At 50.7% G+C, this 43,012-nt stretch carries 31 protein-coding genes and 3 pseudogenes; 15 read left to right on the top strand and 19 right to left on the bottom strand.

Features of this window, described 5'->3' with window-relative positions; all coding sequences use genetic code 11:
• Nucleotides 1-27: 27 nt before the first annotated feature.
• A pseudogene (recR, locus tag QQ055_RS04210) lies at nt 28-621 on the bottom strand (recombination mediator RecR); the annotation flags it as partial.
• A 202-nt stretch (nt 622-823) separates the two neighbouring features.
• On the opposite strand from recR, the gene thrC reads away from it, so the two are divergent.
• The 6 genes from thrC to QQ055_RS04180 all read left to right on the top strand — a co-directional run bounded on the left by thrC (nt 824) and on the right by QQ055_RS04180 (nt 5,477).
• Entirely contained in the window at nt 824-1,885 is a 1,062-nt protein-coding gene (gene thrC, locus QQ055_RS04205) for a threonine synthase (RefSeq protein WP_069966081.1), read from the top strand.
• Nucleotides 1,886-1,916: 31 nt separating this feature from the next.
• The gene (gene gcvT, locus QQ055_RS04200) at nt 1,917-3,053 is read left to right on the top strand and encodes a glycine cleavage system aminomethyltransferase GcvT (RefSeq protein ID WP_286004272.1); all 1,137 of its coding nucleotides are present in this window, start codon (nt 1,917-1,919) and stop codon (nt 3,051-3,053) included.
• Nucleotides 3,054-3,139: 86 nt separating this feature from the next.
• Nucleotides 3,140-3,529 (top strand): glycine cleavage system protein GcvH, encoded by a 390-nt coding sequence (gcvH, locus tag QQ055_RS04195; RefSeq protein WP_283357281.1) that lies wholly within the window; start codon nt 3,140-3,142, stop codon nt 3,527-3,529.
• A 107-nt stretch (nt 3,530-3,636) separates the two neighbouring features.
• Nucleotides 3,637-4,986: an aminomethyl-transferring glycine dehydrogenase subunit GcvPA gene (gene gcvPA, locus QQ055_RS04190; protein WP_286004271.1), complete on the top strand. Its 1,350-nt coding sequence runs from the start codon at nt 3,637-3,639 to the stop codon at nt 4,984-4,986.
• A gap of 21 nt (nt 4,987-5,007) precedes the next feature.
• Complete coding sequence (locus QQ055_RS04185; protein WP_285965464.1) at nt 5,008-5,265, top strand: type II toxin-antitoxin system HicA family toxin; 258 nt, start codon at nt 5,008-5,010, stop codon at nt 5,263-5,265.
• Entirely contained in the window at nt 5,262-5,477 is a 216-nt protein-coding gene (locus tag QQ055_RS04180) for a type II toxin-antitoxin system HicB family antitoxin (protein ID WP_069966078.1), read from the top strand. Before QQ055_RS04185 ends, QQ055_RS04180 begins: the two co-directional genes overlap by 4 nt.
• Nucleotides 5,478-5,681: 204 nt before the next feature.
• On the opposite strand, the pseudogene QQ055_RS04175 reads toward QQ055_RS04180, so the two are convergent.
• The 5 genes and pseudogenes from QQ055_RS04175 to rpsT form a co-directional block, all read right to left on the bottom strand.
• Nucleotides 5,682-9,793, bottom strand: a pseudogene (locus QQ055_RS04175) (DNA-directed RNA polymerase subunit beta').
• 238 nt (nt 9,794-10,031) lie between these two features.
• On the bottom strand, nt 10,032-11,906 hold the full coding sequence (locus QQ055_RS04170) for a DNA-directed RNA polymerase subunit gamma (RefSeq protein WP_069966076.1): 1,875 nt from the start codon (nt 11,904-11,906) through the stop codon (nt 10,032-10,034).
• A 136-nt stretch (nt 11,907-12,042) separates the two neighbouring features.
• Entirely contained in the window at nt 12,043-15,375 is a 3,333-nt protein-coding gene (gene rpoB, locus QQ055_RS04165) for a DNA-directed RNA polymerase subunit beta (RefSeq protein ID WP_069966075.1), read from the bottom strand.
• A gap of 287 nt (nt 15,376-15,662) precedes the next feature.
• Nucleotides 15,663-16,490 (bottom strand): TatD family hydrolase, encoded by an 828-nt coding sequence (locus QQ055_RS04160; RefSeq protein WP_069966074.1) that lies wholly within the window; start codon nt 16,488-16,490, stop codon nt 15,663-15,665.
• A gap of 207 nt (nt 16,491-16,697) precedes the next feature.
• Complete coding sequence (gene rpsT, locus QQ055_RS04155) at nt 16,698-17,003, bottom strand: 30S ribosomal protein S20 (protein ID WP_069966073.1); 306 nt, start codon at nt 17,001-17,003, stop codon at nt 16,698-16,700.
• Nucleotides 17,004-17,223: 220 nt separating this feature from the next.
• Between rpsT and hisD the strand changes: the two genes are divergently transcribed.
• Both hisD and QQ055_RS04145 read left to right on the top strand, forming a co-directional pair.
• The gene (hisD, locus tag QQ055_RS04150; RefSeq protein WP_069966072.1) at nt 17,224-18,534 is read left to right on the top strand and encodes a histidinol dehydrogenase; all 1,311 of its coding nucleotides are present in this window, start codon (nt 17,224-17,226) and stop codon (nt 18,532-18,534) included.
• Nucleotides 18,535-18,769: 235 nt separating this feature from the next.
• Nucleotides 18,770-19,198, top strand: a complete 429-nt coding sequence (locus QQ055_RS04145) for a universal stress protein (RefSeq protein WP_069966071.1) — start codon at nt 18,770-18,772, stop codon at nt 19,196-19,198.
• A gap of 7 nt (nt 19,199-19,205) precedes the next feature.
• Here the strand turns inward: QQ055_RS04145 and QQ055_RS04140 are convergent, their stop codons facing one another.
• Nucleotides 19,206-21,056 (bottom strand): sensor histidine kinase, encoded by a 1,851-nt coding sequence (locus QQ055_RS04140; protein ID WP_286004270.1) that lies wholly within the window; start codon nt 21,054-21,056, stop codon nt 19,206-19,208.
• 335 nt (nt 21,057-21,391) lie between these two features.
• On the opposite strand from QQ055_RS04140, the gene QQ055_RS04135 reads away from it, so the two are divergent.
• The 3 genes from QQ055_RS04135 to QQ055_RS04125 all read left to right on the top strand — a co-directional run bounded on the left by QQ055_RS04135 (nt 21,392) and on the right by QQ055_RS04125 (nt 25,567).
• A complete protein-coding gene (locus tag QQ055_RS04135; RefSeq protein WP_285965461.1) occupies nt 21,392-22,054 on the top strand; it encodes a double zinc ribbon and FHA domain-containing protein in 663 nt (220 codons plus the stop codon).
• Nucleotides 22,055-22,186: 132 nt separating this feature from the next.
• Nucleotides 22,187-24,283: a serine/threonine phosphatase gene (locus QQ055_RS04130; protein ID WP_283357289.1), complete on the top strand. Its 2,097-nt coding sequence runs from the start codon at nt 22,187-22,189 to the stop codon at nt 24,281-24,283.
• A 12-nt stretch (nt 24,284-24,295) separates the two neighbouring features.
• Nucleotides 24,296-25,567 (top strand): FHA domain-containing serine/threonine-protein kinase, encoded by a 1,272-nt coding sequence (locus QQ055_RS04125; protein ID WP_069966067.1) that lies wholly within the window; start codon nt 24,296-24,298, stop codon nt 25,565-25,567.
• A gap of 21 nt (nt 25,568-25,588) precedes the next feature.
• Here QQ055_RS04125 and QQ055_RS04120 read toward each other — a convergent pair whose 3' ends face one another.
• Together QQ055_RS04120 and cimA are read right to left on the bottom strand one after the other, a co-directional pair.
• Nucleotides 25,589-25,807, bottom strand: coding sequence for a DUF4327 family protein (locus QQ055_RS04120; RefSeq protein ID WP_069966066.1), 219 nt, complete (start codon nt 25,805-25,807; stop codon nt 25,589-25,591).
• Between the two features lie 205 nt (nt 25,808-26,012).
• Nucleotides 26,013-27,644, bottom strand: coding sequence for a citramalate synthase (cimA, locus tag QQ055_RS04115; protein WP_286004269.1), 1,632 nt, complete (start codon nt 27,642-27,644; stop codon nt 26,013-26,015).
• A gap of 337 nt (nt 27,645-27,981) precedes the next feature.
• On the opposite strand from cimA, the gene QQ055_RS04110 reads away from it, so the two are divergent.
• From QQ055_RS04110 to QQ055_RS04100, 3 genes are all read left to right on the top strand, one after another.
• Nucleotides 27,982-28,809 carry a thiazole synthase gene (locus QQ055_RS04110; protein ID WP_283357291.1) on the top strand — a complete coding sequence of 276 codons (828 nt, stop codon included), beginning with the start codon at nt 27,982-27,984 and terminating at the stop codon, nt 28,807-28,809.
• A gap of 404 nt (nt 28,810-29,213) precedes the next feature.
• Nucleotides 29,214-29,393, top strand: coding sequence for a photosystem II assembly protein Psb34 (psb34, locus tag QQ055_RS04105; protein WP_069966063.1), 180 nt, complete (start codon nt 29,214-29,216; stop codon nt 29,391-29,393).
• 212 nt (nt 29,394-29,605) lie between these two features.
• The gene (locus QQ055_RS04100) at nt 29,606-31,642 is read left to right on the top strand and encodes a tetratricopeptide repeat protein (protein WP_286004268.1); all 2,037 of its coding nucleotides are present in this window, start codon (nt 29,606-29,608) and stop codon (nt 31,640-31,642) included.
• Here the strand turns inward: QQ055_RS04100 and QQ055_RS04095 are convergent.
• The 10 genes and pseudogenes from QQ055_RS04095 to bicA form a co-directional block, all read right to left on the bottom strand.
• Complete coding sequence (locus QQ055_RS04095; protein WP_286004267.1) at nt 31,639-32,292, bottom strand: GNAT family N-acetyltransferase; 654 nt, start codon at nt 32,290-32,292, stop codon at nt 31,639-31,641. The genes QQ055_RS04100 and QQ055_RS04095 overlap by 4 nt on opposite strands.
• 4 nt (nt 32,293-32,296) lie before the next feature.
• Nucleotides 32,297-32,959, bottom strand: a complete 663-nt coding sequence (locus QQ055_RS04090) for a Na(+)/H(+) antiporter subunit B (protein ID WP_069966061.1) — start codon at nt 32,957-32,959, stop codon at nt 32,297-32,299.
• On the bottom strand, nt 32,960-33,577 hold the full coding sequence (locus QQ055_RS04085) for a DUF4040 domain-containing protein (protein WP_283357304.1): 618 nt from the start codon (nt 33,575-33,577) through the stop codon (nt 32,960-32,962).
• Nucleotides 33,567-33,848, bottom strand: coding sequence for a monovalent cation/H(+) antiporter subunit G (locus tag QQ055_RS04080; protein ID WP_069966059.1), 282 nt, complete (start codon nt 33,846-33,848; stop codon nt 33,567-33,569). Before QQ055_RS04080 ends, QQ055_RS04085 begins: the two co-directional genes overlap by 11 nt.
• Nucleotides 33,841-34,095: a hypothetical protein gene (locus QQ055_RS04075; protein ID WP_069966058.1), complete on the bottom strand. Its 255-nt coding sequence runs from the start codon at nt 34,093-34,095 to the stop codon at nt 33,841-33,843. Before QQ055_RS04075 ends, QQ055_RS04080 begins: the two co-directional genes overlap by 8 nt.
• Nucleotides 34,092-34,481 (bottom strand): Na+/H+ antiporter subunit E, encoded by a 390-nt coding sequence (locus QQ055_RS04070; RefSeq protein WP_069966057.1) that lies wholly within the window; start codon nt 34,479-34,481, stop codon nt 34,092-34,094. The genes QQ055_RS04075 and QQ055_RS04070 overlap by 4 nt, the downstream gene beginning before the upstream one ends.
• Complete coding sequence (locus QQ055_RS04065) at nt 34,478-35,905, bottom strand: cation:proton antiporter (protein ID WP_286004266.1); 1,428 nt, start codon at nt 35,903-35,905, stop codon at nt 34,478-34,480. Before QQ055_RS04065 ends, QQ055_RS04070 begins: the two co-directional genes overlap by 4 nt.
• A gap of 38 nt (nt 35,906-35,943) precedes the next feature.
• A pseudogene (locus tag QQ055_RS04060) lies at nt 35,944-37,381 on the bottom strand (cation:proton antiporter).
• Complete coding sequence (locus tag QQ055_RS04055) at nt 37,378-37,716, bottom strand: NADH-quinone oxidoreductase subunit K (protein ID WP_069966054.1); 339 nt, start codon at nt 37,714-37,716, stop codon at nt 37,378-37,380. Before QQ055_RS04055 ends, QQ055_RS04060 begins: the two are co-directional and overlap by 4 nt.
• Before the next feature lie 399 nt (nt 37,717-38,115).
• Nucleotides 38,116-39,801: a bicarbonate transporter BicA gene (gene bicA / locus QQ055_RS04050; RefSeq protein ID WP_286004265.1), complete on the bottom strand. Its 1,686-nt coding sequence runs from the start codon at nt 39,799-39,801 to the stop codon at nt 38,116-38,118.
• Nucleotides 39,802-40,231: 430 nt separating this feature from the next.
• Here bicA and QQ055_RS04045 point away from each other — a divergent pair, with 430 nt between their 5' ends.
• Entirely contained in the window at nt 40,232-42,925 is a 2,694-nt protein-coding gene (locus QQ055_RS04045) for a DEAD/DEAH box helicase (RefSeq protein WP_286004264.1), read from the top strand.
• The last annotated feature ends 87 nt before the right edge of the window (nt 42,926-43,012 follow it).

The following is a 43,012-nucleotide window of genomic DNA, read 5'->3' as shown; positions in this document are numbered from 1 at the left end:
TCCCCAACTCCCTTCTTCCCCCGTCCCTCAATCCAACTCTCGCCTTCCTTCTAAAGCACGGGCGAGGGTGACTTCATCGGCATATTCCAAATCGCCGCCCATTGGCAAGCCAAAGGCAATTCGAGTCACGCGAGTAAAGGGTTTCAGCAACTGACCGAGATAAAGGGTTGTCGTTTCCCCTTCTACACTAGGGCTAATGGCAATAATCACCTCTTTAGTTTTCTGTTGGTGAACGCGCCGCACTAGGGCCCCAATGGTAAGCTGTTCGGGGCCAATGCCATCCATCGGGGAAATGACTCCCCCAAGAACGTGATACTTGCCGCTATATTCTCGCGTTCTTTCTAAAGCGATGACATCGCGGGAATCTGCAACCACGCAAATGGTTTCATTGTCGCGAGTTGGCTGTCGGCAAATCTCGCAGACGGGTTCGGCTGAAAGGTGAAAGCAGACTTGACATAAGCCGACTTGTTGCTTGGCTTCAATTAGAGCCTCAGCCAAGGCTTTGACTTCAGAATCAGAACGCTTGAGAATGTGGAGGGCAAGGCGTTGGGCAGTTTTAGGCCCCACTCCAGGCAAGCGTTGTAGTTGCTCAATTAAACGAGCTAAAGGGCGCGTGTAAACCGTTGGCGTGCCTCCAAATTATCCTTTTTTATCTTGAACCAAAATTGCCAGATTAGACCGAAGGCAAAGGAATTTTAGGAAAACGCGATCGCACGTTCGTGCAATAGCGCTAAACTATTGTTGATTCAAAGACTTTGTTTGTAATAGACCTGAAGTGACTTTTACGCTGTCAGATAACGCCCATACTGCTCAAGCTTCCGCAATGCGACCCATTTGGCCCGGTCTAATTGAAGCCTATCGCCCCTATTTGCCTGTCACTGAAGCCACCCCGGTTGTGACGTTACTTGAAGGCAATACTCCGTTAATTCCAGCCCCTGCGATTAGCGATCGCATCGGTCGCCAAGTTAAAGTCTACGTAAAATACGACGGACTCAACCCCACAGGCAGCTTTAAAGACCGAGGCATGACGATGGCTGTCACCAAAGCCAAGGAAGCCGGAGCCAATGCCGTTATCTGTGCCAGCACGGGCAACACCTCAGCCGCCGCCGCCGCCTATGCCAAACGGGGCGGAATGAAAGCTTTTGTGCTGATTCCCGATGGTTACGTCGCCCTCGGCAAACTCGCCCAAGCCCTCCTCTACGGCGCGGAAGTGTTAGCCATTAAAGGCAATTTTGACCAAGCCTTAGAAATTGTCCGCGAACTCTCGGACAACTATCCCATCGCCCTCGTTAACTCCGTTAACCCCTACCGCCTCGAAGGTCAAAAAACCGCCGCATTTGAGGTTGTAGACGCCCTGGGCGATGCTCCAGACTGGTTGTGTATCCCCGTAGGCAATGCGGGCAATATTACCGCTTACTGGATGGGATTCTGTCAGTATCACCAAGAACAGAAATGTTCTAAGCTCCCGAAGATGATGGGATTTCAAGCGGCAGGTGCTGCGCCGATTGTTTTGGGTCAACCCGTGGCTCACCCCGAAACCCTCGCCACCGCCATTCGGATCGGCAACCCGGCGAGTTGGGAGAAAGCGATCGCAGCCCAACAAGCCAGCCTTGGGCAATTTAACGCCGTCACCGACGACGAAATCCTTGACGCCTATCGCCTCCTCGCTGCCAGTGAAGGCGTCTTCTGCGAACCTGCTAGCGCTGCCTCAGTAGCCGGTTTACTCAAAGTCAAAGACCAAGTTCCCACAGGCGCAACCGTCGTGTGCGTCCTCACCGGAAACGGTCTTAAAGACCCCGACACCGCCATTAAACACAGCAATAATCAATTTAAACCCGGAATCGAGCCAACCTTGGCATCGGTTGCCGAAGCAATGGGATTTTGAGATATACATCGAATTGTGAGGATCAATCATCGTGACTCAGGTGCCTGAGCATATCGACTCCCCCCCCATTTCTCAAACCCCCCTCTATCAACTTTGTCTCGCGCAAAAAGCCCGGATGACCGAATTTGCGGGTTGGGAAATGCCCGTGCAATTTAGCGGCATCACCAAAGAACACGAAGCGGTACGCACCCAGGCGGGGATGTTTGATATTTCCCACATGGGCAAGTTCCGCTTTACAGGTGCCCAAGTCGTTGAACAACTGCAAACGCTGGTTCCCTCAGACTTAAGCCGCCTGCAACCCGGACAAGCACAATATACCGTTTTACTCAACCCCGAAGGCGGCATCCTAGACGACATCATCTACTACCATCAAGGGCAAGACCCCAACACGGGCGAACAGCGGGGAACGATGATTGTGAATGCTGCCACCCGCGTTCGCGATAAGGCGTGGCTAGTCGCCAACCTCAATCCCGATTTAATTGTGCTTGAGGATGTTTCCAAAGAACAAGCCTTAATTGCCATTCAAGGGCCCCAAGCCGAACGCTATTTTCAACCCGATGTTGAAGCTAACTTATCTTCCCTCAAGCGCTTCGAGCATCTAGAAAGTACCGTCTTTGGTCAACCCGCCTTTATTGCCCGCACGGGTTACACGGGCGAAGATGGATTTGAGGTCATGCTTCCACCCGCAGCCGCCATTGAACTGTGGCAAAAACTCAGCGATGCTGGCGTTACCCCTTGTGGTTTAGGGGCAAGAGATACCCTGCGTCTAGAAGCCGCAATGGCTTTATACGGACAGGATATCGAACAGAACGTAACTCCCCTGGAAGCTGGCTTAGGGTGGCTGGTGCATTTAGACAGCAAAGGCGACTTTATGGGACGCCCGATTTTAGAACAGCAAAAAGCCGAGGGAATTCCTACCCGCCTAGTCGGGTTACAAATGCAGGGGCGTTATATTGCCCGTCACGGCTATCCGGTGATGTTAGATGGCAATATGGTAGGCGAGGTCACGAGCGGGACTCTCTCGCCGACGCTAGGCTATCCCATTGCGTTAGCCTATGTGCCAACTCACCTCGCTAAAGTGGGACAGCAGTTAGGTGTTGAAATTCGGGGTAAAGTTCATTCCGCCGAAGTGGTCAAAAAACCCTTCTATAAAGCGAATACCCAATAAAACTCAACACTCCAACCAATTGCTTGAAGTTGGTTGTACACTTAATGGCTGTTTAAGTTCGCCAATCGTCAGTCTGAGGAAAAACAATGGGTCTTGAATATCCTGATGACCTTAAGTATTTAGATAGCCACGAGTATGTCCGACTCGATGGCGAAATTGCCACCATTGGCATTAGTGCGTTTGCGGTGGATCAATTGGGCGATATTGTGTTTCTGGAATTGCCCGAAGTCGGCGAGGCGCTGGAAAAAGGGACAAGCTTTGGCAGTATTGAGTCTGTGAAGGCGGTTGAAGATATGTATGCGCCGATTTCTGGAACGGTTGTAGAACGCAATGATGCTTTGGTTGAAGATCCAGAACAGTTGGCGGACGATCCTTATGGGGAAGGCTGGTTGCTGAAGCTGCGAATTACCGATCCCGATGAACTTGATGAGGCGATGGCGGCGGCTGATTATCGCGCTTTGGTAGAAGGGGAATAACTCAAGCACTCGCGTCTTTTGTTGCTCGTCCAGACAGAAGCGCGACCCCCACAATCTAAAAAATATTACAGAATATTATATTAGTTGCAATCGCAGGAGTTCCATCTGTGGCCCGCTATAGTCCGCATACTGCTGAAAGTCGCCAGCAACTTCTTCAAGAAATTGGCGTTGAATCGATTGGCGATTTATTGAAAGTTATCCCCCAAGGGTTGCAAGAGGTTGAGTTCGACCTACCAGAGGGCAAATCTGAGTTAGAAGTTCGCCAACTGCTACAAACTCTAGCCGATCGCAATCGCCATTTGGATAGTGCTAGCGCCTTTTTAGGTGCAGGTTGCTATCGTCACTTTATTCCTGCCGCAGTTTGGGCGCTGGTTAGTCGGGGCGAATTTCTCACCAGTTACACGCCTTATCAACCAGAAGCAGCACAAGGAACGCTTCAGACCATTTTTGAGTTTCAAACCGGAATTGCGCGGTTAACGGGGCTGCCAGTGGCGAATGCGTCGCTGTATGATGGGGCGAGTGCGACGGCGGAGGCGGTGTTGATGGCGTTACGCTTGCAGAAAAAGCGATCGCACCTATTAATTGCAGGCAGCCTGCACCCAGAATATCAGGAGTTGCTAGATACCTATCTGAAGGGATTGGAGGTGACAGCCGCCCAGCTTCCCCTAGAAACTTCTGGAAAACTCGATCTGGAGGTTCTCAAGGCTCAACTCACCTCAGAATGTGCGGCCGTTGTGGTGCAATGTCCCAACTTCTACGGCATTATTGAGGATCTAGGAGCGATCGCGCCCATTATCCACGAAGCCGGGGCTTTATTAATTGTCGTCGTTACCGATCCAACTGCCTATGCGCTGTTGAAAACGCCTGGAGACGGGGGCGCGGATATTGTTGCAGGTGAAGCCCATTGTTTGGGAACGCCCCCTTCTTTTGGGGGTCCCCATTTAGGGATTTTAGCGACTAAATCTGAGTTTATTCGCCAAGTACCAGGACGCCTGGTGAGTATTACTCAAGATGCGCGGGGACAACAGGTGTATACGCTCACCCTGCAAACGCGCGAACAACACATTCGCCGGGAAAAAGCGACGAGCAATGTCTGTACCAACCAGTCTTTAATGGCTGCTGCTGCTTCAGTCTACATGGCGCTTTTAGGCCCTGACGGTTTGCGCCAAATTGCCACTAGCAGCGTCCAACTCGCCCATCAAGCCCAAAGCGAAATTGCTAAACTTCCAGGTTATAAACTCCTCTATAACGCGCCATTTTTCCACGAGTTTGTGATTCAATGTCCGATCTCGGCTCAAGAGATTATTAACCGAGGGGTGGCGCAGGGAATTTACCCAGGCGTTCCTTTATCGCGTTGGGAGAAAGATCGCGATCGCGATCTCCTCATCTGCGTTACGGAAATGAATACTACCAGCCAAATTCAGCAGTTAGTTGAATTCCTCGCCAGTATCGCCTAACCGTTCGTTTGGCAAAGGCGGATGAGTAAAAAGCAAAAACTGTTACAGCAAATCCTGAACAATCCCAAAAATGTTAGCTTCAAAGATATGGTGAGCTTAGTCGAAGCCTTTGGCTTTACCCTAGCCCGTGTCAATGGCAGTCACCATATTTTTACTCATCCAGACATTCCTGAACGGGTTAACATTCAGAGCGTTAAAGGTAACGCTAAATCCTATCAAGTCCGGCAATTTTTAACCTTGGTCGAAATCAACAACTTAGGTTTAGAGGAAGATGTATGAAGGATTACCACATCAATATTTTCTACAGCGAAGATGATGAAGGATACATCGCCGATATCCCCGATTTGCGATTTTGCTCTGCCTTTGGTGAAACCCCTATCCAAGCTCTCCAAGAATTAGAAATCGCCAAACAGATATGGCTAGAAACAGCGCGATCGCAAGGTAAACCCATTCCTCAACCCACCTATCGACCTGTTATAGCAAAGTGCTGAGTGCTGAGTGCTGAGTGCTGAGTTAAAACCGAGTGAGTCTCATGGTTTTGAACAGTTCAGTCTGTCCTAACCTTACTGAGTACAGCTATAAACTCGATTTTGGGTTTATAAAAAAGCGTACCCATTCGATAAGAAGAGGTACGCTTTGTTTTGAGAAAAGCCCCAGAATATTATCTTCTGGGGGCTTTTCTAGTTTGAAGAAGATTATTCTAAATCATCCTCATCAACACCATCATCAATCATCAGGTCATCATCATCCAAGAACGAATCGCCCCGACGACCGCGACCAAAAGACTCGCCTTCATTAACCGGGCCGCGTGCGAAGTTATCGAAACCGCCATCTAGACGATAGGAACGAGCGGTGCGATCGTCAAGCACTACATCCTTGAGATCGTCCTCATACTCATTAAAGCCGGGATAATCCCCTCCCATATCATCCAGCGTTGGAGCCGGTTCTTCGTAAGCATTGAAGCCCGTTCCCGCAGGAATCAAGCGTCCGATGATCACGTTTTCCTTCAGACCGCGCAACCAATCCGACTTACCTTCAATCGCCGCTTCCGTCAGTACCCGCGTTGTTTCTTGGAAACTCGCCGCCGAGATAAAGCTATCCGTATTCAAGGACGCCTTCGTAATCCCTAACAGCACGGGTTCGTAACTGGCAGGCGCACCTCCAGTAATCGCCATTGCTTCATTCACCTGCTGAACCTGGTAGAGTTCCACCAGTTCGCCCGGAAGCATCGTGGTATCGCCTCCATCATCCACCCGCGCCTTAGAAGTCATCTGGCGGACAATCACCTCAATGTGTTTATCGGAAATATCAATCCCTTGCGATTGATAAACCGATTGCACCTCGTTAACCAAGAAGGTTTGCACCTGTTGCAACCCGGCTAAGGCTGCCTCATGGTCGCTTTGGCCCATTGAGTGATGCAGGCGGAAGAAGACTTCCAGAATTTGGTGCGGGTTTGCTGGGCCATCCGATAGCGGTTGTGCCGCCGCCACTTGCGACCCATCGAGCAAGATCGCATTTTGTCCCGGTGTTAGCGGATAATCGGTCAGCGTCCCGTCTTCTTCCATCACCTTCACCGAGACGCTTTCATCTTCGCTGTAGATGACTTGAGCAACCCCCGGACGCTCTGCCAAAACGCAGGCTTCCTTGGGTTTGCGAGCTTCTAGCAGTTCTTCAATCCGAGGCAAACCTTGGATGATGTCCCCGGTTTTCGCCCGTTCAAACACCAGCAACACCAGGTTATCGCCCCGCTGTACCAAGTCGCCATCATCAATGTGTAAGATGGCTCCAGGCGACACGCGGTAAGGACGCGCAATTCGCAGCGTCACTTGGTTGTCTTCAACCTTCACCACTAGACCGGATTCCGATAGGCTAACGCCTGGTGCCACTTCATTTAAGCCAGCCACCAATAGGTCGCCCTTGTTCGCCGTCGGTTTGTTGCCTTGGGTGTCAATGGTAATCAAATCGGCGCTGCGAACGATCAGGACGCGACGAACGGCTTCGCCCCCTTCTTTAATCCCGCGCACTTCGCCCGCTTCCTTACACAGGATTTCGGTACGAGCAACCACAGCACCCGGATCGATTTGTTCGCCATCGCTGACCAGCAGGCGGGTATTGGTGCTGCCTTGGGTGGGGTCAGCAGCGACATCGCGACGAATAATCAGCGATTCTAAAATCACCAACTGCAAGCGACGGCTGTCCGGATCGTCTGGATCGGGAATCAGTTCAATGTCTGCGGCTAAGTCGATGGAGGAGCGAGACTCTTTGGTGGTTGCTGGAACCGCCCGTTCTGTCTCTCCTTCTCCGGTTTCGTTTAAAGCCGTTTTATCGAGTTCTAGAACCAGTTGCGTCCGTAGGAGTTCTAACCCTTCTACGGATTTGACGCGCTCGCCATCTTTATAAGAGAGGCGCTGAACGGATCGCAGGCGAATTAAACCGCCGTTGTCTTGAGACGATTCTTGAGAAGGAACGCTCGGTTCGTCGGGAACGTGGAATTCTGTGACGGGCCGGAAGAGGATGGCCGGGCCTTCTGGCGTTTCGACCGACTCCACGTAGCGCAGTTCGTTGAAGGTAATGCCGCTGAGGACTTCTTCGCCCGGATGAATGATGCTTTCTTCCTTGGGAACGTTTTGGTCGCCCGGTTCGATCATGTGCAGGTCGCCCGGTTTGATCACGATTTCCCGCAGAATATCGTTTTTCTGGGTTACTTCGACAACGCCGCTGCTTTGGCAGAAGATGTCTTTCACCACTTCGGTTCCGGCTTCGACAAATTGCCCGTCTTCTACCATCAACAAGGAGATGTCCTTGTTAACTTCGTGGCTTTCTTCAGGAATCCACAGCAGGGTGCCGCCTTGGGTGACTTCGTAACCCTGTTTGGCTTTGCCGCGTTTGGCTTCCACTCCGGCGTATTTGATGATGCCGCCTGTGCTGGTGCGGTAGGTATCGTCAATCAGTTCCGCCACCACTTGGTTGTTGGTGACTTTGGTACCGGGAGTGGCTTTTAGAGAGAAGCGCTGATTGTCAGAGGAGACAATAATATATTGCTCTTTGCCTTGGGTGGAGCTAACTTCAACGCGGGCTTGATCGAGCAGAACGCTAGCGGTGATAATTTCGATTTCGCGACCGCTCTTACCGGGTTCGGGTTCTCCTAACAGACGGACAATCCCACCGTGTTCGGTACGGATGTTGGTCTCAGCTATAACGGAGTTGGTTTCTACTTTTGAGCCGTTTTTAACGACGGGTTCGGCTCCTGGGGGCAGGTTGTAGACTTCCCCAGAGAGAATCCAGATCAAGCCGCCGCCGCGTGCAATCCGGGTGGTGTTGCCTTGGCGATCGCGTTTTTCTTCTGGCAGAATATCCGCAAATTGGACTTCTCCAGCCAAGTCGGTTGCCACGTCTTTCGTCGCTTTTTCGGTACTCCGCTGCACGTTCCGGCTAGAGGACGGCACGTTGACGAGCAATTGACCGGCGGTGACTTCGCTGCCATCTTTGACGAGCAGGGTTGCCCCCATCGGGATGGGAATTTCGTGGCGGTTCACGGTGGAGAGTTTGCCGTCGGCGGGATCGCTCGCACCTTTAGTGGTGGCGGTTCCAGAGGATTCGCTCACCATCAAGATCAGCTTGGCTCCTGCCGAATCGACAAACAGTTCTTCCTCGCCGCGCACGTTGCGGACTTTGCGAGTTTTCAGTTTTTCAAAGCGAATGGTGCCATTACAGGGGGCGAGGATTTGCCGCGCGGCCCCGGCGAAAACGCCTCCCGTGTGGAATGTCCGCATGGTGAGCTGGGTACCGGGTTCGCCAATCGATTGAGCGGCGATAATGCCGACGGCTTCGCCTAAATCGACCATCTTGGCGTGAGCCAAACTCCAGCCATAGCAGTGCTGGCAGACCGAACGCGCGGCTCGCAAGTTAGGGGCGATCGCACCATCACTTGCTCAATCCCCGCTTGACCAATCGCGATCGCTAACTCATCGCAAATATCTTGATTGCGTCTGGCAACCACTGTCACCCCATCAATCTCAGCGCTCAAAACTTCGCCCGTGCGCGGATCGATGGCATCTTCGGCTAAAACGCGACCCAACAAGCGGTCTTTGAGGGGAATCAAAACGCGATCGCCATCGCGCATCGGCTGTACCGGAATCCCGCGCGTCGTCCCGCAATCAATTTCCCGGATAATTACATCCTGGGAAACATCCACCAAACGCCGCGTCAAGTAACCCGAATCCGCCGTTCTTAGCGCCGTATCGACCAACCCCTTCCGGGCCCCGTAAGAAGAAATAATATACTCCGTAACGGTTAGCCCTTCCCGGAAATTCGTCTTAATCGGTAAGTCAATAATTTCCCCTTGAGGGTCAGCCATCAAGCCGCGCATCCCCACCAACTGCCGCACCTGGGAAATATTGCCTCGCGCCCCAGAAAATGCCATCATGTACACAGAGTTCAGCGGATCGGTTGCCCGGAAATAGCGCACCACCTCATCTTTGAGCGCTTCGCTGGTACTATTCCAAGTATCAATAACCCGTTGGAACCGCTCAACCTCAGTAATTTCGCCTCGCGTATACCGTGCTTCTGTCGTCCGAATTTGAGCTTCAGCCGCTTCTAGCAACTGCCGTTTAGACGGCGGCACTTGCAAGTCATCAACGCTAATCGAAACGCCGGCTCTCGTTGCATAGTGGAAACCCAACTCTTTGAGGTCGTCTGCCATTTGGGCAGTCCGTGCCGTTCCATAATGGGTAAAAGCCCAGGCGATTAGCTTCTTCAGTTGACCTTTATCAACGACCCGATTCCGAAAAATCAGTTTATCTGTCATTTGTCTGTAATCCGTTGTCAATTGGCACTCTTGGGAAGCGCGCTCGATCTATAGGTACCCTTGCAGCCTGCTGCGCTTGGGGCTGCTTGACGATTCAAGGATGAGCGACGACGAGTTGTTCAGCTCGATTCCTGAAAGGATCGCTCTGGTCGAATCGCCATCCGGTTGCAGAAAAGAGCGATTCTGGAGGCAACCCCCTAAATTAATCGGTCGGTTGCCTTACCCATCGCTTGCCCGGTTAGGCAAGGGCGTCTTGAATCGTCTTGTTGAAAATAATCCGTCCAGGCGTTGTCCGAATATACTGAGAAATTAAATTTCCCTCTGCATCTTCGCGACGGCGACGGTATTTATAGATTTTTGTCACCGTCCCATCGCCTAACTCTTCGGTTTGTAAAGGGTTCAAGTCCGCTTCATCCGATTCAACCTGACCGTCAAAGCGCACCCAGATATAGGCGTGTAAATCCACTTGTTGCTGCTCGTAAGCCACGATCGCATCATCTAGCGAGGCAAAATAGCGATTAATCCCTCTTTCTGCCTTCTGGTTTTCTGCGGTCAAGTAATAACAGCCCAAAACCATATCTTGGCTTGGCATAACAATCGGTCGCCCGGTTGCCGGAGACAGAATATTATTCGAGGCCAACATCAGCAATCTCGCTTCAGCCTGGGCTTCTAGCGATAAGGGAACGTGAACGGCCATTTGGTCGCCGTCGAAGTCCGCGTTAAATGCCGGACAAACCAGGGGATGCAATTGAATCGCACGACCTTCTACCAGAATGGGTTCAAACGCTTGAATCCCCAAACGGTGAAGCGTCGGCGCGCGGTTCAGCATTACGGGGTGTCCTTCAATGACCTCTTCTAGAACATCCCAGACGCTAGAATCGCCCCGTTGAATTAACTTCTTGGCGGCCTTGATATTATTGACCAATCCTTGACGGATTAAGCGATGAATCACAAACGGCTGAAACAGTTCAATCGCCATTTCGCGAGGCAAACCGCACTGATGAATTTTCAGCTTGGGTCCCACCACAATTACAGAACGACCGGAGTAGTCTACCCGTTTTCCAAGCAGGTTTTGCCGGAAACGACCTTGCTTCCCTTCGATAATATCGGAGAGGGATTTCAGCGGGCGGTTATTTGCCCCCACCACCGTTCGGCCCCGACGACCGTTATCAATCAAAGCATCAACGGCTTCTTGCAGCATCCGCTTTTCGTTGCGGACGATAATTTCGGGGGCAAGAATTTCCTGAAGTCGGGCCAGACGGTTATTCCGGTTAATGACGCGACGGTAGAGGTCATTTAAGTCGCTTGTGGCAAACCGACCGCCATCAAGCTGTACCATTGGGCGCAAGTCGGGGGGAATGACGGGCAGAACATTCAGCACCATCCATTCCGGTTTCGCACCCGTTGCCACAAAGTTGTCGATTACGCGCAAGCGTTTGATCAACTTGGCGCGTTTCTGTCCTTTTGCCGTACCGATTTCTTCGCGTAGCTTTTCTGCTTCTTCCTCTAAATTAATATCGGCCAGCAGGCGTTCTAACGCTTCAGCACCAATGCCAACTTCGACCCCTTCCATTTGAGAATCTTCGCTATAAAGCTGATCCTCAATTTCCATCCATTGGTCTTCGTTGAGCAGTTGCTTGTAGCTCAAATCCGACACATTGCCCGGATTCAAGACTACATAGGCGTTAAAGTATACGATTTGCTCGACATCCCGCAGGGGCATATCTAGCAGAATCGACATATAACTTGGAATGCCTTTGAGGTACCAAACATGGGTGACAGGTGCGGCCAGCTTAATATAGCCCATGCGGTGACGCCGCACCCGCGATTCAGTGACTTCAACGCCGCAGCGTTCGCAGACAATTCCTCGGTGTCTGACCCGCTTATACTTGCCGCAATGGCATTCCCAATCTTTCGCCGGGCCAAAGATGCGTTCGCAAAATAAACCGTCCATTTCCGGCTTTAAAGTCCGGTAGTTAATGGTTTCCGGTTTAGTCACTTCTCCCACAACCGTACCGTTGGGAAGGGTTCTTTCTCCCCACTGCCGAATTCGCTCCGGAGAGGCAATACCAATTTTTACATAGTCGAAACGCTGTTCTAGCTGATTTCTCATGGAAATTCTCAATTCACTCTTGCTGTTGGGGAACGCTCTGACTCAAAGGAAAGGAGACTTAGGCGCGGGCGGTCGTCAATGAGCAAACGGGTAGAGGCAAGGGGGAGTTATTATCCCCCTTGAGGTTGTCATGCGCTTAGTCTTCGTCTTCGACGCCTAACTCTTCTGGGGTAATGGATTCGTAGGTGGGACGGTTTGGCGATCGCCGAGAGTTCACGTCAGCCATCAAATCGACTTCCACATCTCCGGCGGTACCATCTTCCCGCGTTTCCACCTTATGAACGGCAATATCCAGACACAGCGACTGCAATTCGCGCATCAACACCTTAAAGGATTCGGGCGTTCCCGGACGGGGAATCGCCTTCCCTTTAACAATGGCATTTAAGGCTTCGTTGCGTCCTTGCATATCGTCGGATTTCACCGTCAATAACTCTTGCAGGGTATAAGCTGCCCCAAACGCTTCTAGGGCCCAAACTTCCATTTCTCCAAAGCGCTGTCCGCCTTGTTGGGCTTTACCGCCCAAGGGTTGCTGCGTAACCAGCGAGTAAGGACCAGTGGAACGGGCGTGAATCTTATCGTCAACCAAGTGAACCAGTTTCAGCATATAAGCTTTACCCACGGTTACGGGTCGATCGAAGGGTTCCCCCGTGCGGCCGTCAAACACTTGGGTTTTACCGGGATGATCGGAGTTAAATAACCAGTCATAACCCGTTTCATCAGCAGCCTCTTGAAGCTTGCCATGTACGGTTTCGCGGGACATTTGGTCGCCGTGCATTTCATCAAACGGCACCACCTTAAAGCGTTTTTCCAGATTTTCGCCCGCCCAGCCCAAGAGACATTCAAAGACTTGACCGACGTTCATCCGCGAAGGGACGCCCAGGGGGTTGAGGACGATATCCACAGGTCTGCCATCGGGTAAGTAAGGCATATCTTCAATCGGCAGAATCCGAGAGATAATCCCCTTATTACCGTGGCGACCCGCCATTTTATCCCCAACTTGGATTTTCCGCTTCTGAGCCACATAGACGCGGACGACCATGTTGGCACCGGGGGGCAGTTCGTCCCCTTGTTCGCGAGTAAACACCCGCACGTCTACAACGCGACCTTTTTCGCCGTTGGGAACGCGCAAGCTGTTATCGCGCACGTCTCTGGCTTTTTCCCCAAAGATGGCTCGCAGGAGTTTTTCTTCTGGGGGCTGGTCAGATTCACCTTTAGGCGTGACTTTCCCCACCAAGATGTCGCCCGCTTCTACCCAAGCCCCGATGCGGATAATGCCATCTTCATCGAGTTGTCGCAAAGCGTCTTCCCCGACGTTGGGAATTTCGCGGGTAATTTCTTCAGGGCCGAGTTTGGTTTGACGCGCTTCGATCTCGTACTTCTCGATGTGAATGGAGGTGTAGATATCGTCATACACCAACCGTTCGGAAATCAAAATCGCGTCTTCGTAGTTGTAGCCTTCCCAAGGCATATAGGCGACCAGGATGTTTTGGCCGAGGGCGAGTTCTCCGCCTTCAGTCGCCGAACCATCCGCCAGCACTTGACCCGATTTCACTTTGTCGCCAACGCGAACGATGGGGCGTTGGTTCAAGCAGGTATCTTGGTTTGAGCGCTGATACTTCTGGACTTCATAAGCGATTTCTTCCGGGGCGGCTGAGGGGGTTTCGTCGTCTTTGCGTGCCGTTCTGACGCGAATTTGCGTCGCATCCACGTAGGTGACTTCGCCGTCGTATTTAGAGATAATCACCATCCCGGAGTCTCTGGCGGCTTGGGCCTCTAGTCCGGTTCCCACGAGGGGGCGTTCGGGCTTGAGCAGGGGAACGGCTTGACGTTGCATGTTAGAACCCATCAGCGCCCGGTTAGCGTCGTCATGCTCCAGGAAGGGGATCAAGGAGGTGGCAACGGAGATAATTTGTACCGGGGAAACTGCCACATAGTCCACTTGGTCGGGGCTGGTGGTAGTGAATTCCTGACGGTAGCGAACGGGGATGATGTCGCCTAGAATTTTCCCCGCTTCGTCGGTGGGGATATCGCCAGGGGCAACGCGCAGGTCGTCTTCTTCGTCTGCGGTCATGTAGGCGGGAAGGCGATCGCGCAGAACGCGACCCGTTTCCACCGGGTAAAATGGGGTTTCGATAAACCCGTACTGGTTAACGCGGGCGTGAGTTGCCAAGGAACCAATTAACCCGGCGTTAGGTCCTTCAGGGGTTTCAATCGGACAAATCCGCCCGTAGTGGGAGGGGTGAATGTCGCGGACGGCAAACCCGGCCCGTTCCCGCGTGAGACCGCCCGGCCCTAGGGCTGAGAGGCGGCGTTTGTGGGTTAATTCCGCTAAGGGGTTGGTTTGATCCATGAACTGGGACAGTTGCGATGAACCAAAGAATTCCTTAATGGCGGCCACCAAGGGTTTGGGGTTAACCAGGGAGGTGGGGGTGAGATGTTCGGCGTCGGAAACGGTCATCCGTTCGCGGATAATCCGTTCTAGACGGTTTAAGCCGACGCGGACTTGGTTTTGCAGGAGTTCGCCCACGGATCGGACGCGACGGTTCCCCAAGTGGTCGATATCATCGATGCTGCCGATATCGTATTCCAGGTTGATCAGGTAATCGATCGCCGAGAGGATGTCTTCTGGGGTGAGGACGCGTTTGGTTTCCGGAACGTTGAGGTGCAGTTTTTTGTTGAGTTTGTACCGCCCAACTTTACCGAGGTCGTACCGTTTGGGGTCAAAAAAGCGCGATTCGAGTAACTGCGCGCCGCCGGTGACGGTGGGGGGTTCGCCCGGTCGCAATTTGCGGTACAGTTCCATTAAGGCGTCTTCGTCGGAGTAGTCGCCTTCTTTGTCGATGGTTTTTTGGAAGTAGTCGGGATGGCGGAGGGCGTCGAGAATTTCGTTGGTACTCAGTCCCAAGGCTTTAAGCAGGACTTGGGCGGAGAGTTTGCGGGTTTTGTCGATTCGCACCCAGACTAGATCGTTTTTGTCGGTTTCAAATTTTAGCCACGCGCCTCGGTTGGGAATGAGGGAGGCGTTGTAGGTACGGCGACCGTTTTTGTCGGTTTCGGATTTGTAATAGACTCCGGGCGATCGCACGATTTGGTTGACGATCACGCGCTCTGCGCCGTTAATGATAAAGGTGCCGCGATCGGTCATCAACGGCAGTTCGCCGATGAAGACTTCTTGCTCGATCATGGTACCCGCTTCTTTGTTAATCAGACGAGTCGGCACGTACATTTGCACGGCGTAGGTGGCATCCCGCCGTTTGGCTTCGTCAACTTCGTACTTCGGACGCTTGAGTTTGTAGTCTTTGCCAATAAAATGTAACTCTAGCTTGCCCGTGTAGTCGGATATGGGAGAAAAACTATCTAGCTCCTCGATCAGTCCTTCTTCTAGAAACCAGCGGAAGCTTGCCCGCTGAATCTCGACGAGGTCTGGCAACATGTGTTGCACGGGTGCAGGAATGGTCGTCTGATTCATAAGAAATTTTGTTTCCAGGCTGGGTAACAATATTCATCGGCAAAATAGGGAATTTGGGATGGGGACGGCCGCAGCCAAGTCCCTATCTTCCATTCCCCATTTTGGTTTATCAAATTGTGATTGGATTGCTCCAAGGTAACGAGTGCTATCAATTTTTCGGTTGGGCTGCCTCATCTTGGGATGGGGTTCGGCGAGGAGATTGTTGACCGTCAATGGCTGGGTCGTGCGACTCGAAACGGTCTGAGGGACATCCACGCATAACGGCAATCCACTATTATAATTTATTTTTACTCCTTTGTCCAAGACTGGGCCAATAAGGGCGAATCTGAGAGCGTTAGCTGAGGTAAGCCAAACAACGAGCGAGCGTTTTCTGTGGTTTGCCGAGCTAACGTTTCTAAGGAGACTCCGCGCAGATGAGCCACTTGTTCGGCCACATGGCGGACGTAGGCGGGTTCGTTGCGTTTGCCGCGTTTGGGAACCGGAGCAAGAAAGGGGCAATCAGTTTCAATTAAGAGGCGATCGCTCGGACAGATTTGACAGGATTCCTGAATCTGAGTCGCCTTTTTGAAGGTGACTGTACCGCTAAAACTAATGTAAAAACCCAAATCTAAAAACCACTGCGTTTCTTGAGGTTCTCCTCCCCAGCAATGCATCACGCCCCGCACCTCTCCAATCCTATCCCAAAAATTACGGAGTTGATCGGCTAAGGCTGCGGCTGCATCTCGACAGTGAATAATAACCGGCTTCTGGAGGGCATGGGCCATTTCTAACTGCGCCCAAAATGCCTGCTGCTGTTGCGAACGATTGTCCGCTTTATAAAAGTCTAGCCCAGTTTCGCCAATTGCGACAATCTTCGGATGAGATTGAGCCAGTTGGCGAAGTTGATGGGCTAATTCCGGCGTCCATCGATCGGCCTCTAGCGGGTGCAGTCCCACAGCAAAATATAATTCGCGAAAGCGATCGGCTAATGCGGCTAGGCTGGGATACTCATCTGGGGTCACGCAAGAATGAACGAGCTGCACGACTCCGGCAGCTTGCCAGCGATCGCGCGTTGCTTCTAGATCCGACTCAAACGTCGAAAAATTGACATGGACGTGAGTATCAATCAGTTGCATGAGAGAATTTGAGGAGTTCTTCTAAGCGTTGGCTGCATTCTCCCACACCGACTGCAAGCAGTACAGTGTGGGCGTTCAGGCGAGTTTGCGAACCCCATTGAGTGAGGTTCTCTCCTCCCTCTCTTGCAAACGGCGGCTCGATCGGTTAAGCCGCAGCATTCCGGCGTTTTCTGGACGCCCCCAAGTGGCGATCGCCCTTGAGAACGCTCAGGACGCTGTTGACACGGGCGCTTCCACTTTTTTAAGCGCTTTGGCCAAACGGGCTTTTTTGCGAGCGCCATTGTTAGAGTGAAAAACACCCCGCTTGACCGCCTTGTCAATGCGGCTGTAGGTATCGGACATGAGAGTTTGTACCTCTTGCTTGGCTTCTGGGCTTTGAGAAGCCGCATAGGTGTCTAAAGCCGCAAAAAACTTCTTCATCAGCGTTCTGACGCTAGACTTATAAGCTTTATTGCGGAGACGATTTCGTTCAGCAATCTGAACGCGTTTAACGGCAGACTTAATATTAGGCACGGCTCAACTAGAAATAATCGCTTTTAGGTTGATGGTGATGCACATAGCATCAGATCGTTTAATATAACATTTGTTGATCTGCAATGAGATTAGCTGAAACACGAAAATCCACGTTAAGCTAGAGAAGCGAGTACGGGTTAGCCTGGTAGCTGATTTAGCCCAGGGTGTCTGAAGATCCGTCCGCCAACGGTTTATTCCTAGAAAGGCCATTGTCCTATCCATGCTGCGAATCATTACTCAGCGGGCTGATGCAGAAGCTGAACTGCGGCGCATCTGCGATCGCACCCAAGACGAGCAAGTCGTGCACAAGGAAGCGACCGTTCGGGAAGTGCTTCAGACGGTGAAACGACAAGGCGATCGCGCCTTACTGCACTACACAGCCGAATTTGACCAAAAAACGCTAAAAGTCGAAGAATTGCGCGTTAGCGGTTCAGAACTCGACGCGGCTTACCAACAAGTCAACAAAGACTTACTGGATGCGATTCAACTCGCTTGTCGTCAAATCGAAGCCTTTCACCGCCAACGCGTCCCGAAATCTTGGGTTCAGTTTGGCACCGATGATATTGTGTTGGGTAAGCGGTATACGCCAGTCGATCGAGCGGGAATTTACATCCCTGGCGGTCGAGCCGCTTATCCGAGTACCGTCCTAATGAATGCCATTCCCGCCAAAGTCGCAGGCGTTCCCCGAATTGCGATGGTAACGCCACCCGGTAGCGAAAAGGGGATTAACCCGGCTGTCCTCGTCGCCGCTCAAGAGGCAGGCATTCAAGAAATTTATCGGGTTGGGGGCGCTCAAGCGATCGCGGCCCTGGCCTACGGCACCGAAACCATCCCCAAGGTAGATGTCATCACCGGGCCAGGTAACATTTATGTCACCCTAGCGAAAAAACTCGTCTACGGCACCGTCGGCATTGACTCCCTAGCCGGCCCTTCGGAAGTCTTAATTATTGCCGATAGCGGCGCGAACCCCATCCATGTGGCCACCGATATGCTCGCTCAAGCCGAGCATGACCCCCTGGCTGCCGCCATCTTACTCACCCCAGACTCCGCCCTAGCGCGGAAAGTCGCCGCCGAAGTCGAGCGCCAACTGGTCAACCATCCCCGTCGCTTACTGACCGAAAAAGCGATCGCCCATTACGGTCTGGTGGTTGTCGTCAGTTCCCTAGCAGAAGCCGCCGAACTGTCCAATCAGTTTGCGCCAGAACACCTCGAACTCGAAATTACTGAACCGTGGGATCTGGTGAATCAAATTCGCCATGCCGGAGCAATTTTCCTGGGTTACTCCACCCCAGAAGCCGTCGGCGACTATCTAGCCGGCCCTAACCATACCCTACCCACCTCTGGCGCAGCTCGTTACGCCTCTGCCTTGGGTGTAGAAACCTTCCTCAAACACTCCAGCTTGATCCAGTATTCTCCAACTGCCCTCAACAAGATGGGGAATGCCATTATTACCTTAGCGGAGACTGAGGGGTTAAACTCCCACGCCGACTCCGTACGCTTGAGAATTGAAAATCGAACTGACGATGCTTAGGTAGCCTCGTGAAGGGGAGATTTACCCCAAGCCTTCCCGCTCTCACCGCACGCAGAGCCATCAAGGGGTTAGCTGGCTAACGTTCGCCTCATCTTTTCAGTTCAAAAGAAGCGACCCATCGCTGAATAGATTGAGCCGGGAAAACTTACGGGTTTTTCAGCTTATTCTAGATCAGAACAAGGGTGTCAAATCGACCCTTAAGAAGCGATTCGCTTTAATTTTGAGGAGAGATCGAGTGATCGAAACAATTTTAGTTGCAATGGCGTTAGATCGGTCGGCTGCCACCGATAAAGTTTTTCAGACTTTACAACAAATTCAACTGCAACCCGATGCCAAAGTCATTTTGGCTCATATTTTGCTGCCGCCCGAAAGGCAATCCGAACAAGCGGCCGATAAACCGCATTTTGGCGCTGAGGAGTCGCCTTACCGAGAAATTGAGAAACAGCTAGAAACCTATCAGCAACAGCTCTCTTGCACGAGCAAGATTGAAATTGCCACCGGAGATCCAGCCGAAGAAATTATTCGCCTTGCGAATATTCATCAAGCGAACTTAATTATTATCGGCAGTCGCGGTTTAACCGGAGTTAAACGCATTTTAGAAGGCTCGGTTAGCACCCAGGTTGTAGAGGATGCCACCTGCTCGGTACTCGTCGTTAAGCCTTAAAAACTCCTCATCCGACTGTTGAGTTCAGTTCAGAATGCAATGGTAAGAAGACGCTAAAACAGGTTTTACCATTGCTACTGCCCACTTCAATTAAACCGCCTAAATGTTCGGTTAGCTTTTTCACTAAAGCCAGTCCCAGTCCAGTCCCGCCTTGTTTCCAGGGGTCAGCGCGGGGAATCCGGTAGAATTTATCAAAAATGCGCGATCGCTCGCTGGGGGCAATCTCCACGCCTGTATTCACAATTTGGAATAGCAGATTGCTCGATTGCACGCTAACGGCTACGATAATTTGCTCTCCGGGTGGCGTATATTTGCACGCATTATTGAGTAATTCCGCTAAGATACGTTCTAAACCTGGAGCATTAGAACAGAGGATCGGCAGATCGAGCGGCATCTCAAGTTGTAAGCTTTGCTGGCGATTATTAGCCCTCACCTGAAACGGTTTGATGACTTGGGGGAGAAACTCGCTGAGGTTGATGGGTTCTAGGCTTAGGGGTTGATCGCGAGTATCGAGCCGTTGGAGATCCAAAAGGTCATTAATTAAGCTAATTTCCCGCTCGCACTCATACTGAAGAATTTGCAGGTAGTGAGCAATGCGCTTTTGATTTTGTTCGTTGGTACTGACGATTAAGTTAGACAACGCCATCGTCGATAGGTTATGAATTGCCATTTTCATATTGGTGACAGGCGTTCTGAGTTCGTGGGGAACCGCGCTTAGAAAATCATCCTTAAGTCGATTAATGCGGGCTAATTCTTCCACTTGAGCCACTGATGCTTGAAAGAGACGCGCTTGACGAATGGCGATCGCGCATTGAGTTGCGACCTGCTGCACCAAGCGAATTTCCCGTTCGCTAAACTCATAAGCCGCATCGTTTACCAGCCACAAATCGCCTAAGACGCCTCGATCGTCAAAAATGGGACAAACCAGCATCGAGACTGGACCGCGATCCTCATTAATCAGCAACGAGCAAAATTGAAAATACTCACCTTGGAGCAACTGACAATAGAGTTCGGGAAACTTGCCTAACTCCTGCACGCGTCCGTAAATGGGTGGAATCTTCTTATTTTCATCAGTTTTCACGAATTCCGAACAAACTGTAGAAGTCCCCTGTTCCAAATCGTATAGCGCCGCATTACAGCCCTTAAGATTTAAAACCTGGGTTAGCTCGCGCACCGCAGTTTGCCAAATTTGAGTTTCATCAAGCAAGCTATCGCGGACTTTATCGGTAATCAGCTTGAGCATTGCCTCAAATTCTAAGGCCTTTTGCAGTTGAGCCGTCCGTTCTTGAACCTGAGCCTCCAATTGGCTGTTGAGTTGTTGAACTTGCTGGTAGAGTTCCGACTGTTGAATGGCGATCGCCAACTGCATCGCTAGCGCCGCAAGTAAATCAATTTCCGGTTGCTGCCATTGCCGAGGCGAGCGACAATGATGAGCGATCAACAGCCCCCAAAGCTGTTTCCCTCGGAAAATAGGGATAGCCAGATGCGCCTGAATTTGTAACTGAGCCAGCAGTTCTTCAGACGGTTCGACTAAAACGCTTTCGCCGCTTTCAATGAGGGCTTCCAAGCCAGAATTTTGATAGGGCTGAACGTACTTTTGGAACAAGCTTGCCTCGGTTTCCGGTAACTCCCATCCCGATGCCAGCGATTTGGCTGCCAGCATCCCTTGTCCATCCGATTCAAAGCGATAAATCGCCACGCGATCGGTCTGGAGAAATTCCCGCACGTCTTGAACCGTCATTTGGAGAGTTTCCTCAAGATCGAGCGACTGACAGATGCGTTGCTGCATCTTCAGCATGAGTCGCTCGCGTTCCGTCTGCTGCCAGTACATTTTGAGAGAGTTTAGGGGAGTTGGCAACGTTTTGTTGATGAGAGAATTGAACTAATTTTAATCGCTGTTAAATTTGTTGCACACCTGATGACCTCAACTTACCCCTAATCGGGTGAAAGCGATCCTAAAATCTTTCTCTAGAGATGCGATCGCGCCTGTCGCTAACCCTTACAATTCTCCTCGATCTACTTGAAATCCAGAAAACCTGGAACCCAGCGTCATTTTGTCGAGAATTATTGAGCAAATCTCGCTGAATCCCGTAAAATTTCGCACAAACACTCCGATGAGCTAAAGATCGCTCTTAGTATTCTGATAGAGCAACGTGGTTGTTCTCTTGGCTCAATTGTCATTTATCCATCGCCATGATTACCTGCCCCAACTGCGCGCATCCTAACCCCGATACGGCTAGCCATTGCGAGGCGTGCTATACACCCCTTCCAGAAATGGTGCCTTGTCCTCAATGCGGGGCAAGCGTTTCCGGGGGAGCTGAATTTTGCGGTCAATGTGGCTCCCCGGTCGCGCCTGAGATCGCGATCGCTCAAAATGTGCCACCAACCTTTATTAATTCGCCCTCAGCCATGCCTGCTGTCGATCCGGCTAGTCTGGGTACCGAATTACCAGCAACAGCCCTTAACGCCCCCGGAGCAGCCGCTCGCCCCCCCCTCAATGCGCCCACCCAGTTGCAGACTTTCTGCGCTCGGCTGCTGCATATCCAAACCAACACTAAAATTGAGTTACCCCCTCACTTAAGCGTTATTCATATTGGCAAGCCCAACGATCGCATTCCCCCCGATGTTGATGTCTCGAACCTGCCCGATGCAGACGTAGTTTCCCGGATTCATGCCGATCTGCGCGTAGAGGGCGGCATTTATTTTTTAGAAGATATTGGTAGCACCAATGGCACGTATGTCAATAATTTACCCTTGCGAACCGGCGATCGCTATCGTTTGCGCCCTGGCGATCGCATCTCTTTAGGCAAAGGCGATAAAGTCAGCTTTTTATTCCAAATTGACCCATCCACTTAACCCAACCCTGCCCTGTTCACCCAATCAAGAATCGTGCTATCTCTAAAAAAGCACGCTCTGCCTAACCAATGCCAACGCCCGCGCGATCGCGACAAATGCCCCGTATTTCTTGACAGTTGAGGAAGAAAACCCATGCTGATTTGTCCCCAATGTCAATTTGAGAATTCTGACGCCAACAAGTTTTGCCAAAGTTGCGGTACTTCCTTAACCTATAAACCTTGCTATGCTTGTGGCGCTCAAGTGACTTATGACGCCATAAACTGTCCCCAATGTGGGGCTTTAACCGGAACCGTATTGCGAGCCATTGTCACCCTGACCGGCCCATCCGGACATCCTTATATCCCCCCGGTTAGCAATGAGGAAGCGGACGAAGAAGCGACAATGCCGCTGTGGTCAATGCCTTCCCAAGCCGAACTTAAATCCACTCCCGCCTCTGCTGAAGGAGCCACAGCAACCCCGATCCCCGTTCCTCCCCTCTCCTCTCATCCCCTCCCTTCAGAGTATTTGGACTTGCAGCAGCGCTATCTACTGCTGGACTCTTTAGAAGAGTGCGATCGCACGCAAAGCGAATTTCAGGGCCGTGTCTTAGATTGTCGTCCGTTGCAGATTTCTCTGCTCGAAGCCATTCAAGGTCAAGCTTTCTCGGAAAATGCGCCCCTAATTCCGCCAATGGCAGAACTCTATCTAGAGTTACAGCCCGAACTCGGTCAAACCTTACCCGAAATTTGCGATGCTTGGGTTCAGGATAACCGCGCCGTTCTTTTACTCGAAGACCGTTCCAACTGGCCGATGTTGGTAGATTTATGGCGCGAAGAACAACTTTCACCGCAGCAAATTGTCTTTTTACTCTTCGAGATGGTGAAGCTTTGGGAGAGTTTAGAACCGCTGCATTGTCGGCAAAGTTTGTTAATTCAAGACAATTTGCGCGTTGATGAGGATCAAGTCATTGGCTTGCAACGCCTCTATATCGAATCTTTGCATACACCCCTGAGCTTGCAAGATTTGGGGCGACTCTGGAAAGAGCTATTTGAACAATCTCAACAAACCTATATTGGTTCCCTGGTGCTATTGCTGCAACAGTTACAGGATGGGGAAATTGAGGATTTGGAAGCTCTGCAAGCTAAGTTAAGAGCGATCGCCGAAGAACTCACCAGAGAACCCGAAATTTCTCCCCCAGACCTAGAAGACGAGGACGATCTGCAACCGGCCACCGTACCTGATGCCAATACCGTACCCGATCTAGAAGCCGCTCAGATGGGTCTAGTTTCGCCCATCGCCTCAAATATGCCCGCCTCTGCCCCCACCCGCTTCCAGACTTCTAGCTTTATGCCAGAGCCAAAGAGCGATGTTTTAGACGACCAGCCGACCGTGGTTTTGCCCATGCAACTGTTCAGCTTGGACAATGCGGGCTTCACAGACACGGGGACGCAGCGCAATCATAATGAAGACGCCTTTTGCATCCAAACGAAAATAGAGCGCGTTGAAACCAAAACGGGACGAACGCTGTATGCAAAGGGATTATATATTCTTTGCGATGGCATGGGCGGTCATGCTGGCGGCGAGGTTGCTAGCGCTTTAGCCGTTGATACCTTAAGGCGGTATTTTCAAACCCAGTGGTTCGATAATCCCCACTATCAGGACTGTTTGCCCAGCGAGGAGTCGGTGCGCGAAGCCGTTCGACTCGCCAACAATGCAATTTATGAGGTCAACCAGCAACAGTCCCGCACGGGTAGCGGTCGGATGGGAACGACTCTGGTTCTCGTCTTGGTGCAAGATACCAATGTGGTTGTCAGCCATGTTGGGGATAGCCGCCTGTATATGGCAACTCGCAAACAGGGGTTAATTCCCGTCACCCAAGACCACGATGTCGGCCAGCGCGAAATTCAACGGGGGGTTGACCCAAATTTAGCGTATACCCGTCCGGATGCGTACCAACTCACGCAAGCCTTGGGGCCTCGCAGCGATGAGTTTGTCAAACCGGACGTTCAATTTATGGAGTTGAATGAGGATGTGCTGTTGGTCTTAAGTTCGGATGGGATGACGGATAACGATTTGTTAGAAAAGAATTACTCAACGCACCTTGCTCCTTTACTGAGTTCTAGAGCGAGTTTGGAAAAGGGGGCAAGCGATTTAATTGAGTTAGCCAACCAGTACAACGGTCACGATAATATTACGGTGGTGTTAATCCGGGCTAAAGTGCGACCGAATTTAGACAATCTTAAAGACTAGCTGCGTACGGCAATGGTCAAGCTTTCCCTGTTGGATAGCACCGAAACTCAAATTGTGCAGTTTTGGAGCTTTGAATCGCGATCGCGAATTCGCATTGGTCGCGCCCCCGATAATGATGTGGTCGTCACTCATAATTTAGTGTCTCGCTACCATCTGGAGTTGAATGTTGATGAGACTTCTAGTTGGCAGCGATGGCAATTAATCAATTTAGGCAAAAACGGCACGCTCCTCAATGGCGTTTTGGTTTCTCAAGCTGCCATTGAGGATAATGCGTTGATTCAGTTGGCGCTCGGCGGCCCAATTCTTAAGTTTGAAGCGGGTCAAGCTTCTGCAAGTCCGCCTGGACTCGCCTCTGGTTTGAGTTGCACCCATCAAGGGAATGCACCGGAAAACTTGTTCTGTATCTATTGCGGCCAACTGCTGAAGTACGAAAAAATAGTTCGCCAATACTACATCTTGCGGGCGCTTGGACGCGGGGGGATGGGAACCACTTATCTGGCGTGGAATTCCCAAGTTGGCGCACAAGCTTCAGATCGACCCGATTCGGCTTTGCTGGTGCTGAAGGAATTAAACACTGATATGGCCCAAATTGCCAAAGCCAGGGAGTTATTTGAACGGGAAGCCAGAACGCTGAGGGCGCTCAATCACCCCGGCATTCCCACGTTTTATGACTTTTTTGAAGAAAACGGCAAGCGCTATCTGGCAATGGAGTTAATCCACGGTCAAGATTTGGAACGATGGGTTTATCAGAATGGCCCTTGCACGCTCGCCCAAGGCATTGAATGGGCGATTCAAACTTGCGAGGTTTTGCAATACCTCCATACCCAGCGCTACCCCGTAATCCACCGGGATATTAAGCCAGCCAATTTGTTGTTACGCCATCGCAACTCGCGACAAGTCTCTGCGTCAGCATCCTCCGACGAGAAGCGCCAGATTATGGTGATTGATTTCGGCGCGGTGAAGGAAATGGGGACGCCACCCGGAACCCGTATTGGTGCAGAAGGGTATAGCGCTCCAGAACAAGACCTCGGACGCCCGGTGCCTCAATCTGACTTGTATGCAATTGGTCCGACTTTGGTGTTTTTGTTAACGGGTCAGCAACCCGGTCAGTTTTATCGCAAGCAAGGGCAGTTCTACCGCCTGCAATTGGAGGATTTACCAACCCTTACTCCTGCTTTACGAGCGACAATCGAACGAGTGACAGAGCCGAGAGCGAAGGATCGCTATCAGAGCGCCCATCAACTCGCACTGGCGCTTGCAGATTGCCTAGAGAAAGCGAGGTAAAAAATTTAACCGTCTTAACGCTTATTCGTCATCCCACGCTTCAACAGCGAGTAAGTCACCTACGGGGTCTTGCATTGTAAATTCGTAAGCGAGTAATTCTTGTTTCCAACGGGGCCAATCATCGCCATAGAGGAGTGCAATCTTCCAAATACTGTCATTGGGCTTAATCGCTTTCGAGTCAACGAGCGATTGCACTTGACGTTGCAGCTTAACCATTGGGTGAATAACCTGCTGGCTCATACCACCTTTTATCATCATTGAATTTTGCTAAAGTCTTTCTACAACTGCTTCCTGTTTCTGTACTGGGTTCCCGTGTATTGGTCAAAAGCGGGGTAAGGAAGCAAATCTTTTTCCAATTACCTATGTTAGCACAGAAGCTTAAAAGTTTGAAATTAGAGTTTCAAATATCAGCTTCTTTGAACTTAAAGATAACTACCTCTTATCTCTAAGTTCTCGCAACCAGAGGTAACTGATTTGATATTAGCAGACCATACTCCAAAGCTTCCACTACGGCCTGATAAGAAGCATCCAAAATGTTGGGGGAAACCCCTACCGTTGTCCATCGCTGAAGCCCATTGCTGGATTCCACTAAAACGCGGGTTTTGGCTGAAGTTCCTGCTGTACCGTCTAAAATCCGCACCTTGTAATCGGTGAGATAAAAATCAGCGATCGCGGGATAGAAATTCATCAAAGCCTTTCGCAGCGCCGCATCAAGGGCTGCAACCGGGCCATTTCCTTCGGCGGCTTCTAAAATTTCCTGTCCATTTACGGTTATCTTCACCGTCGCTAGAGAATCCGGTCGCGCGTAGGGGTTGTCCGGGTTGGGAATCATGTTGCAATGGACTTGAAACCCGCGAATCTCAAACAAAGTTTGGCGCTGTCCCAAGGCCGAACGCATCAATAAATCAAAACTTGCCTCCGCCGCTTCAAACTGGTAGCCTTGGCTTTCTAACTCCTTGAGGCGTTGCAGAATCTCCCGACAGACGGGATCTTGGCGGTCTAGGTCGATGCCAAAGGTGCGGGCTTTTGCCAGGACATTGCTTAACCCAGCTTGGTCGGAAATCACGATGCGGCGGCGGTTCCCTACTTGTTCCGGTTGAATATGCTCGTAGGTTAAGGGGTTGCGTTCTACCGCCGAGACATGAATCCCCCCTTTGTGAGCAAAGGCGGAACGACCAACGAAGGGGGCGTGTTCGTCGGGGGCCAAGTTCACAACTTCGCTGACAAAGCGGCTGGTTTGAGAGAGGTGTAAGATTTGTTCGTCGCTGATGCACGGGTAGCCCAATTTCAGTTGCAAATTGGGAATGAGCGAGCAGAGATTGGCGTTTCCGCACCGTTCGCCATAACCGTTAATGGTTCCTTGCACCATTGTTACCCCGGCTTGCACGGCGGCTAGGGCGTTGGCGACAGCCGTATCCGAGTCATTGTGGGTATGGATGCCGAATTGCGCTTGGGGTTCTATCGGATGGATGGCTGCGATCGCCTCCCGTACAATCTGAGCAATTTCGTGAGGTAAAGTCCCGCCATTGGTATCGCAAAAAACAAGCCATTCTGCGCCCGCTCTGCAAGCCGCCAGTAGGGTTTGCAGGGCATATTCGGGATTTTGTTTGTAACCGTCAAACCAATGCTCGGCATCGTAAATGACGCGGCGACCGGAAGCGCGTAAGAATTCAATGGTGTCCTGAATCATCGCTAAGTTCTCTTCCAGGCTGGTTTTTAGCCCTTCAGTGACGTGCAGATCCCAGGATTTGCCAAATAGCGTCACCCAGCGGGTTCCTGCCGCAAGGATGGCTTGTAACATGGAATCTTCTGCTGCGGTGCTGTGGGGGCGGCGCGTGGAGCAAAAGGCGACGACTTCCGCATGGTTGAGCGGGTTTTCTTGCAGTTGCCAGAAAAATTGTACGTCTTTGGGATTGGCACCGGGCCAACCGCCTTCAATAAAGGGAACTCCGAGTTGGTCTAAGGCTCTGGCGATGCGAATTTTGTCTTCTAGGGAGAGGGACAAGCCTTCGCGTTGCGCGCCGTCGCGGAGCGTGGTGTCGTAAATGGTGATGGAGTTCGCTAGGTCTACGTCCATAAAAAGGTTCGAGCGTGATAAGTTGAGCAAGCCGAGCAATCCCTCGGTTCGAGATGGCGTTGCGGTTGTTGAGAATCGAGATTGTCTAGAGGCGATCGCTCTCATTCAATTCTAGAGAGTGCGATGGAAAAGACTTGCATCATCGCCAACTGGGGTAGCGCCGGGTATTGTCTAGTATCCCTGGGCAAAGAGACTCTGGCAATCCGATCCGGTCAGTGTTTGCTGAAACTCAAAAAAACTTTAAACTTTGGGCGCTCGTTCGCGCGATCGGGGGAAAATTCAACTTGAGCAGCCGTTATGCTGAAAGTAAAAGCCAGTATTGTTCCCTAAGTTACCGATGCAAACTTTAGATTCTTCTGTTTCAGCAATGAGCGATCGCCCATTCACGATCGCCGGAAAAACGTTCAACTCGCGCCTGATGACGGGAACTGGCAAATACCCCAGTTTAGAAGTAATGCAGCGCAGTATTGCCGCGAGTGGTTGCGAAATTGTCACGGTGGCGGTGCGTCGCGTTCAAACCCAAGCCCCCGGTCATGAGGGATTGGCCGAAGCGATTGATTGGGGCAAAATTTGGATGTTACCTAATACGGCCGGATGCCAAACCGCAGAGGAGGCGATCCGCGTGGCCCGTTTAGGTCGGGAAATGGCAAAGCTGCTCGGTCAGGAAGACAACAACTTTGTCAAATTGGAAGTGATCCCCGATCCCAAGTATTTGCTTCCCGATCCCATTGGCACCCTACAAGCAGCCGAACAGCTCGTTAAAGAAGGGTTTGCGGTATTGCCGTATATTAATGCCGATCCCCTGTTGGCCAAGCATTTAGAAGAAGCTGGATGCGTCACCGTCATGCCTTTAGGTTCGCCTATTGGGTCGGGTCAAGGGTTGCGGAATGCAGCCAATATCCAGATTATTATCGAAAATTCTGGGATTCCTGTGGTGGTCGATGCTGGAATTGGCGCGCCCTCAGAAGCCACGTTAGCAATGGAAATGGGGGCTGATGCTCTGTTAATTAATAGCGCGATCGCCCTTGCTAAAAATCCAGTGGCAATGGCCCAAGCAATGGGACTGGCAACCCAAGCCGGACGTTTAGCCCATCTATCGGGTCGAATTCCCGCCAAGGCTTACGCCACCGCCAGTTCTCCTTTAACGGGTCTGATTAACGTCTAACTGCAATCGTGCCAAGCAAACGGTCTGCGGTGGGCTGAGAACTTTGCACGGTTTTTTTAAGCGATCCCCAAAGATTCGCCCTGAATCTGAGGGGATCGATGACCCAAATGTCAAACAAAACTTAAAGAAAGACTATGAAACTTAAAGAACTGCTATAGTAGTGAAGAATTGGTCTTTCTCGCTGTTCGATAGTTTCTGGTCGAGCTAAATCATCGTGCCAATTTGCAACCCTTGCACCTAGTCTGCAAGTGAGAACGATTCCAACCTCCACCAGTCATGAGAATTTCTGGGGTTTTAGAGGTTCGTTCATAAAATACTTAAATCTGCAAGCCACTGAAGCCGCGAGTTTATTTGCTGCAAGCCTAGATTTAACGCAAAAGTAACAAAATTAGAGGATTTTTTTCATGCCCTATATCAACGAAGAAGGCGGTCGGTTAAACAACTACGCAGTAGAACCGAAAATGTATCGCGCGACGCCTCCCACGAAAAACCAACAGCAAAAATACATCGTCATGGGACTGGGTGCTGTTGTTCTTGTCGGAGGTTTAGTTTTTGTAGCCTTCTCTGTTTCTGGTCTTAGTTAAAAGAACTCTTTAATAAACAAAATTTATTAAAACATCCCTTGGGTTTCTCTAGCTAGAAGCCCAATTTTCTTATCAGTCCCTTTATTGCCTAACTTTAGATAGAAATTTCGGCGGTTCATCCTGACTAAGTGGGGAATAGACCGAAGAATAGGATAGAAAAAATCTTCTAACAATCAACAGGGTGTAGCAGCACTCGCTTTTCAGGAAACTCAATGGGGAGATTGACAGATCTCCTCGGCTTACCCCTAGGCACATTCCCAACACACGCATATCTTACTGAAGAGTCGATCGTGGCAGAATCTAATGTTTCAAGCATCAACTGTCCTATTTACGAGCGCTTAAAAGTGGCGCTGAGTCTGGACTTGCGCCGTCAAATCTTTTTCGCAGTCTGCGACGATCTGACCTTTAAAAACCAGATTGCGGCTCAACTTCAAGCGGAACTGACTGGCGCGACTTCGCCGAACTCCACTCTTTCAACCCTTCCTGCTGCCTCTAAGACAGCCTCCGCCGTTGCCACACTCCCCTTAAGCCAAACGCATCCCCGTTTGGTGAGCTTGCATCTCAACTTAAGCGATCCCAATATTGCCGCTCAAATTCGTCAATGGCTGGCACAGCATCCCCATCTTACCCCCATTCCCGGCTTCCAGATTTTAGGGATTGAAAAGCTTACTCGTCAGTCGCCGAGTTTGCAGCGCCTATTTTTGCATCATTTACAGCAGATGGCAAAAAACTTAGAGAGTTTGGACTCTAGTTTACTGCTCTGGCTGCCGCGTCCTTGGTTTACCTCCATTCAACAATCTGCGCCAGACTTCTGGCGATGTCATACCGGGATCTTTGAATTTGCTGGCGATCCCACGCCCATTTCTGATGAAGTTGATGCCACAACAGTACCGGAATTGGGGGGATGGGGAAATGGGGAAATGGAAAAACCCACAAAGTCGGCTGTTGCAGTGGTAGCGCCGCCCCCCCAACCCCAGCGCGAACCACCCGTGGAGGCGGTTGGATCGCTAGCACCCGTGGAACGCTATTTAACTTTGGGGAATAGCTACCGCGATCGCATTGTCGCAGGCGATGTCACCCCGCAAAATCTGAGTGCAGCCATTCAAGCCTACGAACAAGCGCTTAGAGCTTTAGAGGAAACTTCGCCGCAAGTTCCCGATATCCTCAACGATCTGGGAAATCTTTACTGGTTGTTTTCTCGCCAACCCTCTCCCCCAGAACAGGCGCAAATCTATCTCGAACAAGCACTCAGCCTCTATCAACTGGCTCTCACCCTGACGATGACAGGTCAAACCTACAGCCGCCTGCAAAATAATTTAGGCGCTGTTTATGCGGATTTGGCCCGCTATCGCGATCCGGTGTTGAATTTGCAAAATGCGATCGCAGCTTATCAAGAGGCTGTGCGCGATTCGCTCCAGCGTAACTGCACAGAACAGCTAGACGCCTTTAAGCAATATGCCTCAACTCAAAATAACCTGGGAACCGCTTACTGGAACTTGGCACAGCAGCAAAACCCCGATGCTAACTTGAAAAGCGCGATCGCCGCCTATCAACAAGCCTTAAAGTATTACACCCCAGACCGGGAGACCCTGAGTTATGGCATGATTCAGAATAACCTGGGAACCGCCTTCTGGAATTTGGCCCAGTACGAGCGATCGCCCGATTACCTGCAAATGGCGATTTGGTCCTATCGCGAAGCTTTACAGTATCGCACCTTCTCCGTTTCTGCGACTGCCTACGCCGCCACCCAAAATAATTTAGGAACGGCCTATTGGCATTTAGCCAACCACAAAGCCACCCCTATCTTGAAACGGGCTGAAGATTTGCTGTTGTGCGTTGAAGCCTATCACGCCGCCTTGGAAGCGGCCAACACCCTCAAGCAGCAACAACCCCCAGTTCCCCTAAGTTTCGACTTTTTCGCCACCCATAACAACCTCGGACTCGCTTATTTTCAGCTCGCGACGGATGGCAAAATTAAAGCCACATTAGCCTCTACTGACGTTCAGTCTCTCGCGCCCGTCCTTTCCCAGGTTTTAGAAAAAAGTTTGGAATATCTCGAATCGGCCTTAAACCATCACGTCATTGCTTGGCAGGGTTGGACGCAACAAGCAGAACTGAGAAAATCAGCCTTGAGTTATATTTTGCAAGCGATCAAAGCGCTGTATCAACAGGGGGGAATTGCTGGACAAAATCAGGCCCTCTCTCACCTCCCGTCAGAGTTGTTACCCGAAGTGATGAAAAAGCTTTAGGTTTGGACAATGGGATCGACAATTTGGTCTAGAAATGAGTTGAGGTAAGGATCGCAGGGATCGCGCTGGCAGAGTTCCCAGTAGATTTGCTGGATTAACTCGCGGACTAAGCCTGCACTTGGGGGTTGGGCGCGATCGCTCGGAAACAGCATCAACACCATTGGCGTTGGGGTAGACTCCTGGAGAGGCGGTAAGATATAGGGCACATTCTCCAAGAGGCTGCCCCCCGATCGTCGATAGAACTCAATCCGACGCAGGCGCACATGGCGATCGCGCTCATCCACTGCTAATTTGGGATCTTCTACTTCTAAGAGTAAATATTCGCCCCGCTGCTGGCAGTATTGGCGCAGAAAGTCCATAAACGCCGTCCCCAAACCTAGCCCGCGACAATCTTGACGGGCGGCGGCGTAGTCTAGCAAGCCAAACGGCTGTCCGCTTAACGGCCAGATCAGCGCCATAAACGCAACCTGAGATTCTAACTCTCCCACAATTAACCGTTCGCGACCGCTGAGAACGCGATCGCGAATGAGAGATTCCGGGTGGCGTTCGTTCGGGGGAAACGCTTCGAGGTAGATGGCGATCGCCTCATCCAACATCGCCGGATCGTCTTGAAGCGTTACTGGAGAAACTTCACTAAAAATAGCATCCACTGAATTACAACAAACCGCGATAGCGAATAAAGATCAGAATAGCCGCCCAAGAACCCAAAGCAACCTTAATCGCCACCAAAATATTCAAAAGCGGCATCACCCCACCACTCACCAGCGCCCCCAACTCGCCATGCGGTAGTTCAAAACCGACCAAAGTCAATACCGACAGCACCACAAAAATCAAGACAGACACTTTTTCCCAAATCGCCGCCCGCCAGCGTTGATAAATCGCCGCCATCCACTCCGAAGAGGAAGTAATCGCCACCAAACCAATCGCCGTTCCGCCCGCGACTCCCGCCGCAAACCCGCCACCCGGACTCAGGTGGCCGCGAATCGCCAGTTCCACCCCAACAATCGCCGCAATAGTTGCCCCCAAACGGGCAAGGACAATCGAAGGTTGATCGGTAAACTGATAGATGCGGTGAAACGGCTGTTCGTTGGCTAACAGATATTGCGCTCCCATAATTGCGATCGTAAAAACGATCACTTCAAAAATGGTGTCGTATAGCCGATTTCTAAAAATAATCCCCGAAACCGCATTGGGAACGCCACTCTCTTTCACCACCATTTCCACAATTTCGAGATCCGCCACCTCTGCCGCTAGGTTCGGCATAATCATAAACTTGAGAAAGACTGCTATACTGGCAGCGATATAAAGCCATTTCATTTAATGTTTCTCCCCAGACTTTAAGGCAGGCTCATCAGGTACCGACACATAGGTGAGATGACTCGCAGGTAACGAGAGTTCGGTTTGAAAAATATCGTACAGGCGGCGGATGCGAGTGGTTGTCTGATAGAATTGTGCTTCTTCCCCAGACCCTTGACCCAGACAAGTGGCATGAATTTCCTTTTCTAGCAATGCCCGATCCAAGGATTGCGGATCGGGGTAAGGAACCAGTTCCAACCTTAAATGGTATTTGCGAGCAACGCCTCTAAACTCTGCAATCAGTTCGGTTAAGGGGCTTTGACTGGGTTGGGTATAGCCCGTATCGGTCACTTTTTCCGATTCCCCTTCTGCTTCTGCTACATAATCTTTAAGGATGCCCAAGCGCATCACCAGCGACGAACGCACGGCAATGACAAACAGTGTCACGGCTAGCAGAGTGCCCACTAGCGCCTCTGTTAGCGCCACATCCGCAGCCCCTAAAACGGCATAAACCAAGGCTGCAACGCCCCCCAGGATACCGCGAATCACCAAGGCGTTGTAGGGGTTAACTTGAATCGTCAGGATGAAGGAGGATATGGGCAGCAAAGCCACAATGATATAGATATAACTATCGTTCATCATTCCTTCCACTACTCGAACAATACGCCAGCACATACCCCAGGACGGTATTCCAAATCGCCAGGGAAATCAGCGCCAAAATCAGTAAAGACCATTCGCTTGGAATCTTGAGCAGCAAACCAAAAATAATGCTCATCGATCCGAGGGTATCGGCTACAGAAAGGCTGTGCAGTTTGAATAAAACCGATCGCTTTCCCAATAAGGGGAAGGTTCCCCAAAACCAAAAGAGAATGCCAAGGATGATACAGAAGTAACTGAGGATGTTAATCATATTGACCTAAGCGTTTAAGGACATGAGCGAGTAACATTAATCCAGCATTTCCGACGCTGAGAATAATAACGCCAACGGTTCCCAACATTAAGTCGTCGCGCTGGACAGAAACGACCAAAATCATGACGGATGTTTTGGTGGCAATACTGGCAAAGGCCAGCATTTTTTGCCAGATATCCCCATCGCGCCATGCTTCGTACATGGGAATGAGTAAGGCTAAAATCATTGCGATGAGTAATCCGTTCACGTTCTCTTCCTCCGCTGTACCCGGTGGACTTCATACCAGCCCTGTTCGTGATATTTCAAAACAATGGTTTTGGGGGTAAAGGTGATCAAGAAGATGTCTAGAAAGATGAGTCCGGGCGATCGCCGTGGCTTAACCTGTTCTATGACTACTTCTTCTTGGTTATGGGGGCGAAAGATGATTTCAAACGCTTCTAGATACGCTTGGGGAATTGCCACAATCACTTCCCACAGAACCCGCAGCCAATCTTGTAATGCGCCGGGGGCGGTATAGCTGCGCGGTAGCAGCAGGGCGACGCAAACGCCGATAATAATGTTGGCGATGCTGAAATTGCCGGTCAGCAAAAACCAGATGGTTAACCGCAAGATGATATTGAGATATCCAATCATGCCAACACCATCCAAAACAGGACAACTAACAGGAGACTCATGACCCCAACGAGGTGATCGAGTTGTTCTAGAATTCGGGGGATTTTAAAAGCAATGCGTTGAGCGATCGCGTAATGGATTAACCAGCCAACACCAATGATTGCCAGGACTTTCATGATATTTTCAAGGGTATAAGCTTGGTAGGAGACGGCGTTACCTAAGAACAACCCAGCGATTAAGAGGCTGATTGCGGCCCAAAAAAACCAGGTGACGCGGGGGGAAGTTTGGGGTTCTTCCGGTTGATGGGGTAAAAATATCAATTTGGCATACAAGATCGCGGTTCCAGTTGCTGCAATATTCATGGCGAGACTTGGCCAGAAAGTGAGGTTTTCTAAGGTCAATAGTTTGGCGCTAGATCCAATCAATAGGGGAAAGCCGGAAATGGACAAGCTACCGATCGATAAAACAATCCAGAGTTTGGTGTTGATGGGGTTTTGGGCTAACTCCTTGAGGTTATAACTGGGTAAGCAACCAACGGTGAGGAAGAGTGCAGCTTTGGCTAAACCATGCGCTAGGGCGTAAAAGCCGCCTGCGGCGGGAACGACCATAATCCAGCCGAGTTGAGAAATGGTACTAGCGGCAAGCAGGCGTCTGCTATCTTGTTCAAAAAGGGCATAGCTAACTCCAAATAAAGCCGTTGCGACGCCCAAGAAGGTGACAATCGGGGCAAGTTCTTCTAGCATGAGGGCGAAACGCAGGAGAGGGAACGTGCCTGCTTTGATAACTACTCCAGAGAGTAAGGCAGAAACGGGGGGTTCTGCTTCAGCGTGCAGTAAACCCGTCACCAAGACGCCCCCTTTACTTAAGAGTCCCAGAAAAATTAGGGCGATCGCTTCTGGAGGGGCCCCCTGCAAACCTGTAAAGGCAAAGGATTGCTGCACCTGATACAGCAAAATCACACCCACCAGATAAAACAGCATGGCGATATTGCCGGTAAACAGATAGCGCAATCCCAACCAGATGGCGCGATCGCTTCTGGGGTAGGCCACTAACAGAAATGCGGCAATCCCAATCACCTCTGAAGCCACGTACAGACTCAGCAAATCTGCACAGATAAAGACGGCGTTAACGCTGCCATGCAAGATCAGGGCTTGCATGTAGAAGAAAGCCGTTTTTTGGGTTTGCCAACAATAGAGAAGAATGGCCGTTGTGACTAGGGCATTGGTGAGAATAAAAAAACAACTCAGCGAATCGACCTGTAGACTAACGCCAAAGCTATCGAGGAGTCTTAGAGTTAAGGGAGGCTGGGCAAACATGAAGAATGCATAACCCACAGAGGCGATCGCAACTCCTAATGAGAGGTAGCGGGCGATCTTGGGAAACAAATAACCCACGAACCCTGCAATAACGGGCGAGGCAATCCAGGCAATCGTTAGAGTGTTCATAGCGCGTTATTCTGCAAGACGATATCGAAATCTCCAAATCATGCCAGCACCATCCAAAACAGTAGAACCAACATGAGACTCATTACCCCAATGATGTGATCGAATTCTTCTAGGATGAGGGGAATTTTGAACGCAAAGCGTTGAATCAGCACGCGATGGATTAACCAGCCAACCCCAATAATTGCTAAAACTTTAACGATATTTTCCAGGGTATAAGCTTGGTAATAGAACCCGTTACCGATGAACAATCCAGCAATTAACAAGCCGGTTGCTAGCCAATAACCCAACTTGACGGGGGAGGGGTCTTTGGGATCTTGGGGTTGATGCGGTAAAAATAGAAATTTGGCATATAATATTGCGGTTCCAATGGCGGCAATATTCATCGCCAGGGTGGGCCAGAAGGTCAGGCTTTTTAAGGTCAATATTTTGGCGCTAAATCCAATAAAGAGAGGAAAGCCTGACATGGAAAGGCTACCCATCACCAAAACCAGCCAGAGTTTGGTATTAATGGGTTTTTGTTCCAACTCTTTGAGGTTGCGACTCGGTAAGTTCCCGGCGGTGAGAAACAGGGCGGCTTTGGCAAGTCCGTGCGCTAGGGCGTAAAAGCCGCCTGCTGCGGGCGCAACCATAATCCAGCCGAGTTGAGAAATGCTACTAGAGGCGAGAACGCGCTTGCTATCTTGTTCAAACAGGGCATAGCACACCCCTAACAAAGCTGTAGCAATGCCAAACAGGGTGACGATGGGGGCGACTTCTTCTACCATTAAGGCGCAACGCAGTAGAGGGAAAGCCCCTGTTTTGATCACAACCCCGGAGAGTAAGGCAGAAACGGGAGTTTCTGATTCAGCGTGGGTGAGGGGCAACCATAAGCCGGAGACAAAAATGCCCCCTTTACTTAAGAGTCCCAAAAAAATCAGGGCGATCGCTTCTGGAGGGCCCCCGCAAACCTGTAAAGGCGAAGGAGTGATGCGACTGGTATACCAAAATGGTACCCACCAGATAAAACAGCATGGCAATGTTGCTGGTAAAGAGGTAGCGCAACCCCACCCAGATGGCGCGATCGCTTCTGGGGTAGGCAACTAACAAAAATGCCGCAATCCCAATCACCTCTAAGGCAACGTACACACTCATAAAATCTGCACAGATAAAAACGGTGTTAACGCTGCCATGCAAGATGATGGTCTGTAAGTAAAAGAAAGGGGTTTTGCTGGTTTGCCAACAATAAAGAATAACCGCCGTTGTGACTAGGGCATTGGTGAGAATAAAAAAGCAACTCAGCGAATCGACTTGTAAACTAATGCCGAAGCTGTCGAGGAGTTCTAGGGTAAAGGAGGGTTGGGTAAATCCGAACGCTGCATAGCCAGCCGAGGCGATCGCAGCCCCTAATGAGAGGTAGCGCATCACCCTGGGGAATAAATAGCCCACGAACCCTACAATTAATGGCAGGGCAATCCAAGCAATGGTGAGGGTGTTCATGGCGTGTTATTCTGTTCGATTTCGTGGGTTTCTAAGGTAGGGTTATTGCGGGCGAGTTTCATCACTCCCACCAACATTAAGGCTTGAATGGAAAAACCAATCACAATGGCAGTTAAGATCACGGCTTGGGGAACTGGATCGGCATAGTTTCCGGTTATTTCCCCGTCTGTAAGAATGGGGGTAAACACGCCTCCGCGTGCCGCTACCACGACGTAGTAGGCAATGACGCCTGTACTCATAACATCCATTGAAACGATCTTCATCAACAAATTTTTCTTAAAGATAGTTCCGAGAAATCCACATAATACCGTTGCAAATACACACCCTTCTAACATTGCAATGACCCAGTGACGTAAAGGAATAATGCTATTTAAACGAAATTCCAGCTCAAAAATGCTAAAAATCTTTCAACAAGGGTAATTTTATCCTGCAAGCGATCTGCGCGAATGTTCTCCTTTTGCTGTGTTTACCTTACTGTTGCCCTCAATCTTTTGAAGTTGTTCTGGATACTTTTCAACTCGCCCGCAATTCGCGCGCGCTTGGGGATAGGGAGAGGTAGCCTGAGTATTTGCAGCATTTTTCAGGTTCGTGAAGTACACTTTCTTCAAAGTCCCCCTTACTAAGGGGAATTTAGGGGGATCGTGCCGGATCTCATCCAATCAAAAAACGCTATAACAGGGGCTACGCTCTCAAAAACCGATCGGACTGGCGTTGAAGTTTGCGCGCTTCTGGTTTTAGGAATAGGTGATGTTAGGCAGCGGATCGACATTCCCCATTGGTTCTAAGCGATCGACCGCTTCTTGTAAGGCTTCGATCCGATGTTGTTTAAACGAATCTGCACCAACGAGTTCTACCAGTTTAATCTTTTCTAGACGTTTTAAGGTTTGACCTGTAGCGCCGACGACATAGACTTTCAAGCGTTGATCGAGAGCATCCTTGACGACGTTTTCAACCGCCAGAGAAGCCGTTACGCCGATAAAGGGAACATCGCTGAGATCGACAATTAATACATCGGCTTGGCGCATTGCAGAATGCTCTCTGGCGATCGCCTTAGCTACACCAAACAGCATCGGTCCGCTGAGGTAGAATACCAAAACGCGTCCATTTGCCTGATTCATTAAGGCTTTCTCTTGCTCGTCCATTAAAATGTCATCGTCATTATCGCTAATGGTTTTGACTTCTTGAGATTGCAGGCGAGACAGGCGTTCGATCGTTAAGATATTGGCAATAAACACGCCAACTCCAACCGCCACAATCAAATCGACAAATACGGTTAAGAGCATTACCCCATACATGATCAGGGTACCTTTGAGGGAAACCTGATGCGCCCGTTTGAGGAAACTCCAATCTAAAATATCAATCCCCACTTTGAGGGCAATACCCGCTAAAACTGCCATCGGAATATCAGCGGTTAACGGGGCAGCCCAGAGGACAACCACCATTAAAATTAAGGCACGCGTTAAACCGGATACGGCAGTTGTTGCTCCAGTTTGAATATTAACGACGGTTCCCATCGTGGCACCCGCACCGGGTAAGCCCCCACAAATACCGGAAATTAGGTTGCCAATCCCTTGACCAATCAGTTCTTTATCGGAGTTATGCTGAGTCCGGGTTAAGCTATCGGCAATCACGGAAGTGAGCAGGGAGTCGATACAACCGAGCATCCCCAACATTGCCCCATCAATCAGCATCGTCACCATTAAACTGGGTTCAAAAGCAGGCATTCTTAGCTCTGGTAAACCCATTGGAATCGCACCGATCCGGCGGATATCCGCATCGCCAAACAGCGTCAGGGAAACAACCGTACCGACAATGAGGGCGACGAGTTGGGGGGGTAAGTAGCGCTTCAGTTTAGAGGGAATCAGGAACAGCAAAGCCAGCGCGATCGCACCCAGGGCGGTTTCTACCGGATCGAGGTTTGAGACGAGTTGAGGCAGACCTTGCAGGGCACCAATCACGCCTCCACGCGGGGTAGCGTGACCAATCAGGGGGGGAATTTGCAAAATAATTAAAATCACCCCAATCCCAGACATGAAGCCGGAAATGACGCTGTAGGGCATTAAGGTGATGTATTTCCCTAAGCGGAGAAATCCAAAGGCGATTTGAAAGACACCGGCGAGCATGACGACGGTGAAGGCGATCGCCATTCCGTTTTCGGGGTTGCTAGCGGTTAAGGTGGCAATAACGGCGGTAAAAATCACCGTCATCGGGCCAGTGGGTTCGGAAATTAGGGTAGGCGTCCCTCCGAATAAAGCGGCAAAAAAGCCGACACAGACTGCCCCATATAGACCTGCGGCTGGTCCTGCACCCGACGCCACGCCGAAGGCTAGGGCAAGTGGCAGGGAGACAATTGCGGCGGTGACGCCTCCGGAAATATCCCCGTATAAATTTCTAAAATGAATTCGGTTAGTGATTTGCATTGATGTTATACCGCGTTAAATGATGACCGAAAACGGACTTCCGGTTGCGGAAGCCGAATGTCTAATCGCCATCTAAATTCTGGATAGCCAGAACTGGGGGCGATCGCTATTTTGTTTAACTCAAACCATTGGGAGGGCTTTGCTGAAGCATAGATAATGCTCTATGCTTATTCAATTTTCCCTAAACTAATACTAAACAAAAGGGGATCAAAACGCTAGAGGGGTTTGCGTGAAATTTTTGATGAATTTTTTTAATGGTTTGCCAAATCTGCGCTTATGGTTAGCTCCCAATTCCTCAGAACAGCGATAAGCTGATAATGAGCAGCCGCTCTCTACTGGAGCAAACAGTCAAATCGCAACGGTGAGAGCGTTAACCTAGTAGAGGTTAAATCCAACTGAGTCATTATTTAGGGCGTTAACGAGTCCGAGCGTGAATATTTCCCCAACTTCTTCAGAACTCGATCTTCAAAAATTATTCCCGTTCCCCCTCGATGCGTTTCAATTAGAAGCGATCGCGGCTTTGAATGGCGGCAAATCTGTAGTCGTTTGCGCCCCTACGGGTTCGGGTAAAACGCTGATTGGGGAATATGCCATTTGGCGAGCCTTAGCCCAAGGGCGGCGCGTTTTCTATACCACCCCCCTCAAAGCCCTTTCTAACCAAAAACTCCGCGACTTTCGCCAGCAATTTGGCGCAGAGAACGTCGGTTTAATTACCGGCGATGTTTCGATTAACCGCGAAGCCCCCGTCTTGGTGATGACGACGGAAATCTTCCGTAATATGCTGTATGGCACCCCCATCGGCGAAATTGGTACGTCCTTAGTCGGCGTTGAAGCCGTAGTTCTCGACGAGTGCCACTACATGAACGATCGCCAGCGCGGTACGGTTTGGGAAGAATCAATTATTTATTGTCCGCCTGAAATTCAACTGGTAGCCCTCTCCGCAACCATTGCTAACTCCCAACAACTCACCGACTGGATCAACCAAGTTCACGGACAGTGCGAACTGATCTATTCCACCTATCGACCCGTTCCCCTAGAGTATTACTTTTGCAATATTAAGGGCATTTTTCCCCTACTCAATAACGCCCAAACCAAAATCAACCCGCGTTTAGCCAAAGCCACTCAAAAAAATCACAAAAACCCGAAAGCCCGTCTCGATCCAAGCGCCATTCCCACCCTACCTACAATTATCAATGCGCTGCACGAGCGGGATATGCTCCCAGCAATTTACTTTATCTTCAGTCGGCGAGGCTGCGATCGCGCCGTCGAACAGGCGAGTATGCTCACCCTGTTAACCCCAGAAGAAGAAGAAACTCTGCGCGATCGCATCCAGCAATTTCTCTCCCGCTATCCTGAAGTGGGGCGGATGGGACAAGTAGACGCGCTCAAACGCGGTATTGCGGCTCACCATGCCGGATTATTACCCACTTGGAAAGGCTTGATTGAAGAACTCTTCCAAGAAGGCTTAATTAAAGTGGTTTTTGCCACAGAAACCCTCGCCGCCGGGATTAATATGCCCGCCCGCACCACTGTCATTTCTAGCCTATCGAAACGTACCGATCGCGGTCATCGCCTGTTGAACCCCTCAGAATTCCTGCAAATTTCCGGCCGAGCGGGGCGACGGGGGATGGATGAACTGGGGTACGTGGTGACAGTGCAAACCCCCTTTGAAGGCTCAAAGGAAGCCGCCTATTTAGCTACATCAGGAGCCGATCCCCTCGTCAGCCAGTTCGCCCCCAGTTACGGGATGGTGCTGAACTTGCTGCAAACCCACTCCTTAGAAGAAGCCAAAGAGCTAGTAGAACGCAGCTTTGGGCAATATTTAGCCAACCTCTCCTTGCAGCCACAGCAAGAAGAAATTTATCGCTTGCAAGGCACTCTCAAACAACTTCAGGAGCAAATAGCAGCCTACGGCGATCCAGAAAATCTAAACCGCCAAATCACCAGCTATGAGAAACTGACGCAACGCCTCAAAGAAGAAAAGCGCCTGCTGAAAACCCTGCAACAGCAAGCCCATGAAGTGCAAGCCAAAGAAATGGCTGCTGCTTTAGACTTTGCGGTGAATGGAACCGTTTTGAGTATCAAGGGTAAATACGTCCCCGTTGCCTCACCCTTACTATCGGTACTGGTAGATAAAATTCCTGGAAGCGGTCATTTTCCCTATCTATTATGTTTGGGACAAGATAATCGCTGGTATGTGGCAAGCGTTTCCGATGTGGCGGCGCTACATGGCGAGGTTCCCCGCCTGCGAGCAGTCGATCGCCTGTCACCCCCACCGGAAATGCCCCTAAAATTGGGTCAATCTCGCAGCGGCTCGGAGGAAACCTTACGCGTAGCCCAACAAATTCCCCATCCGCCTTCGATTGAAATGGCTCCAGAGGTACAAGCCCAACTCGAACGGGTGACAGAAGTTCAAGGGGCGATCGCCGCGCATCCGATCCATCAATTGCGCGATCGCTCTGCCTTACTCAAGCGTACTGCGAGGGTGAGTGAAATTGAACGGGAATTGCGCGATCGCACCTCCAAGCTAGAACGGCTACAATCGCGACATTGGGAAGAGTTCCTCAATTTAATCTACGTCCTGCAAGAATTTGAAGCCCTATCTGACGAACTGCTTCCCACCCCCATCGGTCAAGCGGCCGCTGCCATCCGAGGCGATAATGAGCTATGGTTAGGCTTGGCATTAATGTCCGAGGAATTTGAACATCTAACCCCCCCCATGCTCGCCGCAGCCTGTGCAGCCCTGGTGACAGAAGAACCCCGCCCCGATAGTTGGGTAAATTTTGAAACCTCTTCCCCCGTTATTGAAGCCCTGGCTGCATTACAGCGCGAACTGCGGCGTCCATTGATTCAACGCCAGCGCCGCCATGACGTGGTTCTTCCGGTGTGGCTGGAATATGAATTAATTGCCATTGTGGAGCAATGGGCATTAGGAATTGAGTGGACTCAGTTATGCGAGAACACCAGCCTAGATGAGGGAGATGTGGTGCGTCTGTTGCGGCGAACGTTGGACTTTCTCTCGCAACTTCCCCATGTCCCGCGTTTAAACCGACAAATTAAAGATAATGCCCGCGAGGCGATCGCGCTGATTAATCGCTTCCCGATTAATGAGGAAGTAGACTAAGCAGTGCTGAGTGCTGAGTGGGGGAAAGAGTGCTGAGTGCTGAGTGCTGAGTGGGGGAAAGAGTGCTGAGTGCTGAGTGCTGAGTGC

Source organism: Geitlerinema calcuttense NRMC-F 0142, assembly GCF_030285425.1.
Note: the sequence above shows the minus strand (reverse complement) of the source record. Positions and strands in the feature narration are given on the sequence as shown.

Excerpts from the sequence above, each read along its gene's own strand:
- thrC (WP_069966081.1), top strand. The coding sequence starts at position 824 with ATGCGACCCATTTGGCCCGGTCTAATTGAAGCCTATCGCCCCTATTTG.
- gcvH (WP_283357281.1), top strand. The coding sequence starts at position 3,140 with ATGGGTCTTGAATATCCTGATGACCTTAAGTATTTAGATAGCCACGAG.
- QQ055_RS04185 (WP_285965464.1), top strand. The coding sequence starts at position 5,008 with ATGAGTAAAAAGCAAAAACTGTTACAGCAAATCCTGAACAATCCCAAA.
- QQ055_RS04180 (WP_069966078.1), top strand. The coding sequence starts at position 5,262 with ATGAAGGATTACCACATCAATATTTTCTACAGCGAAGATGATGAAGGA.
- QQ055_RS04170 (WP_069966076.1), bottom strand. The coding sequence starts at position 11,906 with ATGAGAAATCAGCTAGAACAGCGTTTCGACTATGTAAAAATTGGTATT.
- rpoB (WP_069966075.1), bottom strand. The coding sequence starts at position 15,375 with ATGAATCAGACGACCATTCCTGCACCCGTGCAACACATGTTGCCAGAC.
- QQ055_RS04160 (WP_069966074.1), bottom strand. The coding sequence starts at position 16,490 with ATGCAACTGATTGATACTCACGTCCATGTCAATTTTTCGACGTTTGAG.
- hisD (WP_069966072.1), top strand. The coding sequence starts at position 17,224 with ATGCTGCGAATCATTACTCAGCGGGCTGATGCAGAAGCTGAACTGCGG.
- QQ055_RS04135 (WP_285965461.1), top strand. The coding sequence starts at position 21,392 with ATGATTACCTGCCCCAACTGCGCGCATCCTAACCCCGATACGGCTAGC.
- QQ055_RS04130 (WP_283357289.1), top strand. The coding sequence starts at position 22,187 with ATGCTGATTTGTCCCCAATGTCAATTTGAGAATTCTGACGCCAACAAG.
- QQ055_RS04125 (WP_069966067.1), top strand. The coding sequence starts at position 24,296 with ATGGTCAAGCTTTCCCTGTTGGATAGCACCGAAACTCAAATTGTGCAG.
- QQ055_RS04120 (WP_069966066.1), bottom strand. The coding sequence starts at position 25,807 with ATGAGCCAGCAGGTTATTCACCCAATGGTTAAGCTGCAACGTCAAGTG.
- cimA (WP_286004269.1), bottom strand. The coding sequence starts at position 27,644 with ATGGACGTAGACCTAGCGAACTCCATCACCATTTACGACACCACGCTC.
- QQ055_RS04110 (WP_283357291.1), top strand. The coding sequence starts at position 27,982 with ATGCAAACTTTAGATTCTTCTGTTTCAGCAATGAGCGATCGCCCATTC.
- psb34 (WP_069966063.1), top strand. The coding sequence starts at position 29,214 with ATGCCCTATATCAACGAAGAAGGCGGTCGGTTAAACAACTACGCAGTA.
- QQ055_RS04100 (WP_286004268.1), top strand. The coding sequence starts at position 29,606 with ATGGGGAGATTGACAGATCTCCTCGGCTTACCCCTAGGCACATTCCCA.
- QQ055_RS04090 (WP_069966061.1), bottom strand. The coding sequence starts at position 32,959 with ATGAAATGGCTTTATATCGCTGCCAGTATAGCAGTCTTTCTCAAGTTT.
- QQ055_RS04085 (WP_283357304.1), bottom strand. The coding sequence starts at position 33,577 with ATGAACGATAGTTATATCTATATCATTGTGGCTTTGCTGCCCATATCC.
- QQ055_RS04080 (WP_069966059.1), bottom strand. The coding sequence starts at position 33,848 with ATGATTAACATCCTCAGTTACTTCTGTATCATCCTTGGCATTCTCTTT.
- QQ055_RS04070 (WP_069966057.1), bottom strand. The coding sequence starts at position 34,481 with ATGATTGGATATCTCAATATCATCTTGCGGTTAACCATCTGGTTTTTG.
- QQ055_RS04065 (WP_286004266.1), bottom strand. The coding sequence starts at position 35,905 with ATGAACACTCTAACGATTGCCTGGATTGCCTCGCCCGTTATTGCAGGG.
- QQ055_RS04055 (WP_069966054.1), bottom strand. The coding sequence starts at position 37,716 with ATGTTAGAAGGGTGTGTATTTGCAACGGTATTATGTGGATTTCTCGGA.
- bicA (WP_286004265.1), bottom strand. The coding sequence starts at position 39,801 with ATGCAAATCACTAACCGAATTCATTTTAGAAATTTATACGGGGATATT.